Here is a 57,671-nt window from a genome sequence, read left to right on the forward strand (position 1 = left end):
CTTGAAATCAAGCGGACACATCCATTTCCGTACGTTTACGTCATGATAGAGGATGCTCCGCCAGACACCTTTCATTTACAGGAACAGATTGAAATGAAGCAAATGCTGTTTCCTTGGTTTCGGAAAACATGGCGATTTACTTATCAATTGAACGATATTCCGCGGGGAGAGCATCATTTAACAGCAGTTAGAATCAAAACGGGTGATATGTTTGGGTTTGTTGAAAAAGAAATCATCATTCCGCTAGAGAAAAAGCTGCTTGTCTACCCAAAAGTGCTGGATATCCCTGTAGAGCCTGCTGAGTCAGTGAATGAAAATGGAGGCAAAGCGGTTCACTCGTGGTTAAATGAACCGACCCATGTGACAACAGGCGTACGGGAATACCAGCAAGGAGACCGGTTTGCTTGGGTGGATTGGAAGACGACGGCCAGAAGAGGCCAGCTGATGACGAAGGAATTTGAACAGAATCAAGCAAAGGACCTTGTCGTGTTTGCTGATTTTACTGATCAAGCTGTTTATGAAACAGTTGTCTCTATTACAGCATCTGTTCTTCAAACGGCTGTGAAAAAAGGAGTGCCGTCAGGTCTTGTCCCACTAGGAGATCAGCATGCCTTTCGAGTCGATCAAGGAGAACTTCATTTACAGGACATGCTTTATTATTTAACAAGAGTGCAGCATCAGCCTTCCCGCGCACTAGAATATAAACCGTTAGCAGCGAGTGAGTATCAGCATTCAGGAAAATATGTCGTCACAGGTCAGCTGCAGGAGGAGCTTGCGGCAAGTCTCTTTGGAAATCTAAATAGAAAGAACATCACCGTGCTTTTAGTGAAGAAAGCCGTTGACCGTTTGACGACAAAAGAAAAACAGCTTGCAGACCGGCTCAAGGCCTCTGGAATACGCATCACCCTTTTATTTGAAGACCGGCTGCACGAAAGAACTGTGAGGTGACAAACATTTATGCTGCATACGCATCTGCGGCAAAGCCGTTTTGAATTGTTCATCTATTATGCTGTAGCTTTTCTGCTGCTATGGGAGTGGCTTCGTCCACTTCAAGATTTTACAGAGACGAGCCATACGTCTTATTTCATCATTTTTATCGGGCTTACGTGTTTGTTTACGTTCTTTCGTCTGAAGTGGTATGTGACGTTTCCTATTTGTGCTGGACTGATTTTGCTCGCCTTATATTTGATCTTTTATCAATCAGCGCCAGGCTATCCGTCTGCTTTGTTTGCTGATATTAAGGATAATATCACGTTAATGAGCATGGGTATGTGGAGTGACATGTATCCGTCTTTCCGCACATTGTTGTTTTATATTTTGCTGTGGCTGCTTGTCTACTTGCTTCATTATTGGGTGGTCTATCAGCAGCGTATCTTTTTCTTTTTACTGATGACGGTTGTGTATGTCACGATTCTTGATACGTTTACGCCATATGATGCGACATTTGCGATCGTTCGTATTATGGTATTTGGCTTTTGTTTGCTTGGATTGCTGTATTTCGATCGACTGCGTTCAGCTGAGGGCGTTCGGGTGTCACAGAAAGCGCGTCTAAAGTGGTTTTTCCCCATGCTGGCGCTTGTCCTTCTATCAGCGTCACTCGGTGCTTCTTTGCCAAAGTCTGATCCGAAATGGCCCGATCCTGTCCCGTTTTTTAAGGCGGTCACGAATCAAGATGGAACAGCCGGGCAGAATAAAGTGGGATATAGTGCAGATGATTCGGCGCTTGGCGGACCGTTTAGTGAGGACCGCACACCTGTCTTTAAATGGAGCGGAAAGGAGCCGTCTTACTTTCGTGTAGAAACAAAAAGTATTTACACAGGAAAGGGCTGGGAGGATGCATCAAATGATACGAAGCCTACTCGGCTAAAGGAGGACACTGTGCCGCATCGGTGGTTTACTGAGCGAGTGAAAACAGAGGAGCATGAAACAAGAATCGATATAGAATCGGATTATCGATTTAATCATGCTGTGTATCCTATTGGAACGATCATGCTGACACCAATGGAAAACATTCCGCTGCAAATCATAGGCAAAACGGAGAAAATTGTCCCGTCTATGCAAAACCCACCCAAAAATTTAGGGAACTATCAAGTCAGCTTTTTATCTCCTACATTTATCCTAGAGGATTTGCAGAGAATCAAAGTACCGACAAAAAAGCAGGTGAATCAGCAGGTTGGCCGTGAATACTTGCAGCTTCCATCCTCACTCCCAGAGCGTGTGAAAACTTTGGCAAACAGCTTAACGGAAACGAAGGATAATATGTATGATAAAGCGAAAGCGATCGAGGATTATTTAGGATCTGCGAAGTTTTCATATGAAACGCAAAATGTCGCTGTGCCTGGTCGTAATGAAGATTATGTGGATCAATTTTTATTTGATACGATGATTGGCTACTGTGATAATTTTTCAACCTCTATGATCGTGATGCTTCGATCGATCGGGATTCCGGCGAGATGGGTGAAGGGATATACGTCTGGTCAGTTATATGAAACACAAATGGATGGAAACAATGTGTATGAAGTAACCAATAACAATGCGCATTCATGGGTAGAGGTTTATTTTCCAAACAGAGGCTGGGTCACCTTTGAACCGACAAAAGGATTTACAAACCCAGAGACATTTACAAATGAATCCGTTTCAAGTGATCAAACGGATGATCAAAAGGAAGAAGAAAATCAGTCTAGTTCTGATGCAAGTGAAGAAAAGCAGCAAGACCAGCCGCAGCAGCAGGAGACAGAGCAGCCGGCACAACCAAAGGAACAAACAGCGAAGGCAAAGCCAAATATGGTACATGCTGGTTGGGTTGTAGGTTATGCGGCAGGAGCTATTGTCCTGCTTGGATTCATCAGCTGGATGCTTTATCGATTCAGAACAAGATGGCTGCCATTCTTTATTGTAAGAAAGGTGAAACGTCTGCCAGAGGATGAAGCATTCTTCTATGCATATGCGGCTCTATTAAAGCAGCTAGGGCGCAGGGGAATTGAGAAAAAGCCAGGTATGACGCTAAGAGAATTCGCTTCTTTGATCGATGAGAAGGATGGAGATCATTACATGTCAGAGCTGACGCAGCTCTATGAACGTGCGCTTTATCGGCGAGAGGATTCGTCGGCGCTTTGGCAGCAGTCGGCAAAGTTATGGGAAAATTTAATAAACAGGAGATAGTCTTGACCGCGTACCTTCCTGTTGTTAGAATAGGTGAATATTAAAACCTTCTAAAATACATGAAATTGAAGCGTTCGGATGTGAGTCTGGGCGCTTCAAAAGCGTGATTCACACTGAGAGCAGGTTTTCTCCTCTCATTTTTTCTGTGCGTTTATAAAAAACTATATTGGACATAGAGGTGACACCATGACAAATTTAGTAAATGAAATGATTTTGGTTCTCGATTTCGGCAGTCAGTACAATCAGTTGATCACACGCCGTATTCGTGAATTTGGTGTGTACAGTGAGCTTCATCCGCACACTTTAACTGCTGAAGAAATTAAAGAAATGGCGCCTAAAGGAATCATCCTTTCTGGTGGACCAAACAGTGTTTATGATGAAGGATCTTTCCGCTGTGATGAAAAGATTTTTGATCTAGACATTCCGGTTCTAGGCATTTGCTACGGCATGCAGCTCATGACTCACTATTTAGGCGGGAAAGTAGAAGCGGCAAGCCAGCGTGAATATGGAAAAGCAGATATTCATATTAACGGAACACCTGCTTTATTCAAAGACCTTCCAACGGATCAAGTCGTTTGGATGAGCCATGGTGACCTCGTAGTTGAAGTACCAGAGGGCTTTACAGTCGATGCAACAAGTGCACATTGTCCAAACTCAGCGATGAGCTTAGCTGAGAAGAATTTCTATGGCGTTCAATTCCACCCAGAGGTACGTCACTCTGAGTACGGAAATGACCTATTGAAAAACTTTGTCTTCGGTGTGTGTGATTGCGATGGCAAATGGTCAATGGAGAACTTCATTGAAATCGAAATGCAGAAAATCCGTGAAACAGTAGGCGACAAGCAAGTATTGTGCGCACTAAGCGGCGGTGTTGATTCATCTGTTGTGGCGGTATTGATCCACAAAGCCATCGGCGATCAGCTGACATGTATTTTCGTTGACCACGGTCTTCTTCGCAAAGGCGAAGCAGAAGGGGTTATGAAAACATTTAGCGAAGGTTTCAACATGAACGTGATTAAAGTAGATGCAAAAGATCGTTTCTTAAACAAGCTAAAAGGTGTGTCTGATCCTGAGCAAAAACGTAAAATCATCGGTAACGAATTCATCTATGTATTCGATGACGAAGCGGACAAGCTAAAAGGAATCGACTACTTAGCACAAGGAACACTTTACACAGACATCATTGAGAGCGGAACAGCAACAGCGCAAACAATCAAATCTCACCACAACGTAGGCGGTCTTCCAGAAGACATGCAATTCGAATTGATTGAGCCACTCAATACGCTATTCAAGGATGAAGTCCGTGCCTTAGGTTCAGAGCTGGGCATTCCTGATGACATCGTCTGGAGACAGCCATTCCCAGGTCCAGGACTAGGTATCCGTGTACTAGGTGAAATTTCAGAAGAAAAACTAGAAATCGTCCGTGAATCGGATGCAATTCTACGCGAAGAAATTGCCAACTTCGGCCTTGAGCGCGACATCTGGCAATACTTCACGGTTCTCCCAGACATCCGCAGCGTAGGTGTTATGGGTGACGCAAGAACATACGACTACACAATCGGCATCCGTGCTGTTACTTCTATTGATGGTATGACGAGTGACTGGGCAAGAATCCCTTGGGATGTACTTGAGAAGATCTCGACTCGTATCGTGAATGAAGTGAAGCATATTAACCGCGTGGTGTATGATATTACGAGTAAGCCGCCTGCTACGATTGAGTGGGAGTAATAATTAAGAATGATATAAATTGATTAAGCCTATTTTACAGTGTTTATCGTGGATCAAATGCTGTGAAATAGGCTTGTTTTTATATGATTCCCCACCGAATAACCCCCCAAAAGCTCTTTTTTAGAAATCTGTTTTTATGATATTGTAAGTGTTTGACGTCATGACAGTATCATGCTATTGTAAACGTAAAAATGGGAGGTCTTTTAAATGGCAAGTACAAAGTTTTCTTTCTACCTTAATCAAAAAGGAGAAGATAGCTTAAATAAAGTCCAAAAATTAATTACAGAAAAGGAAAATAGAGTAACGAAAGCGTGGATTATTAATACTGCGATTATAAAGTACTATGAAGAAATAAAAAAACAATATCATAACAAAGATGATGCTACAGAATAGTAAGCAGAAGAATTTTAAAAGGAAAAAGATTATGGATAACATAGTCTTTTTTATTTTTCTCTTGACGTCATGACGTTGTCCGTATATTATCTACATATATATAATGTCATGACGTTTTGATTTGATTGTGAGGGGGGTGAAGTGATGGAGAAAAGAGAAAAATCTATACGTCTGATGAATAAGAGAATAGAAAAATTAAATTATCTGATGAAGCAACTTGCCAATTTATCGACATCTCATTATTCATATACAGAAGATGAATTAGATTATATGATTTCAACAATCAAGCAAAAGAATTCATATGCTGTAGGGTGCTTAGAACGTAGGAAAGAACTAATTAAAGAATAAAGTAAGAAATGTTGTGCAATAAACTGAGCTAAATAATTTAAATGTTATTACTTATAGTGAAACGCAAACAGAGAGAGTTATTGATTTTTTGAAGTATCCTTCTTCATAGATAATTATTAGGAAAAGGAAATAACATACTTGCAATGGAGAGCACTAATTAAAGCTTCTCCATTGCAAAATTTGGAGAAGAAAATAAATGAAAAATATAATCAAAGTGGTAAACAAATTTATCTTTGAGACAGCTATAATTCTCCTACCCTTTACGATTGTGTATTTGTTATTGGGGAATTGGCTGTCAGGTATTACGGATTTTGGTAGAACTTATGTGTTTTCATCTGATGTAACTAACCTTCGTGAAGTTTATGGGACAGGAGTAAAATATGGCTGGATAGAGTTTGATACCTTTGGTCAAGGTTTTAAAAATTACAGTTTTAATGTTTCCTATGTATTTTGGGGCGGATTAGTATCTGCAATTCTTCTAGTTTTGATTGGCAAGTTAATTCATGTGGTCCTTGTAAAATTATTAGTGAACCGAGTAAATATAAAAAATAGAACTTGAAAGGGCGTTAGTAATCTGTGAAGCTAGAGGCACTAAAGAATATCCTTAGTAGAAGGCAGAGTGAATGGCATCATGTTGTTTTTCCGCGCAGGAAAATGAATTTATTTAAATATCTCCTTGGAGTATTCATATTTGTGCTGACAGCTTTTTGTGGAATGGTGTCTAATGCTATTCCTCCACTAATAATTAATATTCCTGTGGTGTATCGTTCTGTCAGTTTTAATGGTTTCGTTAATCTAATCATCATCACTTTTTGGACGGTATCCATTTATAAAAGTATAAGGCTCTACTTTAACTTTGTTAAGAATCCTAAATCATGGATTGCGAACAATTTAGCTTATATGATTGATACTTTGAAATTATATGACGAGGAATACTTTGAATCTATTAAAAACGATAAAGTTGTTAGGGAAAAGCGAATTGTCAGAGTAATTCGCATTCAATATAGGGAAACAAGTAGGCATGTGGTCGTAAGGATTTTACGTGATGGTGACAGGTTTACCAAAGAAGCCACGAAACTAGGGGAGAATTTAGAAGCTGCTTTAGGCTTGGAACTAGACTCTACCAATAAGTCGGTAGATTATGCTGAATATGTATTTTTAAAGCATAAAGATGAACGTATAGATTTAAATTCTACTGTAACTAACGTAAATGATTCAGATGAAATCAAAATAACGGGCAACATATCTTATGAGCTTCATAAGGCCCCCCATTCTCTTATTGTAGGAGGTACTGGATCGGGCAAGTCATTCTTTATATTAGGTAAGATTGTTAATTATTTGAAGTTGACTCCGCAAGCTGATTTACGAATTATAGACCCTAAAAAAGCTGATTTGAGTCTGTTTAGATTTATTACTGGATTTGAAAATAAAGTTGCAACAGATGCCAACCAAATATGTCGAATTCTTAGAGAAACTGTCGAATTGATGGAACGAAGATATACGGAGTATTTTAATGACATATCAGCTTTCGGAAAAACGTATCGAGACTTTAATTTGCCTGTCGTTATTGTGATATTTGATGAATTTTCAGCTTTTATGCATTCAGTGGATAAGAAAATTGCTAAAGAAGCATTAGATTATGTATTTACTCTAGTAATGAAAGGTAGACAAGCTGGAGTAATGATCGAGATCCTTATGCAACGTCCATCCGCAGATGATCTACCTACAAATATAAGGGCACAAATGGGGTTTAAAGCTGGGTTAGGTGCTATGGATTCCATTGGCTATAATATGATATTTGATACGAAAGACGTTGAATATAAGACTGTCACAGAAAAAGGTGGAGGTTACATACAACTAGATGGCAAACACACTTCTCCAGTTTATTTCGAAACGCCGTATATAGACAAAGATTTTGATTTTATAGCAGAAATAGAAAAACTAATGATTCAGAGAGCAAATTAAGTGTTTAATGCTATTCTTGTCAAACAGCTACAGCCAACATTGACCGTCAATTTTTGTGAAGGTTTGAGGCGGTGGCAGAGCCATCCGAACGGAGTGGTCGAAAACGTTCAGAAAAAGTGATGGCCAGTTGAGCGATTTTTGCTCAACATGAATCGAAAAATAGGGTCGCACCAGTTGGGTAACACTGGTGAATCTCCCTCAACGAAAATGCTCGAAACTCTTGGTGCTCATGGGTTAGAGGGCTGTGTGAAATCCCGAGAGTTGGGGATTTAAAAAATGATAAAGAGGTGTCTGTAAAAATGGGAAAACTAATATTAAAATCGTCTAAGTTACATTCGTTAAATGACTCGGAAAATGTGGATCTAGCTGATTTCCACTTTGATATTAAACAATTTAAGATTCCTACAGCAATGCTGATTCAGAAAGACGGCTTTACTACTCGAATTGAAAAAGAAAAAAATCTAAATGGAGAGTTAGTTGAAACTGGAAAGTATTCTGTCACATTTAAAGTATATGATCGTCCATTTATCGAACTCGTCTTACAAAATGGCGGTACTGAAATTGGCTCCCCTATTACTGTAATAGTTGAAAAACAGGATAGCCTACCTATTTTAGATGATTATGAAGATGGTGAGTTCATTCCAATTTCCTTTTCGGGACTAAAAGTGAAGCCTAAAAAGGTTCAAAAGAAAGCATTTGTTGGGCAAGGTAAACCAATGATTGATACATGGCAGTATTCAGAGCTTAAAGTTGAAGCTGATAGTTACATCATTGGTGAAGCACATGAGTCGTCTAAATCGAAGTAATCAGTGTCTTATTGATTACTTTCGTTGTTCAATTCCGAATAGTGAATTTCCAATCGTTGCTAATGAAATTTTAGGAATCCCTATCTCTGAATTTTCTTCAGAGATTAAGGGATCGCCTTATCCAACATACGATAGATGTATTAGCTTTGCGAATATAAAACTCCACTCTTCGGGAAATCATGGAAGCATTCTTGTAGATATGTCAGGACAAGCTTGTCGACAGTATGAGGAATTCATGTCAAGAATTGATGGATGGCATTGGTACAAATTTGTATCATTTATTTTAGGAATACAAGGGAAAATATCAAGGATAGATTTGGCATTAGATATATTCGATAATGCTTCTCCATCTGTAAAAACGCTACAGGATTATGTGAAACGAGGGCAGTTGAGTACGAAAAGCCATAAATATGTTGAAATAAATAGTGGAAGGATTCTTGATGGAAAACTAACAGGGTTTACGTTGTACGTAGGATCATCTCCTCAAATTTTACGAATTTATGATAAGAAACAAGAAAGACGAGATAATGCAGATGAAGTTGTGAACATTGGAAAATGGGTTAGATGGGAACTAGAGTTGACAGGAAACAAAGCAATGTTAGTTGCTCTTCAAATCTCAAATGGGAAACCATTGAACGCTATAGTTAAAGGTGTTCTATCAGCACATTATTGTTTCAAGAGGCAACCTAAGAATGTTAGTGAGTTACATAACAAAAATAGGCTTCCTACAATGAAATGGTGGGGAAAGTTTATAGAAGGTATTGAAGAAATACCTTTGAAAGTACAGCGTGAAAAGTTGACTTTAAAGAAAAAGAAAAAATGGGTTGAGCATTCAACTGTAAAGTCAATAAGTATGGTCTATGAATCATTTAGGCGAGTATACGGCGAAAAATATGCTGAGGAATATTTGAAAGAGTTAGTACATATAGGGAAAGAAAAAATCACTGAGTCTGATCAATCATTAATCGAGCAACGTGTTTTAGAACTTGTAAGCGAAGATGAATACTAGTGTGGAAAGGGATATGTGTGATGGGTACAACAATTTGTAAAGATGATTTAATAAAACTAGGCTATAAGAAATATCAAGCTATTTCGCTAATTAGGCAGGCAAAAGCAATCATGGTACAAAAAGGTTGTCCGTATTATAACAACAAAAGGCTAGGGAGAGTACCGAGGGATGTGGTTGAATCAATTTTAGGAGTTTCCCTTTTGGCAGAAATGAGTAACTCCTAATGAAAAATAAAACGCAACAAACAACGAAATACCCTGGTGTATATGTTGATGATAAAGGAAATTTCTTTTATCAATCGGAATTTGGTATTGATCGAATTACGGGAAAACGAATACGTAAAAAGGGAAGAAAAGATGTTAATGGTAAGCCTTTTGCTTCTGCATTTGAAGCAAACAAAGAGTTAACTCGATTAAAAAGAGAATATCATAAGGTTAACAGTTATTCTAACTATAAAATGACTTATGAACAATTTATGAATAGTGTGTACATACCTTATTATCAAACGAATGTTGAAGAAAGTACATTCTCTGTGCGAAAAAGAATATTGGAGAAGATCAGGGATAGATTTGCTTCTATCCCTCTTCGTTCAATCTCAGTAGAAGACGTACAGCATTTTCGCACATGGTTATTAACAAGTAAAGAAAAGGGTGGTGCGGGGTATTCACAATCTTATGCAAGTCTAGTATTTGGAACGTTTCGTAAAAGTTTAGATAAAGCTGTTGAAATGCAATACCTAGAAATGAACATATCTAAGAAGGTTAGAGCTATTCCTAAAGGTAAGGCGATTGTGCCGTATTGGACAAAAGATGACTTTGAAAAGGTGATAAACCAAATTTATATAGAAGATTGTTATGAGCATCTGAATTTTGTTATGCTGTGGGTCTACTATATGACCGGAATACGAGTGAATGAAGGAACTGCTTTACGTTGGAATGATGTCGATTTGAAAAATAAACGTTTACGTGTCCATCATATGCTAATTATGAAAACGAGAAGTGATTGGAAAAGAAATTCGTACACAAAAACGGAAGATGGAAAGAGAATTATAGCTCTTGATGATGATACAATAAATATATTAACAATTTGGCGAAAAAGACAATTGGAGATAGGGTTAGGTAATTCAAACGATTTTATTTTTAGTTATGATGGATTGCCAATGATTAAATCGACAATAGGCAGAATCATTAAACGCTATTCACAATTCGCAGGAGTAACAAGTATTCAAGCAAAAGGATTGCGTCACTCCCATGCTTCATATTTAATCAATGAATTTAATGTTTCTGTTCTTGTACTATCACAACGTATGGGACATTCAAGTCCAGAGATTACTTTAAAACACTATGCCCATATGTGGAGTGGGGCAGATACTGCAATTGCTGAAATAATGGCTGGGAACGTTATAATCAAAACAGCATCACAAACAAACATTAAATTTAATGGAAATCAAGCTTTTAAAAAAAGTAATTTAAGAGGCTAATTTTGAGATGTAAGGGATTAGAATATTTAAGTATATGTAGCAAAGTTCATATAAGTATGTGATGTTAAAATAAGTCTGTTTTTCTCCTTGTACTTTGATAAGATAGAATTATAAGGAAAGAAAATACAAAAAGGCAGGTTAGGTTATGTTAAATTGGGAGAATTTATTATTAGGTGAACGAAAAAGGAAGTCAGAAAGTAAAAGTCTTCCTCACAGAAATGAATTTGATAAAGATTATCAACGAATTATATATTCTTCATCTCTAAGAAGGCTACAAGATAAAGCACAAGTATTTCCCTTACAAAATAATGATTTTACAAGGACAAGGTTAACACATTCTTTAGAGGTTGCCTCTTTAGGCAGATCATTAGCATGGAATATAGGAGAATGGTTAATTCAAGAAAAAGTTTTTAAAGATTTTGCAAAGGCTAGAGAGTTAGCCTCACTAGTTGAAGTATCATGTATAGTACATGATTTAGGTAATCCACCATTTGGACATTATGGTGAAGATATTATTCGGAAGTGGTTTGAAGATTGGTTTAATATAAAACCAGATACAAAAATAGCGGACAAAGACAGCAAAACATATGGAGAATTATTTGGAGAATTAAATGAACAACAGAAGAATGATTTTCTGTTTTTTGAAGGAAATGCACAGGCAATACGAATTTTAAGTAAGTTACAATTTTTAAATGATGAATATGGTGCTAATTTCACTCTAGCAACATTAGGAACATTAATGAAATATCCATGGGCTTCTAATGATGAAAAAATTAAAGGAAAAAAGAAGTTTGGATATTTTCATTCTGAACAAGAATTGTTTGAAGAAATAAAAAATAAGATAGGTATTGATGGATGTAGACATCCTGCTACGTATATTTTAGAAGCAGCAGATGACATAGCTTATTTAACTGCTGACATTGAAGATGCTGTAAAAAAGAAAGTAATAAAATGGGATGATATTTATAAAAATATTAAAGGAAAATTTGAAAAGGAGTACCCTAACCAATTTGCAATATTAGAACAACTAAGAGATCAAACTTTGTTAAACAAAGTACCTGATAAAGATTTAATAAATGTTCAAAATTTTAAAGTATATATCCAAGGCATATTAATAAATGCTGTAGTCGATAGTTTCAAAAATAACTATGGTTCAATTATGGAAGGTGCTTTTGAAGGGGATTTACTATCTAATTCTACAGCAAAAAAACTTTCGAAAGAATTGAAGAATGTAGCTTATAAACATGTATTTACTGATAAGGAAGTTTTAACTCTTGAATTAGTAGGGGATAGAGTCATATCTGATTTATTAAATTTATTTGTTAACGCTGTTATAAACGTTGATGGCTTAACAGAAGCTAAAACAAAACATGAAAAACTTATTCATTTAATATCAGAGAACTTTAGGCATATTCAACGAATTTCTAAAGAGGGCAAGCCTACAGTGGAATTTAAAGATTTATCATTGTACAATAGACTTCAATTAGTAACAGACTTCATTTCTGGTATGACTGATGGATATGCAGTGAGTTTACACCAAGAGCTATTAGGGGTAAGATTACCTTAGTTATAGAGGGGGGATTTAAGGTGAGTAGATATGAAAAAGAAATAAAAAATAGACTGATTTTTTTACTGGGGAAAGATTCTAATAGACTTAACTTCATTGAAGAACTGTCTAACGTAGGCGATTTATTGTTCTTTGGAGGTTCGATAAGAGATATCTGTTTGTTTCCTGATAATCCCCCTCTACCTAGAGATTTTGATATAGCAATAAAGTTTAAAGATAAAACTAATTTTGATTTAATTACAAAGAAATATAGTAATAGAAGAAACAGATTTGGTGGATTCAAATTTAAAATAGGAAATATGGAATTTGATATATGGGATTTAGAAAACACATGGGCATTTAAAAATACAAATTTGCAAGCTAGTGAAGAAAATTTAGCGAAGTCTGTGTATTTGAATATAGATGGTATTGTATACAATTTTAATAAATCTAAATTATATGATGAATTATTTAGAACTTCTATAAAAGCTTCTAAATTAGATGTGAATTTAGAAGAGAATCCTCAAGTTGAGCTGAATTTATTAAGAGCTCTTGTTTTTAAAGATAAATATAAAGAAGAATATAAGCTTAATTTTTCAAGTAACCTTAAAAGGGTTTTTAAGAAACATTTAGCAGATGAATCGGTTGAATTGGTAGAGAATCTTTATAACCTACAATGTACGCATTATAAAAAAGATCATTTATCAAAAGAAAAAATAAAGTATGAATTACAGCATATTTAAATTGCATTTACTCATATTAAAGCCTAGGAACCATAATATAAGTGAGTGCTATTTAAGGGGAATTTCATATTAATAAAGAATGATTCTCATTAGTACTACCCACCAAACGCACCACCAAAACAATGTTTTTTTCAAAACGTGCTGTCATACAAGGAAAGAGGGAGTACTGTTTATTATCGAGTGGGAATAGTTATAAAAGAGCTAGAAACCTTTGTGTATCAAGGGTTTCTAGCTCTTTTTTTAATTGCACTTTTTACTTCCATTTTAATGTGTTCATTCATCATTCCATCCCTTACACACATCAATCCATTGTGAATAACCGGAGTGTTTTTCTAATTGTTTTATTGTGAGTTCAATAGCACTGTTACTGCTCCCGCAGGCTGGATAGACTGTCTCAAAACGTTTTAGTGAAATATCTAAATAAACAGAAACGCCATTCTTTGTAGCGAAAGGACATACTCCGCCAATTTCATGACCGACCAAGTCAATAACCTCATGAGGAGAAAGCATTTTAGCTTTTGTTTTAAAATATTCCTTGAATTTTTTGTTATCAACTTTTGCATCGCCAGAGGTCACAACTAAAATAGCTTGTCCATTTACTAGAAAGGAGAGTGTTTTTGCGATTCTTTCAGGTTCGCAGCCCAGTGCAGAAGCAGCCAAGTCTACGGTTGCACTAGATACTGAAAATTCTTGAATTCGAGTATCCATATCATATTGTTTAAAATAGTCTTTTACTTGTTTGATGGACATGATCATTTCTCCTCTTTATTATCTATTATTTAATCGATATTGATGTGGTGTTAGGTGATATTTTCTCTTAAATAAACGAATGAAATGTTCTGCATTTTGATAACCAACGGCTGCCGCAATATGATCTACTTGTAAATGGCTGCCAGTGAGCATTTCGCAGGCTTTTTCCAATCTTATTTCTTGTCGAATCTCACGAAATGATTTCCCAAGCTTACGAGCTATATATTTTGACAGATAAGATTGAGAAAGGTTAAATTCCTCTGCCATCTCCTGGATGGTAATATGCTCACAACATTGCTGAATATATTGTAGCATTTGAATCATACGTATATCACTAGATTGTTTGACCTGATTGACGTTCATATGGCTTGGTTTGAATCTTAATAAGAAACATAATAATATCTCAAACACATTATTCATAATCAACTGGTAACTAGGGAACCGATTATAATTTTCTGCAAATAGTTGAAGAGAGCAGTCTAGCAAATGTTTATCCAAGTGACTATGGAAAATAAGAATATTTTTATTTTCTTTTATATACAATGCATTCAAAAAAAACTCTGAAATGACATGATTTCCTTTTAGCATTTTAAAAAACACTTTTTGAAAAGTACTCTTACGGATCATGATTTGCATGGCGATTGTATTCTCCATTACAATTGGCTTGTGTATTGTGTTAGGTGGAATAAAGGCAATATCTCCTGATTTTAAAGCCATTTTTTTGCCTTCCACTTCTACATACATCTCATTTTCCAGAACATAGATCATCTCAAAGAAATCATGGATAGCCGACAATTGGGGCATAAAACGGCTATACTTTCTCACTTCGATATCCTTCTCCTGATCTAACCACATGGTATCTTCCTTTTCAAATTCATTCTGCCCATTTAGCAAAAATTCTTCTATATATATTTGTTTATGCATTAGACTGTGTTTATCATAATCCTTCAAAAATAATTGCAATGATGTATTGTCATGCTTTTTCTGTTGGTATTGTTGATAAAAGATTTCTTGTTCGTTATATTCTCTTAAATATTGCATCACTTCATGTTTTTCAAGTTTATCTTTTTCCATCTACATCCAAACCTCTAGTTTATTTACTGCCACCACCAGGGCCTTTACTGTTGCTTCTATAATATCTTTATCAATTCCCGCACCCCAATGCATTTTTCCTTGAGATGAAATTCCAATCTGTGCACAGGCTTTTGCTTCGGAATCCTTGCCCAAAGAATTCTGTTCATAGACTTCCAAAACATACTCGAGATGAAAATATGCTTTTAACGCGTTACTGATGGCATCTAAACTTCCAGTGCCAGTTCCTTGTATGTCAATTTGTTGCTGATCTCTCAGCAAAGTTAAGGTGACTTCCTGCTTATTTCCCTTATTAAATTGATAATCAAGCAGCTGGAAATGAGGGTGAAAATCAACATACTGCTTTTCAAAAACATGATATATTTCTTCGATAGACAATTCCCTATTTGTCTGATCAGATACTTTTTTCGCTGCATATCCCATGGCTTCATTCATTTGATAAGGAAGTTTAATGCCATAATTTGTTTCTAGTATATAGCCTATGCCGCCTTTTCCAGACTGGCTATTGATCCGAATCACATCCGTTTGATAGTTCCTCCCCAAGTCAACTGGATCTACTGGGATATACGGAACGTCCCATTTATCAATATTATTTTCTTTTCTATATTTCATCCCTTTAGATATCGCATCTTGATGTGACCCAGAGAATGCGGTGAAAACCATCTCCCCAGAATAGGGCTGCCTCTCAGGAACAGTGATTTTTGTTAGTTTTTCATATTTTTTACGAATAGCTTCTAGGTTATTGAAATTCAATTTTGGATCATAACCTTGTGAATACATATTCATCGCCAAGGTAATCAAGTCTACGTTCCCTGTACGTTCACCGATACCAAATAATGTACCTTCGACTCTTTCTGCGCCAGCCAGAACACCAAATTCTGCATCACTCACCCCAGAGCCACGGTCATTATGAGGATGAACAGATAATGTCACACTGTCTCGGTAAGACAGATTTTTGTGTATATACTCAATCTGACTTGCAAAGATATGAGGCATTGAATATTCAACTGTTGTCGGAATATTGATGATTGCTTTATGATTTGGTGTCGGTTTCCAAATATCTAAAACACTATTACAAATATCTAACGCATAATCAACTTCTGTTCCTGGAAAGCTTTCTGGACTATATTGAAAATAAATATCACTATTTGTTTTTTCGGCAAGTTCTTTTACTAAAATAGCTCCATCAATGGCAATTTGTTTAATTTCATCTTTTGTTTTCTTAAATACTTGTCTGCGCTGCGCTTCTGAAGTCGAATTATATAAATGAACAATCGCTTTCGGTACCCCCTTAATGGCTTCGAAGGTTCGGCGGATAATATGCTCTCTCGCTTGCGTGATCACCATAATCGTGACATCGTCTGGAATCATGTGATGATCAATCAGTGTCCGCAAAAACCTAAACTCTGTATCAGAAGCAGCTGGAAATGCGATTTCAATTTCTTTAAAACCGATCTCTACTAGTAACTGAAACATTTCTAATTTTTCTTCTAAGTTCATAGGAATAGGTAATGCTTGATTACCATCCCGTAAGTCCACACTGCACCATATCGGAGCACTTTCTAATGTTTCTTTCTTCACCCAATCATAAGTAAGCTTCGGTGGCAAAAAGTATTTCTTTTCGTATTTTTTGTGATTAAACATCATCGATTCCTCCTGTAATTGGAATATAAAAAAAGCCTTTCATCCCCAAGATTTAACTTGGAGACGAAAGACTTCTTCTTACGCGGTACCACCCCTGTTTCATGATAAACAAACATTATCATGCCCTTATTCGGATACAGATTGTTTGATCTTATATCCTTCCCATATAACGGTGGGGTGCCGACCTTAACTACATCAATCCTTTTCATTTCACTAAGGCTACTCTAAGGTGAGTTCCTTGCCTTTTGTTATTGCTTCTCATCAACCAGCAACTTTCTGAAAACATTTCGGCAAGTACTATTCCTTATCATCGCATTCTAATTTTTCTGATTTTTTCTATTATACCAAGTTTACAAAAAAGAGATAGGGATAGAGATATCTTTTTTAATTGATTTTTTTTGTCCTCTGATTGCTTATCTTCATTTTTAATCCTCTTCACCAAATAAAAATCCAAGGCCACAAATAAAGGTGAGTGAATTCATAGCGAACAATAAAATCGCACCAATTTTTTTCATGGCAATGAGCCTCCTCTTAAATTCAGTCTGCTAGCCTTCAAAATTTAAATTCACTGGTTCATCCTCTAAATCATCCACAGCGTTTTGTTCTGTCACTGGCACACTTTCATCTACCGTTTTAAAACTAAGTTCGTCCATCCAAATGTGACCTTGACCATGTAGTAACATGCCAAACGCAATCACTTCACTTTTTACTGGAACATCTAGAACTACACTAAAATGATTCCAGCCGTTTGTTCCTGTAATGGGACGGTTCATCATATTGTCAAACGCAAGAACTTCACCTGAAGAATGGTCAATTCTCATCCATAAACCAGCTGAACCTTTCACATCTTCGCTTTTGACAAAAGCAGAAAATTGAAGGCGTTCTCCTCGGTAACGATCAGACTTAATTTGCTGCATCAATGTCGCGAATCCTCGTGCTTTTTCATCCTTTGATTTCAGGTAAGCAGAGATAGTACCACTGTGTACAACTCTGTTATCCAAACCTGTTTCATAATCAGATGGTGTTTCTCCCGTCATAATCCAGCCAGTAGGGGTGTTCTTATTTGCAGCCATATTCGTTTCCTCCTTATCAATGACATTCCTTAGTAATCTCCGATAACGTGCGGGTGACATATCATAGATCTTCTTAAAGGCTCTAGTGAAGGATTCCTGTGAACCAAAACGATACTGCAATGCGATATCAATCGCCCTTTGGTCCGTATGGATTAAATCCTTCGCCGCTTGGGTCATCCGTCGTTCCCTTATATAATCCACAACTGATTTCTTAATCACTCTTTTGAACATACGGTGAAAGTGAAACCTAGAATAACCAGCGTGTTTCGCTAGAGTTTGAAGCGGTAAATCATCTTTCAGATGCTGTTCAATATAATTCAATGTTTCTTGAATCGTTTTCTCATGTTCTTGATAGGACAACCGAGCACCTCCCTGCCTTACGAGTTTAGTATAGCGGAAATGATCTTTAGGAGACTTGACTTTTTGTGCTATGTTGTAATTTTAGAACGGACCTTTTAGTCCTAGGTTCAGGACTGGGTATCCGTGTACTGGGTGGTTTCTGAAGAAGAACTTGAAGTCGTACGTGAATAAGGTTTAAATTGCCAACTTCGGCCTTGAACGCGACACCTGGTAATACTTCACGGTTCTCCCAGTCATCCGTAGAGTAGATGTCATGGGTGAATCATGGACATAAGACTACAAGATTGGTATCATCCTGTTACATTTATTGATGGTGTGAAAGAATTCATTGGGGCGTGCTTGGGAAGGTTTTCCCTCGTATCGTGAATGAAGTGGAAGCATATTAACTGAGGGAGTGGTAATAAAAAATAGAAAGCCTATAATTCTTATTTAAATAGATTATAGGCTCTTTTTCTTTTAAAAAAGGCAGTTATTAAAAAACTGCCTATACAACCAACTCAGGCATATATGAATTAACTCTATGTACTTTATTATTTTTTGTTGATGTGTAAAATGAATATCTCTGTGTATAATGTTTTCCTTGAATATCGTAAAAAGAAATATCAAATTCCCATTTCAATGATTCTGAAGGTTTTATTTCCATTTTATTTTTATCTATAGCAGTCAAATATAAACAAAATTCACTGTGATTATCAACACGTAAAACATCTGTATCAATAGGTTTACCGACTCCTAAAATGTCATAATCATCTTTATGCTTTCGTTGAAAGGCTGTAACTGTACCAATGTGTATATTATTAGGTTTACTATCTTCCTCTAAAATTTTCACATGAACAGAAAAAGCAATACCAGCACCTTGATTTATTATTTTGAAAGGAATAAAGATGTTATCATTGTTTTCTCTTTTCATTTCACCTTCAAATCTATGTATCTGATATTTGGGGATGAGAGATAGATATGGTAAATGATTCAAACGCTCAGTTTCTTTATTATTCTCCAGTTGTTCCTGATATTTTTCCTCTGCTTTTTCTAAACTCTCTTTATGCTCAATATGTTGTTGTTCCAGTGACCTTATATTTATTTTATTTGTGAAATAAAGAGTTATGAAACATGGTACTAGAGATGATACTATGATTTTAAAAATTTCTAACATGAAGATACCTCTTTCATTTTGATATGCTATGATGATTTTCAGGATATCGATGAATGTTTGTGTTTCAAACTTTTTAAACCACTCTTCTATCCACATGTTGCTTGTTTCTCCTCTGTCCAATAGAATTTTATTCGTAATCCCTCTTCAAAATCGCATACATAAACACATCATCAAACCCATTCTGACCAAAATCATACTCCCTCAATAAACCCTCTCGTACAAAATTAAAGTTCTCCAATAATTGAACAGAGGAAGTGTTTGCTGGATCAATAATCGCTTCAATCCGATTCAGGTTCATCTCCTGAAATCCATATCTCAACACCGCAGCAATCGCCTCGCTCATAATGCCTTTTCTCCAATGATCGTGATGCAATTCATAGCCAATTTCCGTGCGGCAGTGTTGTTTTTCCAAGTTAAGAAATCCACAGCTGCCGATGATCGCAGGATCATCTTTTAAAGAAATGCCCCACCGAATGCCTGTTTGTTCTTTGAAGATGTTGTCATACCACTGGATTTCTCCTTTTGTGTCTTCAATCGTTTTATGAGCATCAATTCCCATGTAGCGGCACACGGTTTCATTGGATAAGTAGATGTGCATATCCTCAGCGTCTTCGATCGTTGCTTGTTTTAAGATTAGTCTTTCGGTATGTATGGTTGGAAATGTTTGTGGAAAGTTGATTTTGTTCATTTGGTTATCCTCCTTGAGATGTCTTTTGTTCTGTACATGCCTTACAATAAAAAACCCCTTCATTCCTCAGCCAAGCCTTTACCTCTGTCATTCCGCGTCTCTTTGGATAGACGAGCTTGACGTACACTTCTTCGTTACCTTCTATCTTTTTCTGACAGCTAGCACAAACGGGTTCTTCAAATAGAAACAATCGGCATACTCCTTTTTGTAGATATTTCTTCCATTATATCAAATATGCAACATAATCTTTGTGGCCCGTTCTTCACTTTTTCTATTTTTGTCCGACATATGGTAAGGAAAAGAAATTTTAGTTTGTTGAAACCGTTTGAGAGAAAGCTTGCTCTAACAGGTGTAGGAGGTGTGGATGAGATGAAGCAAGTGCGTCTAATTAAAAAAGCACAAAAAGGGAATGTCCCGGCATTTGAGAAATTAATGCTGATGTATCAGGAGCGTTTATATAAAACGGCTTTTCTCTATACAAGAAATAAAGAGGATTCGTTAGATGCTGTTCAAGAGACGGTATTTAAAGCGTTTAAGCATCTATCTGGCTTAAAAGAACCGGCTTATTTTTCTACCTGGCTGACGCGGATTTTGATTCATACGATTTTTGCGATGAAGAAAAAGCAGCAAGATGTTGTTTCGTTTGAGCAGCAGCATGAAAGTGTTGAGCGACATGATTTTTTAGAAGACAAGCTCGATTTAAAAAATGCACTTGAAGTGTTAGATGAGCAATATCAGCTCGTGATTCAGCTATTTTATTTTCAAGATTATTCGATTACGATGATTTCTGAACAGATGGGTGTGCCTGAAGGAACGGTTAAAACTCATTTGTATCGAGCAAGAAAGTTATTAAAGCAAACATTGGAGAAGGAGGAGAGTGTCGATGGAACGAAAAGAAATGAAAAAGCTTTATGATGAGATTGATGTACCAAAGGTTGAAGTGACCTCTGCTGTTCGCCAAGCCATTGGGGATGTGAAAGCGGAACAAAAAAGACACTGGTTCAAATGGAACTGGAGAACGCCAATATACTCTGCCATTGTTCTCATCGTCCTTTACTTTTCATCAGGTTTCCTTTTTCCTTCTCTTAATACAGCGATGGCACGTGTCCCGATAGTTGGGCAATTTTATATGATGTTTCACGATAAAGTAGGAATGGCTCTTTTTCAGAGTGATTTGGTGAAACATGTCAATGAGGGGGCTGAATCAAGAGGAATTACTGTGAAAGTAAACAGTGTATACTATGATGCCGGGCGTCTTGTTTATACGTTTACTGTCGATCATTTGAATACAAAGGAAGATTCTGTACCATTCATCGTCAGCAACTTAGATCATATAAATGAAAATTTCCAACCGAGTTACGACAATCAGGAATTGAAAAAATTAAAGGATGGCCGATATCTTGGGCAAATGGAAGTCTATACAAATGGACAGACAATTAAGCAAGGTCAAAAAGTCCCACTCGTCATTTCAAAAATTGGAGATATTGTAGGGAATTGGCGTTTTGAATTACCTGTAGTGAAGCAAAAAACCACCTTACTAGCGGGACAAAAAGACGTGTCTATTTTAAATGGAAGTTATCAAATAAGAAACGTAAAGGTAGAAAATGGAGTGAATGGCTCTGCTATTCAATATGCCATTGATTACAATGGTTTTGCCAAAGATGATAGAGTTAGTATTGATAGAATGAAGGATAATTTAGGGAATGAGTATGAGCTTGAGATTGGAACCGTTTTAAGAAAAAAACAACTGACTTCTGACAAAACTAGAAAAGATCATTTGACAATTTTGAATCAGCCGATCAATCCAAAGGCGACTGAATTGACATTTTACACAGATGTGAGATACGAACGAGAATACAGCCACATCATTCCTCTCAAGACAAAGCTGCCTGTTCAGTTCAAAACAAAACACCATGGCATCGGAATCAAAATCATTAAGATAGAGCAAAAAGACCGTTCTGTGATTGTTGATTATCAATTTACTGGAGTAGATCAAAAAGAATTAGATCAGGATGTGATGGAGAATATAGGTGAATTCATTGGATTAGGCGATGTTGAAAAGATGAAATCATGGCCCGATCCACAAGCAGACTATGAAAGCGGATATTACTTGAAGGGGAACCATGCGAAGGTGACGAATTTAAAGACAGCTTCCATGCAATCCACCTTTGAATTTGATGATAAGAATTTAGAGACTTTATCATTAAACCATTTTTCTTTTAAAGAATATGGGCTTTATCTTGATTTGACTGAACTGAACATGTTGGCACCACAGAAAGCGATAAAGGTAACCATTCCAGTCAAAAAAGAAACTTCAAAAGCTAGTCAATAAATAAAAAAGCGAACATGATTACACATGTTCGCTTTTTGTCTGTTGTCCCACCATTCGATTCCGATTGAACGAGTACCGAATCAACATCAACGCCACAAAACTAGCTATCCCACCAATCCAACTTAAATTCGTTACATTTGTATACTGAATAATCACGCCGCCCATAGACGATCCGAGCATCATGCCGATGTTCATAATCGCTGTATTAAAGCTCAGCACGGTTTCTGATGCCAGGGGTTTAAGGGAGATCAGATAGTATTGCTTCGCTGGTGTTGTTGTCCATGTGGCGATGCCCCAAATGGCAAGCGTGATCAAGACGGTAATTGTAGAGAATTGCGTAAAGAATAAGGTAAAGAGAGCGAACATCTGAATCATGATGCTGATTGAGATCGTTCGGTTTGGTCCCCATTGATCGACGGCGAATCCGCCAAAACGTGAGCCAATAAAAGCAGAAATTCCTAAGACGAGCAAGGCAATGCTTGTCATTTCAAGTGAAAAGCCGGCGGTCTGTCGTAATAAAGGAGAGATATAAGCAAAGACCATCGTGTAGCCTAAGATCCAAAAGACGGTTGTGGCTAGGCCGCTGATTACCCTGCGGTCTTGAAGGATGTGTAATTGCTGCTTTAATGGCAGATGAGAATGTCCCTCTATGCGTGGCAGCAATTGATAAAGAAGCATGAAGAGACAAGCCGTACCTAGTGCAATGATGAGAAAAATATAGTGCCAATCCACTTGACCTGATAGAAATGTTCCAATCGGCACACCAAGTACGAGTGAAACGGTGAATCCAGTGATGACCGTCGCCATTGCACTTCCCTTTTTTTCTGGCGGGGCGATCTGCGCTGCATAATTCGTGGCAACGACAATATATAAGCCGCCGCTCATGGCCATGATGACGCGAGATAGCAGGAGCAGCACAAAATGATGGCTAAAAAAGGCGAGCAAATTGCCTAAAATAAACACAAAAATAGCCGCTAACAAAACCTTTTTTCGATTCAGTTTCGACGTTACCATGACTAAAAAGAGAGCGCCTACTGCATAAAAAAGAGAATAGACGGTGATGAGCTGTCCGGCAGCAGGAATGGAGATGTGTAAATCGACAGCAATGATATCTAGAATGCCTGACACGACGAATTCTGACGTGCCTGTGACAAATGAACCGACAGCTAAAAGAACAATCAATAGCTGATGAGATGTGTTTTTCATTTTGAACCCTTCCTTCATGTTGATACGTTGTCTTTAGTTTAAATTTCGTGCTAACATAAGTAAAATTGATGTTTTTCATGAAGGAGATGAGTAAATACTCATGAGCTTTGTTCGTTTTGATATTATCGCAAAAGTGGTGGAACTTGGCAGTTTTACAGCAGCAGCTGAAGCATTAAATATGACGCAGTCAGCTGTTAGTCATGCAGTGGCGAATTTAGAGTCAGAGTGGGGTGTGTCTTTATTCATTCGCGACCGAAAAAAGGGCATTATGCTGACGGACATTGGTCAAACGCTTCTCCCGCATATTAGAGAAGTGTTAAATAGAGTGGAGAAAATTCAGCAAGAAATTGCGTTAACGAAAAATATTGAAACAGGCTTGATTCGTATCGGCACATTTGCCAGTGCCTCTGCTTGTTTATTGCCTAAACTGCTTGTGAGCTATCAGAAAAAGCATCCAAAAATCGAATTTAAATTCTATGAGGGAACGTATGAAGAAATATTGGAGTGGCTGGATTCTGGCATCATTGATGTTGGATTTGTTGTGAAAGGCCATGCGGATGAAGCCTTTGATTTACTGCCGCTTATCAAAGATGAGATGGTGGTCGCCTATCACCCAAATCATCGATATGAACAGCAGCCCATTGTAGATATAACGGATTTGGCGGGTGAACCATTTATTATGCCGACTGGCATGTATCAATCACATGTAGAGGATATTTTTTCGGAGGCGCAAATGAAGCCGGCTGTTTTATTTGAAGTTCATGATTGTACGACCATTGCTCGTATGGTAGGGGAAGGACTCGGCGTCACGATTGGTCCGGAGTTGTTTTTAAAAACGCAGCAGCTTGTGCATGTTCGTCAGCTGAATGTCTCTCATCATCGTGAGGTTGCGCTCGCCTGTCCTTCACTCTCCCAAGCTTCTCCGGCAGTGAAAGAGTTTTTCCGTGTAGCCGAAACAGTATTTGCCAAAAGAGAAGGATTAGGAGAAGGGTGTATAAAGAACTAGATGTGAATTTCCAAATTCGTGTAATAAGACGAATGAAGCGGACATTTCTTTGAAAAATGTTCGCTTTTCGTATTGTGTTTTAAAAATGAAGTTGGTACAATAGACACAGAAATCAAATAGATAGAAGTCGTATAATCGCGGGGATATGGCCCGCAAGTTTCTACCAAGCTACCGTAAATGGCTTGACTACGTCAATTCACACTCGTTTGATATAAATCATGCATTGTTCTTGTTTTATGTCACAGTCTGAATTCACATATGTAGTCAAGCGTCCCAAAATTGTTGGGGCGTTTTTTATTTGACTAGTGAATGGGGCAGGCTAAAGCAAAAGGACATGAAGGGAGTCAGTTGGCTTGAAACAGTTTTTTCAGTTTGATGAGTTAGGAACGAATTACCGCAGAGAAATCATCGGTGGTTTAACCACATTTTTGTCGATGGCTTACATTCTGTTTGTTAATCCGATCACACTTGCATTAGTGTCGGTACCGGATTTTCCAGATAAATTACGTATTGATCAGGGCGCTGTCTTTACAGCAACGGCATTAGCTTCTGCTGCAGGGTGTATCCTGATGGGATTGATCGCCAGGTATCCAATTGCGATTGCACCAGGTATGGGTCTGAATGCGTTCTTCGCCTTTTCGGTTGTGCTTGGCATGGGCATTAAATGGGAAGCAGCACTTTCAGGTGTGTTTGTTTCAGGATTGATTTTCGTTGCCCTTTCTTTAACAGGTTTCCGTGAAAAAATCATCAATGCCATTCCAGCTGAGCTGAAGCTGGCGGTTGGTGCAGGTATTGGTTTGTTCATTACGTTTGTTGGTCTTCAAGGCTCTGGCATTATCGCCAATAATGATAATACGCTCGTTTCGATTGGGAACATTCATAGTGGTCCTGTCTTGTTAACGGTGTTTGGTATCGTTGTGACGGTCATTTTAATGGTTCTTCGAGTGAATGCAGGTGTCTTCATTGGGATGCTTGTGACAGCTATTGCTGGGATGATCTTTGGTCTTGTGCCAGTACCATCTCAAATTGTGGGAAGTATTCCAAGCTTGTCTCCAACCTTTGGTCAAGCCTTGATTCACTTGCCAGAAATTTTCTCCATCCAAATGCTTGTCGTGATTTTGACGTTCCTATTCGTTGGGTTCTTTGATACAGCTGGTACACTTGTGGCTGTGGCAACACAGGCTGGTTTAATGAAAAATAATGAGCTGCCTCGTGCAGGAAGAGCACTGCTAGCGGATTCTTCTTCTATTGTTGTAGGTTCTGTTCTTGGGACATCTACAACGACATCTTATGTTGAATCTAGCTCAGGTGTTGCTGCTGGTGCACGTTCTGGTTTTGCAGCGGTCGTCACAGGCATTTTCTTCTTGCTTGCGATGTTCTTCTCACCACTTTTATCCATCGTTACATCGAATGTAACAGCACCTGCTTTAATCATTGTCGGTGCACTGATGGTCGCTCCGCTTGCAAAGATTGCATGGGATCGCTTTGAAATTGCGGTACCAGCGTTCTTAACGATGATTATGATGCCACTGACATACAGTATTGCAACAGGGATTGCGGTTGGCTTTATTTTCTACCCGATTACGATGATCTTTAAAGGGAAAGCGAAAGAAGTGCACCCAATTATGTACGGATTGTTTGTCATCTTTATTCTATATTTCGCTTTCTTAAATCATTAATTGAACATCTGAAACAGCAGCTCATGAAGGCTGCTGTTTTTTTGTTAAAAAAATCAAAACATAGTTGACTTATAGGAATTATGTGTTTATGATAAAAAGACATAATTCGCTGATTGGATCACCAAAGGCGCTTTGATTTCCTTTTTTAATAGAAGGTTTCAGGGTGCCTTTTTTTCTTGCATACATTCAAAAGGGGAGGAGATGTCTTTTGTCACGCTGGCTTAGACAGGTGATTGAACGAAAAAAGCAGGTGCTGATTCAAAAGCTCCTTTTATGGGGGCATGAAGAAAAGCAGGAAGCGCTCATGCATTACACGATTCATGAGCTGGAAAATGAGGTTCTCTATTTAAAAGAACGAAAACAAAAATAGGGGGATGAGCGATGGATGAACAAAAGCTGAATTATATTTTATCTGCCTTAAAAGGGATCGACTATGGATCAGTGGTCATCACCATTCATAATGGACATATTACACAGGTCGATACGACCAAAAAGACTCGGTTCCCCGCTCATCAGGAGAATCTCCGAGTTCAGCAAGGAAAGCGGAGTCACTATCGTTCATGAAGGATTGCAAGGTGTTAAAAAGCTGATGGAGGCCGTCAGCTTTTTTGTTTTGTCTTATTTTCTCTCCGTTTTAAAACCTCTGCTGGCTTTTATCCGTCTATTCGTATGAACGTCAAGGAATCTTGACTGAATAGAGAGACTCCGCTACCTTAAGAGGAGTCATCCGAACAGTTCATTTACTTGAGCCTGTAAGGATTGGATAGGAGTTGATATGAGATGTTAGAGAAAGATCAAGATCAGGGGACATCTGAAAAGAAAAATGAAGAGTCATCAATAGATCAAGAAACAAGGCAATCCCGCCTCAGCCGCAGCGCTGCAAAACGTGGAAGAACCTCAAAATCAGCAGATGATGAGCGTTCAACCATCCAGCGTATGCTGCAAGGTGTAGGAGGCGCGTTTAAACGCTATGGTTCATATGGACTGGCGATGTTAAAATCACCGAGCCAGGCCATCAATCAAGCGGAAACATTGCGTATGAAGTACGCCTGGATCTCGATTGTGTTATTCAGTGTGTTTTTTGCTTTAGGCAACTATGTTCAATTAAAGGCGTCAAAAACCCGTTTATTAGGCTTTGGCATTCATTATTCTTTTGGTGACGCCTTTTTGAGGGTTGCAGTCTTTACACTCATTGTGTTGACATTGATGATGCTCACTGTCTGGCTGCTCGGAAAATACATGCTAAAAGGAAACATATCACTGAAAGAAGTGATCATGAAGTTTGGTGCTGCGCTTGTGCCGGTGTTGGTTTTATCCATCCTTTGGCTTGTATTTGCCATGCTGAATATTCCATATGTGACCGTCATATTATCCGTGATGATGTTTGTCGGCCTTCAGTTGATTGCGGTCGTGCTCTTTCGCTCGATTCAATCGGAGCATGATGCCGAACGTGGAGATTTGATGTATGCGGGCTGGGTCTTTTTATTGGTTGAGCTTGTCATCATCGCGCTGCTCTGGGGCATAGTCGGGGAGTATTTGATTCCATCACTTGTTCCTGTTCGATTTGGATAAAACACACATGAAAACCTCCTTTTTTGAAAAAGGGGGTTTTCATGTTGAGAAGAGAAAAAAACGGGTAAACTCTTGGTAACAAACACCACCCTTGTTGTCGAAAGATATATGTGTTTTGATCGCGTAAATTTGATTGTATCAAGGTATGTTCTCTAGTAGAATATGGGGTGCTTTATTTGATTTTTTAGTGCAGGGGGTTCGAATCGTGCTTCAACAACTTTTATCCAATGCGTTCACCATGGTTTTAATCATTTTAGTGATTAATATTGTCTATGTTTCTTTTTCCACCATGCGTTTGATTTTAACAATGAAAGGCAGACGGTACGCAGCTGCTTTTGCGGGTACGATCGAAATGCTCATTTATGTCATTGGGTTAAGTATCGTTCTAGATAACTTAGATCAAATACAAAATGTCATTGCGTATGCCCTAGGTTATGGAATGGGGATCATTGTCGGGATGAAAATTGAAGAGAAGCTGGCACTTGGCTACACAACTGTTAACGTGATCACAAAAGAATTGGATGTCGATCTCCCAAGACAATTGAGAGAAAAAGGATATGGTGTCACCAGCTGGGTAGCAGGCGGTCTTGAAGGAGACCGGACAGCATTGCAAATTTTAACACCGAGAAAATATGAACTGCAATTATATGAAACGATTAAGACGCTGGATTCAAAAGCGTTTATCATTTCATATGAGCCGAAATCGATTCACGGCGGCTTCTGGGTGAAGGCTGTGAAGAAAAGGAGAATTAAAGAATGACCGCAAAACCAAAGAAGAAAAAATTCTATGTGGAAGACAACATGACGATTGATCAAGTGTTGTCCCAGATGGCGGCGGAAGGCTACTCGCCTGTCCGACGAATGGAGGAACCGATTTTTCAAGAAAAGAAGGAAAATGGGTCGATTCAGATCATTCCGATTGGGAAAAAAATCGTATTTGAAGGGAAAATAGTCTAAATCCGAACATTAAAACGACGACTTCATAGATTGTTCGATAAATCCGTTGACATCATGAACATCCGTTGTTAAGATAAACATGAAATCAAAACACGAGCCTCATATAATCTTGGGAATATGGCCCATAAGTTTCTACCCAGTTACCGTAAATGACTGGACTATGCAGGATAGTGAACAAAACTGACATGGCAATTCAAAAGCGAACAGCGCTTACCATGGCCCGGTTTGTGTTGCTTCCTAACAATGCAATGCAAATCGGGCCTTTTTGTTCGGCGTTTGACAAGCTGCTTAGGTTTGGGAAGCGTGTCAAACGATACAAAATCGAATATCAGCTTAAAGGTGGGGACAAAATGAAGCCGCTTGTAGGTGTCATCATGGGAAGTACATCTGATTGGGAAACAATGAAAAATGCGTGCGACATCTTAGAGGAATTAAACATTCCGTATGAAAAACAGGTAGTATCCGCACACCGGACACCTGACTTGATGTTTGAATATGCGACTGAAGCAAGAGGTAAAGGACTAAAGGTCATCATTGCCGGTGCTGGAGGCGCAGCACATTTACCGGGGATGGTCGCAGCAAAAACGACACTGCCGGTCATTGGTGTGCCTGTACAATCAAAAGCACTAAACGGTCTGGATTCCTTATTATCCATCGTTCAAATGCCAGGCGGTGTCCCAGTTGCTACAGTAGCAATTGGCAAAGCCGGTGCAACAAATGCAGGCCTTCTTGCCGCACAAATGATTTCAGCATTTGATGAAACAATCGCAGCTCGCCTTGAAGAAAGAAGAGAGCAGACAAAACAGACTGTACTAGAAAGCAGTGATCAGCTTGGCTAAGCAGACCATTTTTCCAAACGCAACCATCGGTATCATTGGCGGCGGACAGCTTGGCAGATATATGGCTGTCAGCGCAAAGCAAATGGGGTACCGGGCAGCAGTTCTAGACCCGGTCACACAATCTCCTTGCGGACAGGTTGCCGATACAGAAATCACAGCCGCATATAGTGATCTTGAAGCGATTCGAAAGCTGGCAGAAATCAGCGATGTGGTGACTTATGAGTTTGAAAATATCGATTATGATGCACTGAATCAGCTGAAGGAAGAAGCCTATTTACCACAAGGAAGCGACCTTCTTCTTTTAACTCAAAATCGTGAGACCGAGAAAAAAGGGATTGTAGACGCAGGCTGTGAAGTAGCACCTTACCGCATCATTCATAATGAGAAAGAGCTGGAAGATGCAGTAGACGTGCTCGGTTTGCCAGCCGTGCTGAAAACATGCAGAGGCGGCTACGACGGAAAAGGACAGTACGTCATCAAAGAAAAAGGACAGCTTCAGGAAGCAGCTGCACTTCTCACACATGGAACTTGTATTTTAGAAAGCTGGGTTCCATTCCAAATGGAGCTTTCGGTGATCGTCACTCGTTCTGTTCATGGAGAGATCGCAGTATTCCCAGTCGCTGAGAACATTCATAAGCATAATATTTTGTTCCAAAGCATTTTACCTGCAAGGGTAGAGAACCGCATTCAGGAGAAGGCGAAAGAACTGGCAACAACACTGGCTGAAAAGCTAGGGCTGGTTGGTACCCTTGCTGTAGAACTGTTCCTGACAAATGACGGAAAGCTGCTCGTCAATGAACTGGCACCACGCCCGCATAATTCTGGTCATTATACGCTCGATTTATGTGAGACAAGTCAGTTTGAACAGCACGTCCGCGCTATATGTGGTCTACCGCTTGGCGGTACAGCCCTTTTATCAGAGGGAATGATGGTGAATTTATTAGGCGATGAAGTGGACATTCCAAAAGAGCATCCTGAGCTTCTCAAAGAAGCGAAGCTTTATCTATATGGAAAGCATGAAGTAAAAGCCGGCCGCAAAATGGGGCATATGACGTTTATGAAACAGCTCGATGATGAATGGATGACAAACATCACAAAGATATGGACTGAAAGAGATGGAGGAAACGGGAAATGATCGAACGTTACGCACGACCAGAAATGTCAGCAATCTGGACAGAGGAAAACAAATTTAATGCATGGCTTGAAGTAGAAATTCTCGCTTGTGAAGCTTGGGCAGAGCTTGGCGTCATTCCGAAAGAAGACGTTGTGACAATGCGCAAAAATGCAAGCTTTGATATTGGACGTATTCTGGAGATTGAACAAGACACGCGCCACGACGTGGTTGCCTTTACGCGTGCTGTATCTGAATCTCTAGGAGAGGAAAGAAAGTGGGTTCATTACGGATTAACATCGACAGACGTAGTGGATACGGCGCTTTCATATCTATTAAAACAGGCGAATGATATCTTGCTCAAGGACATTGAGAGATTTGTTGACATACTAAAAGAAAAAGCAAAAGAGCACAAATATACCGTCATGATGGGCCGTACACACGGTGTACACGCTGAACCGACAACATTTGGCCTGAAGCTTGGTCTTTGGTACGAAGAAATGAAGCGTAACCTAGAACGTTTTAAACAAGCAAAAGCTGGCATTGAATACGGCAAAATCTCTGGAGCTGTTGGCACATATGCGAACATCGACCCGTTTGTTGAGCAATATGTATGTGAGAAACTTGGCATCAAAGCTGCACCAATTTCAACCCAAACCTTGCAGCGTGACCGCCATGCAGATTACATGGCTACTCTTGCTTTAGTCGCAACGAGCATTGAGAAATTTGCTGTTGAAATTCGTGGTCTACAAAAGAGTGAAACACGTGAAGTAGAAGAGTTCTTTGCAAAAGGACAAAAAGGATCATCAGCGATGCCGCATAAGCGTAACCCAATCGGTTCTGAGAATATGACTGGGATTGCCCGTGTGATCCGTGGATATATGCTGACAGCTTATGAAAATGTGCCGCTTTGGCATGAGCGTGATATTTCTCATTCATCTGCTGAGCGCATCATTTTACCAGATGCTACGATTGCACTGAACTATATGCTCAACCGTTTCTCAAACATCGTGAAAAACTTGACGGTCTTCCCTGAGAACATGAAACGCAACATGGACCGCACACTTGGCTTAATTTACTCACAGCGCGTTCTTCTTGCCTTAATCGATACAGGCATGGCACGTGAAGAGGCATATGACACGGTTCAGCCAAAGGCAATGGAAGCGTGGGAGAAGCAAGTGCCGTTCCGTTCATTAGTAGAAGCAGAAGAAAAAATCACGTCACGTTTAACACCTGAACAAATCGCTGACTGCTTCGATTACAACTATCATTTGAAAAATGTCGATATGATTTTCGAACGTCTAGGTCTTGCGTAAGAAATGGGTCGCCTGCTCGCCAGGCGCCCAATCCTGAAAATTGCCAACATTCAAATTAGGAGGCCAACCTGAATGACTGTGAAACAAGAACTTCTCTACGAAGGCAAAGCGAAAAGAATTTATCAGACCGATGACGAGCATATTTTATATGTTGAATATAAAGACTCAGCTACAGCATTTAACGGCGAAAAGAAAGCTGAAATCGAAGGCAAAGGCAGACTGAACAACGAGATTTCAAGCTTAATCTTTCAAATGCTGCATGAAAAGGGGGTCAACAATCACTTTGTAAAACGCCTCTCTGAAACAGAACAGCTCATTCAAAAGGTACAGATTGTTCCGCTTGAAGTCGTTGTACGAAATGTAGTGGCGGGCAGTATGTCAAAACGCCTTGGCATTCCAGAGGGAACGAAACTGGACACACCTTTGATTGAGTTTTACTACAAAGATGATGCGCTCGGCGATCCGCTCATTACAGAAGATCATATCCGCATTTTACATGCAGCGACACCTGAACAGGTAGAGGAAATGAAACAGATCACAAGACAAGTGAATGAAGAATTAAAGCAAATCTTCTCAGACTGTCATGTGAATTTAATTGATTTCAAGCTTGAATTCGGAATAGATCACGAGAATCGTATTTTGCTAGCTGATGAGATTTCACCTGATACGTGCAGGCTTTGGGACAAAGATACAAACGAAAAGCTTGATAAAGACGTGTTCAGACGAAACCTGGGCGGCTTAACGAATGCATACGAAGAAATTTTCAAAAGACTTGGAGGCCATAAACATGTATAAAGTGAAAATTTTTGTCAGCTTAAAAGAGAGCGTTCTTGATCCACAAGGAAGTGCCGTGCAGCACGCTTTGCACAGCATGTCTTATCAGGAAGTAAAGGATGTCCGTATCGGTAAATACATGGAGCTTGTCATTGAAAAATCAGATCGTGATTTAGACACAGTCGTCAAAGAAATGTGCGAAAAATTACTTGCCAACACGGTGATTGAAGATTACCGCTATGAGGTGGAGGAGGTTGTCGCACAGTGAAGTTTGCAGTGATCGTCTTGCCTGGCTCTAACTGTGATATCGATATGTACCATGCGATTCAAGATGAGCTAGGTGAACAAGTTGAATATGTATGGCACGACGAAACGAGTCTTGACGGATTTGACGGTGTACTCGTACCAGGCGGTTTCTCTTATGGGGATTACTTAAGATGTGGTGCGATCGCCCGCTTCTCAAACATCATGCCGGCGGTGAAGAAAGCAGCTGAGGAAGGAAAACCTGTTCTTGGTGTTTGTAACGGGTTCCAAATTCTTCAGGAGCTAGGCATTCTTCCGGGTGCGATGAGACGAAATAAAGACTTGAAGTTTATCTGTCGACCAGTTGAACTCATTGTAGAAAACAACGAAACGCAATTTACAAGCGGTTATCAAAAAGGCGAATCCATTACGATTCCTGTAGCGCACGGTGAAGGCAACTTCTACTGTGATGAAGACACTTTAGCGAAGCTCATTGAACGCGGCCAAATCGCTTTCACTTACGGAGACGATATTAACGGCAGTGTGAATCGAATTGCAGGTGTAACGAATGAAGAGGGCAATGTACTCGGCATGATGCCGCACCCTGAGCGCGCGGTTGATTCATTACTAGGCAGCGCAGACGGACTTAAATTGTTTCAATCTATCGTGAAAAATTGGAGGGACACTCATGTCACTACTGCTTGAACCAAGTCACAAGCAAATTAAAGAAGAGAAATTGTATCAGCAAATGGGATTGAGTGATGAAGAATTCGCTTTAATCGAATCCATTATTGGCAGGCTGCCAAACTACACAGAAACGGGTATTTTTTCTGTCATGTGGTCAGAGCATTGCAGTTATAAAAACTCAAAGCCTGTTTTAAGCAAATTCCCGACAAAAGGAGAACATGTCCTTCAAGGTCCTGGGGAAGGCGCTGGAATCGTTGATATTGGAGACAACCAAGCGGTTGTATTTAAAATCGAATCACATAACCATCCATCTGCGATTGAACCGTATCAAGGAGCGGCGACAGGTGTCGGCGGAATTATCCGTGATGTATTCTCCATGGGTGCGCGTCCAATTGCTGTATTAAACTCTCTTCGTTTTGGTGAACTGACTTCACCGCGCGTGAAGTACTTGTTTGAAGAAGTAGTGGCAGGGATCGCAGGCTATGGAAACTGTATCGGAATTCCAACAGTCGGCGGAGAGGTTCATTTCGATCAAAGCTATGAAGGCAACCCGCTCGTGAATGCAATGTGTGTTGGACTAATCAACCATGAAGACATCAAAAAAGGGCAGGCCAAAGGTGTTGGCAACACGGTCATGTACGTTGGGGCCAAAACGGGACGTGACGGAATTCACGGTGCAACATTTGCATCTGAGGAATTTTCTGATGAATCAGAAGAAAAACGCTCAGCTGTTCAAGTCGGTGATCCGTTTATGGAAAAACTGCTGCTTGAAGCGTGCCTTGAAGTCATCAAAAACGATGCACTCATTGGGATTCAGGATATGGGAGCGGCTGGCTTAACAAGCTCAAGTGCGGAAATGGCGAGTAAAGCAGGTTCTGGTATCGAGATGAATCTAGATCTCATCCCGCAGCGTGAAACAGGCATGTCAGCATACGAAATGATGCTGTCTGAATCTCAAGAGAGAATGCTTCTGGTCATTGAAAAAGGTCGTGAACAAGAAATCATTGATATTTTTGAAAAATATGATCTTGAAGCGGTATCAGTCGGTCATGTGACAGACGATAAAATGCTTCGTTTACTCCATCAAGGTGAAGTGGTATGTGAGCTTCCTGTTGACGCTCTTGCAGAAGAAGCGCCGGTTTATCACAAACCGTCAAGTGAGCCTGCCTACTACCGTGAGTTTTTAGAAACAAAAGTTGAAGCACCTGCTATCACAGATGCAGCAGACACGTTAAAGCAGCTCCTTCAGCAGCCAACGATCGCAAGTAAAGAATGGGTCTATGATCAATATGACTACATGGTTCGGACAAATACAGTCGTTGCACCAGGCTCTGATGCGGGCGTTTTAAGAATCCGTGGAACGAAAAAAGCCCTTGCGATGACAACCGATTGTAACGCTCGTTATCTCTACCTTGATCCAGAGGTCGGCGGGAAAATCGCAGTCGCAGAAGCAGCACGTAACATTGTGTGCTCAGGCGCTCGTCCACTTGCAGTAACAGATAACTTAAACTTCGGTAACCCAGAAAAACCAGAAATTTTCTGGCAAATTGAAAAATCTGCTGACGGTATTAGCGAAGCGTGCCGCAAGCTAAGCACACCAGTTATCGGTGGTAACGTCTCTTTATATAACGAATCAAATGGAACAGCCATTTACCCAACACCAGTCATTGGGATGGTTGGTTTGGTTGAAGATACAGCTCATATTACGACGCAGTCGTTCCAGCAGGCTGGCGATGTAATTTTCGTGATTGGTGAGACGAAGGAAGAATTCGCAGGCAGTGAGCTACAAAAGATGACAGAAGGCCGTATTTACGGAAAAGCACCGGAAATTGATTTGGATGTAGAGCTCACGCGTCAGGAAGCCCTTCTTGCTGCGATTCAAAACGGACTTGTTCAATCAGCACACGATGTGTCTGAAGGCGGTCTTGGTGTCGCACTTGCTGAAAGTACATTTGGAACAGACGGTCTTGGCGCTCATATCCAAATGGATTTAAACAGCGCAGCTTCATTATTTAGTGAAACACAGTCACGTTTTGTTGTCACAGTGAAACCAGAGCACCGCGAAGCGTTTGCTGCGGCTGTCAAAGATGCGAAAGAAGTTGGAACGGTCACAAATGATGGTGTATTCACCGTCAAAAATCAAGAAGGACAACAATGGATTCATGCAGCGGTCAATGAACTTGAACGCGCATGGAAAGGAGCGATCCCATGCTTGCTGAAATCAGAGGCTTAAACGAAGAGTGTGGCGTCTTTGGGGTTTGGGGACACGAAGAAGCCCCGCAAATCACATATTACGGATTGCATAGTCTTCAGCACCGAGGACAAGAAGGTGCGGGAATCATTGCAACAGATGGTGAAAACCTGACGGCACATAAAGGCCTTGGACTGATTACGGAAGTCTTTCAAAACGGTGAGCTAAAGGATTTGAAAGGAAAAGGTGCAATCGGACATGTCCGGTATGCGACAGCAGGCGGAGGCGGCTTTGAAAATGTGCAGCCCCTCTTCTTCCGCTCGCAAAACAACGGCAGTCTTGCCCTTGCTCATAATGGGAACTTAGTGAATGCAACGCAATTAAAGCAGCAGCTAGAGAACCAGGGGAGTATATTTCAGACATCTTCTGACACTGAAGTGCTCGCTCATTTAATTAAACGCAGCGGCTATATTGAATTGAAAGAGCAGATCAAAAATGCTCTGTCCATGCTTAAAGGAGCATATGCTTTCTTAATTATGACGGAAACTGAAATGATTGTGGCACTTGATCCGAACGGCTTACGTCCGCTTTCACTTGGTATGCTTGGGGACGCTTATGTCGTTGCTTCTGAAACATGTGCATTTGACGTTGTCGGCGCCACGTATTTACGAGATGTGGAGCCTGGCGAAATGCTGATTATTAATGATGAAGGCCTCAAATCTGAGCGCTTCTCCATGAATATTAACCGCAGTATGTGCAGCATGGAATACATTTATTTCTCAAGACCTGACAGCAATATCAACGGTATCAACGTGCATAGTGCGAGAAAGAACCTTGGCAAAAAGCTTGCTGAGGAAGCGCATGTCGAAGCAGATGTTGTGACAGGAGTACCAGATTCTAGTATTTCTGCAGCGATTGGATATGCCGAAGCAACAGGTATTCCATATGAGCTCGGTTTAATTAAAAACCGTTATGTCGGCAGAACCTTTATCCAGCCGTCTCAAGCACTGCGTGAGCAGGGCGTGCGCATGAAGCTGTCTGCTGTGCGCGGGGTCGTCGAAGGAAAGCGTGTCGTGATGGTGGATGATTCCATCGTACGCGGAACAACAAGCCGCCGCATTGTGACGATGCTAAGAGAAGCGGGTGCGACGGAAGTCCATGTCCGCATTAGTTCACCGCCAATTGCACATCCGTGTTTTTATGGAATTGATACGTCCACACATGAAGAGCTGATTGCTTCTTCTCATTCAGTGGAAGAAATTAGACAGGAAATCGGTGCAGACTCCATTGCCTTTTTATCTGTAGACGGTTTAATGGACGGGATTGGCAGAAAGTATGATGATCCGCAGCGCGGTCAATGCTTAGCATGCTTTACTGGGAAATACCCGACGGAAATTTATGAAGATACTGTTCTTCCGCATGTGAAGGAAACAGCACTGATGAAATAATCGAATAAAGGAGCAGCAGTCAAGATGATTTGATATGCTGCTCTTTCATTCTGCTGAAAATAAATGGAAGAGAAGCAGCTAAAAGGAGTGAATGGGATGTCAGAAGCATATAAAAACGCCGGTGTCGACATCGAAGCAGGATACGAAGCCGTCAAACGAATGAAAACACACGTAGAACGTACAAAAAGAGCAGGCGTCATGGGTGCTCTAGGTGGATTTGGCGGTATGTTTGATTTATCTGAGCTGCCATACAAAAAGCCCGTTCTTGTTTCAGGAACAGATGGTGTTGGAACAAAATTAAAGCTTGCCTTTTTAATGGATCAACACGATACGATCGGCGTCGATGCCGTGGCGATGTGTGTCAACGATGTGCTTGCACAAGGGGCAGAACCGCTCTTTTTCTTAGATTACTTAGCAGTCGGGAAAGCAGATCCTTTGAAAATTGAATCCATTGTTAAAGGTGTGGCTGACGGCTGTGAGCAGTCTGGTTCAGCGCTTGTCGGCGGAGAAACAGCAGAAATGCCGGGTCTTTATACAGAAGATGAATATGATATTGCTGGTTTTTCAGTAGGCGTGGTTGAAAAGGATGAAATCGTGACAGGTGAAAGCATCAAAGAGGGGCACTTGCTGATTGGACTCAGCTCAAGCGGAATTCATAGCAATGGGTACTCTCTCGTTCGTAAAGTATTGCTTGAAGACGCTGGTCTTGACCTTCATCAAACGTATGAACCTTTTACAAGACCGCTTGGAGAAGAGCTTCTTGAACCGACCAAAATTTATGTGAAGCCTGTTCTTAAACAAGTGAAAGCCGGTAAGGTTGACGGTATGGCACATGTGACAGGCGGCGGCTTTATTGAAAATTTACCACGTATGCTGCCTGAAGGGCTTGGCGTTGAGATTGATAACGGCTCATGGCCGGTACCGCCAATTTTCTCCTTTATTCAAGAAAAAGGACAGTTAAAGGCTGAAGAAATGTTCAATGTGTTTAATATGGGCATTGGTTTTGTCTTAGCCGTAAAAGAAGATGACCTTGTCGAAGTGATCAGAGGACTTGAAGAAGACGGAGAGAAAGCTTTTCTCATCGGCCGTGTTCAAAAAGGAGAAGGTGTCACATTCGGCGGTGGAAGCCTCTCATGAAGAAGTTTGCGATCTTCGCCTCTGGAAGCGGGACGAATTTTCAAGCCATTATTGATACATTAAAAAAGGAACAGTGGCAGGCAGAGGCCGCCATTGTGATTTGTGATAAACCGGGGGCAAAGGTGCTGAAGCGTGCTGAGAAAGAGGGCATTCCCTCCTTTGCATTTACCCCGAAGGCTTTTCCGAATAAAGCCGCTTTTGAACAAACGATCATTGAACAGCTTAGGCTGCATGAAGTGGAATGGGTTTTCCTTGCTGGGTATATGAGACTGATTGGTCCGACATTACTTGAAGCATTCAGAGGGAAAATTGTCAATATCCATCCGTCTTTGCTGCCAGCCTTCCCAGGGCTTGATGCTATTGGCCAAGCCTATCAAGCAGGCGTCAAAGTGGCAGGCATCACTATCCATTTTGTCGATGAAGGCATGGATACAGGTCCAATCATTGACCAAGCGTCGATTTACATCGAACAAGGGGAAGAGCTTGAATCGATTGAAAAAAGAATGCATGAACTAGAACACACACTATATCCAAAAGTGATCAAATCACTTTTAGAATTATCTTAATGAGGTGACGAAGGCATGACGATCAAACGCGCATTAATCAGTGTTTCCGATAAAACGAATCTTGTACCTTTTGTGAAAGAATTAACAGAACTTGGTGTTGAAGTGATTTCAACTGGAGGTACACACAAGCTTCTTCAAGAGAACGGCATTGATGTCATTGGAATTTCAGAAGTCACTGGATTCCCTGAAATCATGGACGGACGACTCAAAACACTTCACCCAAACATTCATGGCGGACTTTTAGCAGTGAGAGAAAACGATGAGCATATGGCACAGATTGAAAAGCATGGCATTCAGCCGATTGATCTAGTTGTCGTGAATCTCTATCCATTCAAAGAGACGATCTCAAAAGCCGATGTGACATATGAAGAAGCAATTGAAAACATTGATATTGGCGGACCGGGAATGCTTCGTGCAGCATCAAAAAACCATCAAGACGTCACAGTGATTGTCGATCCTCGTGATTATGATTCAGTCATTCAGCAAATCAAAGAAGGCGGCGTGTCACTAGAGAAAAAGCGTGAGCTCGCTGCAAAGGTATTCCGTCATACGGCTGCATACGATGCTCTGATTGCGGATTACTTAACAAACTTTGTCGGAGAAACAGAGCCAGAACAGTTCACTGTCACGTTTGAGAAAAAACAATCTCTTCGTTATGGAGAAAACCCGCACCAAGCGGCGACTTTCTATGAAAATGCTCTTCCAGCGAAAGGTTCGTTGGCTACTGCAAAGCAATTACATGGAAAAGAGCTTTCCTATAACAATATTAAAGATGCAGATGCAGCACTCCAAATTGTACGAGAATTCACGGAGCCGGCCGCTGTTGCTGTGAAGCATATGAACCCGTGCGGCGTTGGTACAGGAGAAACGATTGCAGAAGCATTTGACCGAGCGTTCAAGGCAGACGAAACTTCTATTTTTGGCGGCATTGTGGCACTTAACCGTGAAGTAGATAAACAAACGGCTGACGTACTGCATACGATTTTCTTAGAAATTGTCATCGCTCCTTCGTTCAGCCAAGAAGCACTTGACGTGTTAACGGCGAAAAAGAACCTTCGTCTATTAACATTAGATGTAGAAGCGGATCTCGGAAAAAAAGAAAAACAGCTGACAAGTGTCCATGGCGGATTGCTTGTTCAGGATATTGATACGTATGGCTTAGAGGAAGCAACGATCTCTATTCCAACGAAAAGAGAACCAACAGAAGACGAATGGAAAGACTTAAAACTTGCTTGGAAAGTGGTCAAGCATGTGAAATCAAATGCCATTGTTCTTGCGAAAGATCAAATGACAGCAGGGATCGGTGCTGGTCAAATGAACCGTGTTGGCTCAGCGAACATTGCGATTGAGCAAGCAGGTGAAAAGGCAAAAGGAAGCGCACTAGGCTCTGATGCGTTCTTCCCAATGGGCGATACAGTGGAAGCTGCTGCAAAGGCAGGCGTCACAGCGATCATTCAGCCAGGCGGATCTATTCGTGATGAAGAATCGATTCAAAAGGCAGATGAATACGGCATCGCCATGGTCTTCACTGGCGTTAGACATTTCAAACATTAAGGGGATGACAGAGTGAACGTACTAATTATCGGCAGAGGCGGAAGAGAGCATACCATCGCATGGAAAGTGAATCAAAGTGAACTTGTCAGCCAAGTATTTGTCGCACCCGGCAATGATGGAATGACAGATGCTGCGAAGCTTGTACCAATCGACGAAGGCGATCATGAGGCATTAATTCGTTTTGCAAAAGAAAACGAAATCGGCTTAACCATTGTCGGTCCAGAGGTTCCTTTAATCGCAGGTGTCGTTGATGCATTTGAAGAAGCAGGTCTAAAAGTATTTGGACCGAATGCAAAAGCTGCGGTCATTGAAGGCTCAAAGGAATTTGCAAAAGACTTAATGAAAAATTATGATATCCCAACAGCCGCTTATGCTACCTTCACATCGTTTGAAGAAGCGAAGGCATATGTGGAAGAAAAGGGTGCGCCGATTGTGATTAAAGCAGACGGTCTCGCCGCAGGAAAAGGTGTGACAGTCGCGATGACGCTTGAAGAGGCGATCGACTGTCTGCATGATTTCTTAGAGGATGAAAAGTTTGGCGATGCCAGTGCATCTGTTGTTATCGAAGAATTTTTAACAGGCGAGGAATTTTCACTCATGGCCTTTGTCAACGGAGAAAAGGTGTACCCGATGGTGATTGCGCAGGATCACAAACGGGCCTTTGAAGATGACAAAGGGCCGAATACCGGCGGAATGGGGGCTTATTCACCAGTTCCGCAGATTTCAGATGAAGTGGTTCAGAAAGCGGTGGAGGACGTCGTCAAACCGGCAGCTCGCGCAATGGTGCAGGAAGGGCGTCCATTTACAGGCATTTTATATGCTGGCTTAATGCTGACACCAGAAGGCTCAAAGGTGATTGAATTCAATGCACGCTTTGGCGACCCTGAAACGCAAGTGGTTCTCCCTCGTCTACAATCAGATCTAGTTCAAGTATTTCTCGATATTCTTGATGGAAAAGATGTGGACTTACAGTGGAAAGACACTGCGGCTGTCAGTGTGGTTCTTGCATCAGAAGGATACCCAGAAGACTATGCAAAAGGCACACCAATCGGTACCTTGCAAACGACTGTCTCTGATGTCGTGACCTTCCACGCAGGAACAAAAAAAGAAAACAATCAATTCGTCACGAATGGCGGCCGTGTAGCGAATGTAACCGCATTTGACGACACATTTGAAGCAGCAAGATCAAGAGTGTATGAAGCGGTTGAAGAAATCATTCAGCCAGGTCTATTTTATCGCCGTGACATTGGTGCCCGTGCGCTGAAGGCTGCGGGGAAAAACGTTTAATCAAAACACCTTTCTATCTGACGAGATGGAAAGGTGTTTTTTGTTCATGAGAAGGGATGATGCTCGAATATGAAGAAGTAATATGGGATGACGAATTTATGAGGAGGCAGCATGGTCATTCAAGGAATCATTCTATTTGCCATCGTTCTACTTATTTTATTTATACTGTTCTCAAATCTCATCATGTATGAAGCGAGAAAGCAAAACAAAGCCAAAAAAGGCTCAGCCATTAGGTATATGATCATGTCGATTTTTTCTGGTATCGTCATTGTTTCATGTTCCATTTGGATTTTTTTTATTAGCTGATTTATAAGAGAGGATGAGTATATGGTGCAATTGAAGGAACTTGCGAACGAGCGTTTTTCTGCCTCGATCTGTATTGATTCATTTAATGAGCGAATCCGTTTGGATGACTATAGCGGCAGGGTGCGGGATGTGATTCAGTCGGTTCTTCAGGAAGCGGCGGACTGTAAGGCTTCTAAGGTCATTGTGAAAGTCAGGCGTGAGCATATGCCTCTTTTTTTAGAAAAAGGCTTTCGGCTTGAAGGTGTGTTTTCTCATTATTTTCTTGGAAGTGATGCGTACGGCATGTCGCTCTTTCTGACGGAGAGTCGAATGAACAGCCCGTATTGGCTGAAGGAAGATGAAATTGTTGCGTCTATTCAAGAAAAGCCTCTCAAAAAAGATCAAGGCACGTGGCAGGATGAGTATGTGATGAGGAAAGCGGATACGCAGGATATTCACAAGCTGGCAAAGCTCTATGATACCGTCTTTGAAACGTATCCTACGCCAATGAATGAGCCAGATTACATCCAAAAGGTGATGGAGGAAGGGACGGTTTTTTATGCCGTTGAACATGACGGGCACATTGTGAGTGCAGCATCTGCTGAAATCAATGACCCTTATGGTCATGCGGAATTAACAGATTGTGCGACCCTTCCGGCATACAGAAAGCTAGGATTCATGCACCATTTGATTCTAGCACTCGAAAAGGAACTTCAATCCATGCACATTTATGTCTTTTATTCTCTTGCACGTGCACTATCCTATGGAATGAATCAAGTGTTTTATCAGCTCGGCTATACGTATACCGGCCGTTTTCAAAACAACTGCTATATTTTTGACAAAATTGAAGATATGAATCTATGGGTCAAAACGCCGAATGAATCATGAAATGGTTCTCATCTGATCAAGCAGACCAGATAGGCGGTACGCCATGATACTGAGCTGCAGCTTCATCCGATCATCCGTGGATTTGAGGCTGCAGCCTGTTCTCGTTTCAATTTGTTTCAGCCGGTAGCTTAATGTATGTCTGTGAATAAACAATTCTCCCGCAGATTTTTGAATATTTTCATTGTGGGCCAAATACACTTCGAGTGTATGGATCAGGTCTGCTCCCTGTTTTTTCGTATAAAGCAAAGGACTTAACAGCTCCACGTAAAAGTCATGCAAATTCATCCCCGCTTCATTCATTTCAAGAAGCATCCCGTATAAGCCAAGCTTCTGATAATGAATGATGCATTCGTCTGTCTTTAAAAGCGGAAGAAGCCTTGCTGCATACTGCGCTTCTTTCGCGCTTTTTGCAAAGAGACCGATCTGGTCATAGGCTCTCCCAATGCCAATCACGATCGGATGGACGGGAAAAAAATAAGACCAAGTGCTCCGGCACTCTTCTGCTGCGCGATACCACTCCGTTTCTTGAAACGCTTTTTTTCCTGCGGGGGTAAGAACAAAAATGGAATCGAGCCTTGTCTTAAGTAAAAAAGGAATATGTCTGCGTTCAAATATCGACGTGAGCAATTGAGATAGGCGCTGCATCATTTGGTGATCGAGCTGTGTGTGCTGATGCTGAAATTGAAAGTAGATGACCACCTGCTCATCGCTCATATCATATTGCAGCTTAGTTGCTTGTTCGATGACATAGCTTTCTTCTGTATATTGCTGCTGCAAAATATCATCTAACAAATGACCTTGCATTTGGTTTTCTGTATCTTGAATGGCTTTTTGCTTCAGCCATTCAATCGCATACACGGCCCCGGCATGCTCGATGGCAATCGCGTCGAGATGATGCCACGCATCCTTTCTCTTCAAAGATACAATAAACCCGAAAATATCACCCATCGCAATCACCGGACATGCAGCAAGGACAAACGCACCGCATGTGTCATAAACGAGCCGTCCTTTCTCCTCAGCCTGCTTAAGAAGAGAAGAGGTTTCAATCGGTTCGTCATCTGTTAGAAAGCCCAAAGCAGGAGAATATGTCACGTCATCTGTTTCGAAATGAGCTGCTGTTTGATGTAAAAAAACATCAAGCACAACGATGTTTGCCGAAGTGAGATGTGCCAGCTCATCTGTAATTTGTGTGACATTTTTATTGCTGACATTTAAATGAGTCAGTCTTTGGTGAATGGCTGAAGAATATTTAAGCTGATGAAGCTGGCTGCTGACGATTTGCTCTAGAACGGCTTTTGTAATGTCTGAGAAGTTGACATGTGAAGGAATCTCGATGAGTGGAATGCCGCTGTTTTTGGCAGCTTCAATCAGTGATGCAGGAATTTCCGTTAAGTACACGCCTTTATAAATGGCAATGGCGGATAGACGATCAGATTGAATCAGTTCTTCAAGCCGGGCGCGCCTTTCCCTATTGTCTGCAAGCCCAAAGCCGGTTGTGACAAGCAGCTCTCCTTCTGAAAGCCTTGAAGTATCTTCGATAATTTCCACGATGGTCACCCACTGAATGAGGCGATCCAGTCCATTTTCTCCAGCAAGCAGCTTTGTTTCCTTCATGATATCGAGCGAGAGTGCATCTTTGACGAGAATCGCCATAGACTCATGACCTCCTTTTGAACACTCTTATACACGATGTATAAAAAATACGTGTGAAATTCGGGCATGTGGCGAATGGAGGATGACTGCCCTCTTGATTAAGCTAATCTTATAACAAGTATACAAAATTTTCTTGCGATTCATGAAAAAAGAAAGATGCAGCTGCTGACGAGAGAGGGAGGAATGACAAAGTGGAGACCCGGGATTACTTAATCAAACCAATGTTGAATCAGCATTATCCTGTGGCTGTGAAAGGAGAGGGGATTTATTTATATGATCGGGACGGGAAAAAATATTTAGACGGCTCATCTGGTGCTGTCACGGCAAGTATTGGACATGGCATAAGAGACATCATTGATGCCATGACAGAGCAAGCGGAAAAGGTGAGCTTTACGTACAGATCACAATTCACAAATGAACCAGCGGAAGAACTTGCCTATGAATTGAGTACGCTCTGCCCAGGGAACCTGAACTGGTCTTTTTTTGTCGGAAGCGGATCAGAGGCTACAGAAACCGCCATGAAAATTGCCATTCAGCATTGGCAGGAGCGGGGAAAGGCTGAAAAGAATCACATCATCTCAAGATGGATGAGTTATCACGGCATCACACTTGGTGCGCTGTCGATGTCAGGACATATTGCAAGGAGAGAGCGCTTTGAACCACTGCTCGAAAAACACCCGGTGCTGTCTCCGCCATACAGCTACCGTTCATGGCTGCCAAAGGAAGAAAGCAAACAGGTCGAATGGTATGTCCAGGAATTTAAAACCGTCATTCAGCGTATAGGAAAAGAGAGGATTGCGGCTTTTATTGCAGAGCCGATTGTTGGAGCAGCGGGCGCGGCACTTGTACCGCCAGATGGATATTTTGAGGCAATGAAGCGTGTCTGTGAGGAAAACGATATTTTAATGATTGCAGATGAAGTCATGACAGGCTTTGGACGAACTGGGAAAATGTTTGCTATGGAACATTGGGGCGTCGTCCCAGACATTATGGTGCTTGGAAAAGGCATGAGTGCCGGCTATTCACCGATTGCGGCAGCTGTCTCAGCGGATCATGTGATTGCACCAATTCTCAGCGGTTCGGGCTCTGTGATGGCAGGCCACACATATAGCGGCAATCCGCTTTCAGCAGCCGTCTCACTGGCTGTCATTCGATATATGAAAAAACACCAGCTTCCAGAACGAGCTGATCTGTCTGGCCGATATTTAATGAATGCTTTAAAGGATTTGCAAACAAACCATTCCATCATAGGAGATGTGAGAGGAAAGGGACTGCTTATTGGCATTGAGTTTGTCGCAGACCGATTATCGAAAACACCATTTCCTGCCCATGCTCAAATGACACATTTAGTTGTGGAGACGGCCAAACAGAATGGTTTGCTTGTTTACCCAGCAAGCGCTGGAGAGGATGGCGTAGGAGGTGCAGCAATCATGATCGCACCGCCGCTTTCCATCGCGCAGCAGGAGATGGATGAACTCATTCATTTATTCGGGCAGACAATGACGCAAGTTGAACAAGAAGTCATCAATCGAGGGTTTTTCCCATCTGCGATGTAGGGAGGAAAGAGGATGAACAAAACAGCGAGTCTTGATGAAGTGATCACACATTTTAAGGACGGGATGACCATCATGTTTGGCGGGTTTGGCGGTGTGGGGTCACCGCCATCATTGATCGATGCCATCCTAGAAGCCAATATCAAAGACCTGACATTGATCGGAAACGATGCAGGCTTCCCGCAAATCGGTGTTGGCAGGCTGATCACAGAAGGAAGGGTGAAGAAAATCATTGCTTCACATATTGGCTCTAATCCAATTGCCGGGCAGAAAATGCAGGCGGGTACACTAGACGTTCTTTTTTACCCGCAGGGCATTCTAGCGGAAAAGATTCGGGCAGGCGGAATGGGTTTAGCGGGCATTGTGACAGATGTCGGCATGGATAGCCTCAATCTTGATGAGAAACAATTGGTTCCGCTAGGTGGAAAGCAGTATATTCTTGAGCCTGCGCTGACTGCAGATATTGCGATTGTGAATGCCCTCAAAGCAGATGAAGCAGGGAACCTGATTTTTGATAAAAGTGCACGGAATACAAACCCGATTGTGGCGATGGCAGGAGACTGGACCATTGCAGAAGTAGAAGAGATTGTGCCTGTGGGCAGGCTTCATCCAGAGGAAATTGTGACGCCAGGCGTATTTGTGAACCAGATCGTGCAATCAAAAGGAGTGAACTGGACATGGGCATGGGAGACATCGATTTAAGACACCGCATAGCCAAACGTGCGGCACAGGAAATTGAAGATGGGATGATCGTCAATCTTGGGATCGGCATCCCAACCCTTGCAGCTGAATACATCCCACCACATTACGAGGTGTGGCTGCATGCAGAAAACGGCATTATGGGAGCAGGCGCTTCACCAGCACGAGGGGAAGAAGACCCGAATTTGTGCAATGCCGGAGGTTTCCCTATTACGTTAACAAAAGGCGGCTCATATATGGACAGCACAACCGCTTTTGGCATCATTCGCAAAGGGATGCTGGATATGACGATTTTAGGTGCACTAGAAGTCAGCAGTCAGGGGGATCTTGCGAATTGGATTGTACCAGGTAAACGAGTACCGGGTATGGGCGGAGCGATTGAACTCGCGCAAAAAGCGAAAAAGGTAGTGGTCGTGATGAGCCACCTTGATAAACACGGACAATCTAAGATAAAAGCCGCCTGCACGCTCCCTTTAACAGCTAAGTCTTGTGTGGATCTGATTATTACAGATATGGCAGTCATTGAGGTCAAATCACAGCTGCTCATTTTGCGTGAAGTCATGCCGCCGTTTCAGCCGGAAGATGTCATGAGGGCGACAGAGGCGCCGCTCATTTTAGCGCCTGATGTCAAATCTGTTGTGTAGAAAGGATGACCGACTTGCAGCCAACCACACGTATCAGAAACTGGATGAAAGAGCATAAGGAGGAAGCCGTGACGCTTCTTCAGCAAATGGTGCAATGTGACAGCACACAAGGGAATGAGCAAGAAGTACAGCAAATCGTAGCAAATAAACTTTCTGCCATTGGCTTTGATGTCGACATATGGGACATTGGCGGAGATGACTTGCTGAACCACCCGTATTTTTATTCCCCAAGGCGTTCTTTTAAAGGAAGTCCTAATGTCACCGGACGATTGAAAGGAAAAGGCGGCGGCAAATCTATTTTATTAAATGGGCATGTGGATGTTGTCCCAGCAGGAGATCACAAACAATGGACATATCCGCCCTACAGCGGGCATATCATAAACGGGAGACTTTATGGACGCGGGGCAACAGATATGAAAGGTGGAAACGTTTCTTTACTCTTTGCACTTGAGGCACTGCATGCACTTCAGATTCCGCTGAAGGGAGATGTCGTGTTTCATAGTGTTGTTGAAGAAGAGAGCGGCGGTGCAGGCACCCTTGCAGCCATACTGAGAGGATATACAGCAGATGCAGCCATCATTCCAGAGCCAAGTCATATGAAAATATTTCCGATTCAGCAAGGATCTAAATGGTTCAGACTGCATATTAAAGGAAGGGCTGCTCATGGCGGAACAAGATATCACGGCGTTTCTGCTATTGAAAAGAGTACGATTGTCCTTTCACATATAGCGGCACTAGAAGAAGAAAGAAATCAGCGAATCACGGAGCCGCTGTTTCAGCATATTCCAATTCCAATTCCGATCAATATCGGGAAAATTCAAGGCGGTGATTGGCCATCCTCTGTAGCAGACCTTGTCACAATGGAAGGCAGGCTCGGGGTGATGCCGGGTGAGACAGTAGAACAGGCAGAAAAGGAACTAGAAAATTGGATGGCAGGACTCGGAGAAAAAGATGAATGGTTCCAAGAGCATCCTGTTGAGGTCGAATGGTTTGGTGCAAGATGGCTACCGGGTTCAATCGATACGGATCATCCGCTTTTAGGTTTATTGAAGGAACAATATGAAGCGGTCATGAAGCAGCCGCCGAAGATCGAAGCCGCCCCTTGGGGAACTGACGGCGGATTACTGTCACAGGCAGCAGGTATTCCCATTATCGTGTTTGGACCTGGAACAACGGAGCTTGCCCATTTTCCGAATGAATCTATCGACATTGAGCATGTGATAGAAGCAGCAGAAATTATTGCAGGGACAATGGTCGAATGGTGTGAAGCAGCGGAATGAGATGAAAATGATCACAAAAAAAGAAGGCTGCCTTACTCAGCCTTCTCTTTATGTGTGTTTTGCTGCTCACACATATATGTCACTGGACAAAAACGAAGAATGCCAGATCCTAGTTTCATACCGCCAAACATGATGCCCAAAAGCAGCATTTTACTCCATGGTTTTCTAGCATATAAGGATCCAGCTACAGTACATATTGTCATTCCGCAGGCAATTCTAATGAGCGCTTCCATTAAGCCGAGATTAGGTTTCATTGAAGGTGAATCTCCTTTTTTAAATTATTTTAAGTGTGATTTCAAGAAATTGTAACGTTTCATTAATGCGTAACGTGGTTCGTTATGTTACGATAGGGCTAATACAAATGAAGGAGAGTATGTGAATGTCCGAACGTACTTTTAATTGGAGAAATAATGACATCCGCACACAAATCGATGTAGTCGACTCAAAAATAGTTCCAACACTCCTTTTAACGAATGGACTCGTGCTTAACCCGTTTTTGAAGCAATGGGTGAAGGCAAATATTTGGATACATGATGATCGAATTGTTTATGTCGGAGCAGAGCTTCCTCAAAATAAATCAGCTAAACGTGTGATTGATTGTGAAGAGAAATACATTGTGCCTGGGTATATAGAGCCTCACGCGCACCCGTTCCATATTTATAATCCCCAATCACTTGCAGAATATGTGTCTCAATTTGGCACAACAACAATGGTCAGCGATAACTTATTTCTTCTTTTGCAAAGCAACGAAAAGAAAGCGCTTTCCACTCTGTGTGAATTAAAAAAGCAGCCATTTCAGTATTTCTGGTGGTCCAGATACGATCTTCAAACGGAAGTCAGATATGAAGATGAGATGCTGCCAGTCAACTACCGGAAGGAATGGATTGATCATCCTGACGTCCTTCAAGGCGGCGAATTAACAAGCTGGCCAAGATTGATGGACGGTGATGATCTCATTTTATATTGCATGCAAGAAACGAAGAAGCAGAGAAAACGAATTGAAGGGCATTTCCCTGGAGCTTCTGAGAAAACGCTAACAAAAATGAAGCTGTTTGGCGCGGACAGTGATCATGAAGCGATGAATGCAGACGATGTGTTAAAACGCTTGTCCCTTGGCTATCATGTTTCATTGCGGCATTCTTCCATCCGCCCAGATTTAGTGAACATTTTAAGAGAATTGCATGAGCGTGATTTTAGGCACTATGACCACTTTTTCTATACAACAGATGGTGCTGCTCCTCACTTTTATGAGGAAGGCATGATTAACCGCTTGATTTCGATCGCCCTTGAAGAAGGCGTGCCGATCATTGATGCGTATAATATGGCGACATTTAACATTGCAAAATACCATCAAATTGATGACTTATTAGGCGTTGTCGGTCCTGGACGGCTGGCTTCTTTGAATATTTTAGATGATCCAATGAACCCAAATCCTGAAACGGTCATATCTAAAGGGGTTATCCTCAAATTAGATGGCGAGAACCAGCATCAATTCCAAGAAACAAAATGGGAAAATGGCGGGCTTCTTCCATTAGATTTGGGGTATGATCTGACGATGAGTGATTTGCAATTCTCTATGCCGCTAGGTGTGAAGATGAGAAATGCCGTCATCATGGAGCCTTATACAGTGGAAATTGATAACTCAATCAACCAGCTGTCATGTGACCATGATCAAAGCTTCTTTAGCCTGATTGACCGAAAAGGCGAGTGGCGTGTGAATACGATGCTAAAAGGGTTTGCAAACAAAGTGCAAGGCTTTGTCAGCTCATTTTCGCTCACGGGTGATATTTTAGTGATCGGGAAAAATAAAGAGGATATGATGCTGGCACATAAGCGGATGAAAGAAATTGGCGGGGGAATCGTCCTCACAGAGAACGGGAAAATTTTGCATGAAATCCCGCTGCAATTATCAGGCTGTGCATCGGCTGAACCATTTGAGACTGTTCTTCAGCAGGAACAAACATTACGCGAGCTGCTCATTGAGCGCGGCTATCCATTTGACTGCCCAATTGATACACTTGTCTTTTTCCAAAGTACACATTTGCCGTATATTCGAGTGACGCCAAGAGGAATATTTGATGTCATGAAAAAAACTGTACTCTTTCCGTCTATAATGCGTTAAAATATAACAGAGTGGAGCTGTATCATCTTTGCCGCATTTCTGACTGCTGTTATAGGGCAGAAGTGAGCTATGGTTCTTCTTCACTGCCATGTAAGTGATCATGATCTTATGTGGAGCTGTTGACAAAGCAGAGGGCTTTGACATGACGAATGAAGTACTCTAATTGTAAAATGATTCTGTCGGTTACGCTGACCGGCCAACATATTTTGAATGATCGAGCAAGGCGGGGCGCATATTTGTGGGTCTCGCTGAGCTTTCCGCAAAGTCTATATATTAGGGCAGAAGACCTAACCAAGCAGAAGTCATCTTTATACCGGAAGCAAACAAGTTTGTCAGATTGTCATACAAGGAAAATGACAGAACTTGTCGAATTTGTTTACGATAAAGAAGCTTCGGCTTACGAAAGAACCTGACGGCATTTTCAGCGTAGAACCAAACCTGTCATGATCTGTTCAAAGCTCATTGCTGAGGTTTTAAAAAAATTAGTCAGGAAAGATACCGCTTTCTTAGAAGATCGTGCGAAGCGGTGTGGCAATAGTAAAGGAGAAGATGTATTAAGATGCAAATTGATAAATTAAGGGGCAAAAGCTTAGACCAGTTATTCAACTCCATCTTATCCCTTAAAGACCTGGAAGAATGTTATCGATTCTTTGATGATTTGTGTACCATCAATGAAATTCAATCTTTATCACAGCGTCTTGAAGTAGCACGTATGCTTCGCGAGGGAAACACGTATCATAAAATTGAGACGGAAACAGGTGCAAGCACTGCAACCATCTCACGTGTCAAACGCTGCTTGAACTACGGCAACGATGCCTATACGATGGCACTTGACCGCGTAGCCGAACAGCAGGAAAATAACGAAACAAAATAATGCAGCTTTCACTGTAAACAATCCTTTTCACGAAAAATGGACTTGTTTGCAGTTTTTTTATGAAAAGCGGGCAGGGACTAATAAATTGTCCCTGTTTTTTTAATTTAGCTCGCCCATAAACCATCTTTCTCATTCATAGGAGATGTCATCTTCGTTTGAGATGATTTTCTTAAACTCTACTGTTTGCTAACTTTATACGAAAATGTTAATAAAAAAAGGTGCGTTTCCGCACCTTTTCAAGCTAGACAGATGGCTGTGTGCCTGAGAACATCGGCACTTCGCTTGTCTCGCCATTCTCTTGTCTAAAAATAATATGTTTTTCATTAAAATGAATAGGCGATTCTATTCCCGCAGCTGCGGATAAGTTAAACAAACCTTCTCTAAGAGACAGGATATAATTGCACACTCGGTATTTTTTTTCTTCAATTGATAAACCCTTTTGCAGCTTTGGATCAGTCGTGGCGACCCCGACTGGGCATTTATTCGTGTGGCAGACTTGGGCGCGAATGCATCCGACTGAAAACATGAGACCTCTAGCAATATTCACAAAGTCAGCTCCCATTGAAAGGGCAATCGCAATTTTATCAGGCGAGAGAAGCTTGCCAGAAGCAAAGAGCTTCACCTGATCTCTGACACCATATTCTTTCAAAATTTGATGAACCATAGGGAGTGCCGTGAAAATTGGCAGCCCTGCGGAATCCGCCAATTCATGAAAGGACGCCCCTGTACCGCCTTCTCCGCCATCAACTGTAATGAAATCAGGGTGTTTCCCGCTTTTTTTCATATAGCTGGCAAGCTCTTCAATATTTTCTTTATGCCCGACAACAAGTTTGATTCCAACTGGCTTTCCGCCTATACTCCGCAGCTCCTCAATGAAATCAAACATGTCAGGAATGGAGTGGAACATCTCAAAGCGGTTTGGGCTGTCAATGGATTGGTGAGGCGGTAATTTACGGATATTCGCAATTTCTTCCGTTACTTTTTCGCCGTCAATATGACCGCCGCGTGTTTTTGCTCCTTGTGCCAGCTTGAGTTCAAAGGCTTTGACTTCCTCGTGCTCGCTTTTTTTCTTGAATTCTTCAAAGGAAAATGCGCCATCCTCTGTTCTAACGCCAAATAAACCGGGCCCAATCTGACAAATGATATCTGCGCCGCCTTTGAGGTGATAAGGAGAAAGCCCGCCTTCACCTGTGTTCATCCACGTACCGCCGGCCATTTTTAATCCTGAGGATAGAGCTGTAATGGCCCTGTCGCCTAAGGAGCCGTAGCTCATAGCGGATTGACCGATCAGTCCTTTCACATGGAAAGGCTTTTGACATGTGTGTTCGCCAATGACTTGTACATCCTCTTGATGGAGAAAATAAGGATTTGCTTCGACTTCTTTGAAATGTTCACTTCTTCGCAGTAAATTGTCTTGATCAATTTGATACACTTTCGTTTTTATTTTTTCAGATTGATCGATTCGTAGTTCATCTCGCTGCTTTGGAAACAGGACGTTTCGAATGTAATAGCCTGGCTTGTCAAAATCACGTTTTGATCCAAAGCCCATCGTCCGGCTTTTGTACTTTCCTGACATGACCGCCTGCTCGTATTCTCTTCTTGAGAAGGGCAGCTCCTCTCGGTCATTCAGAAACAGATATTGGCGAAGCTCAGGTCCTATTTTTTCAAAGATAAACCGCAGCTTTCCAATGACCGGATAATTTCGCAGAACTGAATGTTCTTCTTGTTTTTCATCCCTCATCCAAATCCAGATCAATAGAATGATTGGGATGATCAAAAAAATGATTAGCAATGTGCCGATGATCATTAAGGTTGTGGTCATGAAGATCCCCTCTTTTCTCTTTCATTGCTGTTGTTATTCCACTTTTCATAAAAAGAGAAACCACATCAACATATTGTGACGTTTAGAAATGAAAAGGCGGGGTAACTTACAAATAAGATCATAAGGGGAGGGAACATACATGAATAAGCGTCCAAATGCGTATGTACTTGCAGGATTAGGGGTTGGAGGAGCTGTGTTATTAGCCGTAAAAAATAAACAGCATCTGAAAAAATGGGCAAGCATGTTCCGGTCAGATGAAAAGGTTCCTGAAAAAGCCGGCCACCCAGATCCATTAGATATCCAAGACAACAAGATGGTCGACGAAGGGGCCATGACATCCGTCCATTATTTTAATGAAGCGAGACAATAGTTTGAAAAAAACCGTTTTGAAAGATCAAAACGGTTTTTTCTTGTCTATCATTTGATGTTATATCGAAGAGGATCGACAATGGTAAAACCGATCAGCCCTTTGTGATCAGGTGTCGAGAATTGGAATTCAATGCCTGACAGATGATAGGTTGAGAGAACTTCCTGATCCGTCAAACGTAAAGAAAGATTATTCTCATAAACCGGTGCATTCCGCAGCACTTCGGATTCTTCTGCAAATAACTCCAAGCCAGCCACCCGGCCCTCTTTGTCGATATCTACATTGATACATTCATTGACATCTAATTCAATGGTTTCTTTGATTTTCAAACGCTCCGATTGCGGGGTGATATAGATGTATCCGATATCTATACTTTGTTCATATGTAATCGTTCTTTTCAAAAGAGTCACCTCTGTTCAATAGATCTTTTTTAAATCTATAGTAAAATATTCCTTTATTGTATAATAGCATGTGACAAAGTGCCAAAATATCAACCTCTTTCAGCTCCTCTCCAAGTCGATTTTTTCATCTTTTCTCTAGCCATTTTATCTAAAGTCACAATCGCTCATTTTCAAAAGAATGAAACTTTTAGCTGAAGGAGGTTACCCATTTTTTGCGGCCTTTGATTTTGTTATAATATTTAAATGGAATGAAACGAATGGAGGAACGTTTTTCATGTATGATGTTACCGAGTGGAAGCATGTCTTTAAACTCGATCCAAATAAAGAAATCTCCGATGAACAGCTAGAAGCGATTTGCGAATCTGGGACGGATGCCATATTGATTGGCGGCAGTGACAATGTGACAGAGGACAATGTGCTTCAATTGATGTCAAAGGTCCGCCGGTTTCTAGTTCCTTGTGTGCTCGAAATCTCAACACATGAGATGATTGTGCCGGGCTTCGATCTGTATTTCATCCCGACCGTTTTAAACAGCTCTCATCCTGACTGGATTGTTGGGCTTCATAAGGACGCGATGAAGGAATTCGGTGATTTGATGTCAATGGAAGAGATTGTGCCTGAAGGCTATGTCATCTTAAATGAAGATTGTAAAGCGGCCAAGCTCACAGAGGCAAATACAGCGCTGGATATCGATGACGTCAGGGCATATGCAAGAGTGGCAGAGCATTTGATGAAGCTGCCCATTTTTTATCTGGAATACAGCGGAACGCTTGGAGACATAGAGCTTGTCAAAGAAACAAAAGCAGTGCTTGATGAAACAGTTCTTTTTTATGGCGGCGGCATCGAGAACGCTAAGCAGGCAAAAGACTTCTCCCAGCATGCAGACGTCGTGGTTGTAGGAAACGTCATTTATGACAATTTCAAAGAAGCATTAAAGACAGTGGATGCAGTCAAAAAGTCATCATAGTCAAATAAGATGAAACGGGTTAAAATAGAACATAAGTTCGAATTGGCGGTGAATGGAATGAATGAAATATCGAATCATCTATTAGAAGGGCTGAATGACGCGCAGAGGGAAGCGGTCAAAGCAACAGACGGGCCTTTGCTGTTGATGGCAGGAGCAGGAAGCGGGAAGACACGGGTGCTCACACATCGAATTGCCTACTTAATGGCAGAAAAGCATGTGGCGCCGTGGAACATTTTAGCGATTACATTTACAAATAAAGCAGCACGTGAAATGCGTGAACGTGTCCAGGCTATTTTAGGACCTGGCGCGGATGACATCTGGATTTCTACGTTCCACAGCATGTGTGTCCGTATTTTAAGACGCGATATTGACCGCATTGGTGTGAATCGCAACTTCTCTATTTTAGACACATCTGACCAGCTTTCAGTCATTAAAAACATTTTAAAAGAACGAAATATCGATCCTAAAAAGTTCGATCCACGCAGCATTTTAGGATCGATCAGCAGTGCAAAAAACGAACTCATTGACGCAGAGGAATACGCCAAAACAGCCGGTGATTTCTATGATCAAGTGGTGAGCGATGTCTATACAGATTATCAAAAGCGTTTACTCAAAAACCAATCACTCGACTTTGATGATTTAATTATGATGACAATTCGTCTGTTTGAGCGCATCCCTGAAGTGTTAGAGCACTATCAGCGGAAATTCCAATACATTCATGTGGATGAGTATCAGGATACGAACAGAGCGCAGTACATGCTTGTGAAACTGCTCGCGCAGCGTTTTCAAAATATATGTGTTGTCGGTGACTCGGATCAGTCTATTTATCGCTGGCGCGGAGCGGATATTACAAACATTCTCTCCTTTGAAAAAGATTATCCATCCAGTGAAGTGATTCTGCTTGAGCAAAATTACAGATCGACGAAACGCATTTTGCATGCTGCAAATACGGTGATTCAAAACAATGCAAACCGAAAGCCAAAAAATCTTTGGACAGAAAATGATGAAGGCGCGAAGATAGCCTATTACCGTGCAGATAATGAATTCGGTGAGGGACAATTTGTCGCAGGAAAGATTCGTCAGCTTCATCAAAGCGGAAAGCGTAAATTATCCGATTTTGCGATCCTTTACCGAACAAATGCCCAGTCTCGTGTCATAGAGGAAACGTTAATGAAGGCCAACATTCAATACAACATTGTCGGCGGCACGAAGTTCTATGACAGAAAAGAAATCAAGGACATCTTGGCATACTTACGCCTAGTGGCAAACCCAGATGACGATATTAGTTTTGCACGAATTGTCAACGTACCAAAGCGCGGAATCGGTGCGACATCTGTTGATAAAATTGCAGCATATGCGGAGATGAATGATCTGTCTATGTTTGAAGCACTTGGTCAGGTGGATTTCATTGGACTGAGTGCAAGAGCAGCCAATGCGCTTGATGAGTTCAAACAGCTCATTGATCAAATGACGAACATGCAGGATTATTTATCTGTCACGGAATTAACAGAAGAAATCCTAGAGAAAACTGGCTATCGTGAAGCGCTTAAGCTCGAAAAAACGATTGAAGCACAAAGCCGCTTAGAAAATATTGACGAGTTTTTATCCGTCACGAAGAACTTTGAAGAACAAAATGAAGACAAGTCACTTGTGACCTTCCTGACAGATCTCGCCCTCGTCGCAGACATTGATAAGCTGGATGAAAATGAAGAAGAAGATCAGGATGCCGTCATCTTAATGACACTTCACGCCGCAAAAGGTTTGGAATTCCCTGTTGTTTTCTTAATGGGAATGGAGGAGGGTGTCTTCCCGCACAGCCGTTCATTAATGGAAGATGCAGAGATGGAAGAAGAACGCCGCCTCGCTTATGTAGGCATCACACGGGCTGAAGAAGAGCTTTATTTATCAAGTGCGAAAATGAGAACACTTTTCGGCCGGACGAACATGAACCTTGAATCAAGATTCATTCGAGAAATACCAGCCGATTTATTGGACAACCTAAATGAGAAAAAAGAAACAAAAACACCGTTTGGCCAAACAAGAGAAAGACCGCAAAGACGGGGACCTGTCTCACGTCCGCAAACACAAACCATTCAAAACACAGGCGGCGGCAGTATTGGCTGGGCTGTGGGCGATAAAGCGGCCCATAAAAAATGGGGCGTTGGTACGGTTGTGAGTGTGAAAGGCAGCGGAGACAGCACAGAGCTTGATATTGCGTTCCCAAGCCCTACAGGCATTAAGCGTCTTCTCGCAGCATTTGCACCAATCGAG

At 41.1% G+C, this 57,671-nt stretch carries 57 protein-coding genes, 2 riboswitches and 1 other annotated feature (2 of these 60 only partly in view); of the genes, 45 read left to right on the forward strand and 12 right to left on the reverse strand.

Translation table 11 applies throughout. The features are described 5' to 3' along the window. The 13 genes from NST59_RS03135 to NST59_RS03195 all read left to right on the forward strand — a co-directional run. On the forward strand, positions 1 to 948 hold the 3' portion of the coding sequence (locus NST59_RS03135; RefSeq protein ID WP_341040050.1) for a DUF58 domain-containing protein. The gene continues 138 nt to the left of window position 1, outside the view; 948 of the gene's 1,086 nt are visible here — the last part of the coding sequence; the start codon falls outside the window, past its left edge; it ends in the stop codon at positions 946 to 948. A gap of 9 nt (positions 949 to 957) precedes the next feature. Then, positions 958 to 3,162, forward strand: coding sequence for a DUF4129 domain-containing transglutaminase family protein (locus NST59_RS03140; RefSeq protein WP_341040051.1), 2,205 nt, complete (start codon positions 958 to 960; stop codon positions 3,160 to 3,162). A 186-nt stretch (positions 3,163 to 3,348) separates the two neighbouring features. After that, positions 3,349 to 4,890, forward strand: a complete 1,542-nt coding sequence (gene guaA / locus NST59_RS03145; RefSeq protein WP_024424487.1) for a glutamine-hydrolyzing GMP synthase — start codon at positions 3,349 to 3,351, stop codon at positions 4,888 to 4,890. Between the two features lie 207 nt (positions 4,891 to 5,097). Beyond that, positions 5,098 to 5,283 (forward strand): hypothetical protein, encoded by a 186-nt coding sequence (locus NST59_RS03150; protein ID WP_056705768.1) that lies wholly within the window; start codon positions 5,098 to 5,100, stop codon positions 5,281 to 5,283. A gap of 144 nt (positions 5,284 to 5,427) precedes the next feature. Then, on the forward strand, positions 5,428 to 5,631 hold the full coding sequence (locus NST59_RS03155) for a hypothetical protein (RefSeq protein WP_056705764.1): 204 nt from the start codon (positions 5,428 to 5,430) through the stop codon (positions 5,629 to 5,631). A gap of 196 nt (positions 5,632 to 5,827) precedes the next feature. Continuing rightward, the gene (locus tag NST59_RS03160) at positions 5,828 to 6,190 is read left to right on the forward strand and encodes a hypothetical protein (protein WP_056705761.1); all 363 of its coding nucleotides are present in this window, start codon (positions 5,828 to 5,830) and stop codon (positions 6,188 to 6,190) included. Between the two features lie 17 nt (positions 6,191 to 6,207). Next, positions 6,208 to 7,596 (forward strand): FtsK/SpoIIIE domain-containing protein, encoded by a 1,389-nt coding sequence (locus NST59_RS03165; protein WP_341040055.1) that lies wholly within the window; start codon positions 6,208 to 6,210, stop codon positions 7,594 to 7,596. A gap of 299 nt (positions 7,597 to 7,895) precedes the next feature. After that, complete coding sequence (locus tag NST59_RS03170) at positions 7,896 to 8,402, forward strand: hypothetical protein (protein WP_034320420.1); 507 nt, start codon at positions 7,896 to 7,898, stop codon at positions 8,400 to 8,402. Beyond that, positions 8,380 to 9,411 (forward strand): replication initiation factor domain-containing protein, encoded by a 1,032-nt coding sequence (locus NST59_RS03175; protein ID WP_056705758.1) that lies wholly within the window; start codon positions 8,380 to 8,382, stop codon positions 9,409 to 9,411. Before NST59_RS03170 ends, NST59_RS03175 begins: the two co-directional genes overlap by 23 nt. Before the next feature lie 20 nt (positions 9,412 to 9,431). Beyond that, positions 9,432 to 9,635: a DUF3173 domain-containing protein gene (locus NST59_RS03180; RefSeq protein WP_056705756.1), complete on the forward strand. Its 204-nt coding sequence runs from the start codon at positions 9,432 to 9,434 to the stop codon at positions 9,633 to 9,635. Next, the gene (locus tag NST59_RS03185) at positions 9,635 to 10,891 is read left to right on the forward strand and encodes a tyrosine-type recombinase/integrase (protein ID WP_056705752.1); all 1,257 of its coding nucleotides are present in this window, start codon (positions 9,635 to 9,637) and stop codon (positions 10,889 to 10,891) included. The genes NST59_RS03180 and NST59_RS03185 overlap by 1 nt, the downstream gene beginning before the upstream one ends. A gap of 145 nt (positions 10,892 to 11,036) precedes the next feature. Further along, positions 11,037 to 12,458: a deoxyguanosinetriphosphate triphosphohydrolase gene (locus NST59_RS03190; protein ID WP_056705749.1), complete on the forward strand. Its 1,422-nt coding sequence runs from the start codon at positions 11,037 to 11,039 to the stop codon at positions 12,456 to 12,458. A gap of 20 nt (positions 12,459 to 12,478) precedes the next feature. Beyond that, complete coding sequence (locus NST59_RS03195) at positions 12,479 to 13,180, forward strand: hypothetical protein (protein WP_056705746.1); 702 nt, start codon at positions 12,479 to 12,481, stop codon at positions 13,178 to 13,180. A gap of 273 nt (positions 13,181 to 13,453) precedes the next feature. Here NST59_RS03195 and NST59_RS03200 read toward each other — a convergent pair whose 3' ends face one another. The 7 genes from NST59_RS03200 to NST59_RS03230 form a co-directional block, all read right to left on the reverse strand. After that, positions 13,454 to 13,930, reverse strand: coding sequence for a YbaK/EbsC family protein (locus NST59_RS03200; protein ID WP_144490766.1), 477 nt, complete (start codon positions 13,928 to 13,930; stop codon positions 13,454 to 13,456). Between the two features lie 18 nt (positions 13,931 to 13,948). After that, positions 13,949 to 15,004 carry a helix-turn-helix domain-containing protein gene (locus NST59_RS03205; RefSeq protein ID WP_144490767.1) on the reverse strand — a complete coding sequence of 352 codons (1,056 nt, stop codon included), beginning with the start codon at positions 15,002 to 15,004 and terminating at the stop codon, positions 13,949 to 13,951. Further along, a complete protein-coding gene (locus NST59_RS03210) occupies positions 15,005 to 16,666 on the reverse strand; it encodes a 2-isopropylmalate synthase (RefSeq protein WP_144490768.1) in 1,662 nt (553 codons plus the stop codon). 56 nt (positions 16,667 to 16,722) lie between these two features. After that, positions 16,723 to 16,986 (reverse strand) — a binding site (T-box leader). Between the two features lie 225 nt (positions 16,987 to 17,211). Beyond that, a complete protein-coding gene (locus NST59_RS03215; RefSeq protein ID WP_341040057.1) occupies positions 17,212 to 18,099 on the reverse strand; it encodes a helix-turn-helix domain-containing protein in 888 nt (295 codons plus the stop codon). A gap of 484 nt (positions 18,100 to 18,583) precedes the next feature. Further along, positions 18,584 to 19,348 carry a hypothetical protein gene (locus tag NST59_RS03220; RefSeq protein WP_341040060.1) on the reverse strand — a complete coding sequence of 255 codons (765 nt, stop codon included), beginning with the start codon at positions 19,346 to 19,348 and terminating at the stop codon, positions 18,584 to 18,586. A gap of 31 nt (positions 19,349 to 19,379) precedes the next feature. Next, positions 19,380 to 19,940 (reverse strand): GNAT family N-acetyltransferase, encoded by a 561-nt coding sequence (locus NST59_RS03225; RefSeq protein WP_341040061.1) that lies wholly within the window; start codon positions 19,938 to 19,940, stop codon positions 19,380 to 19,382. Positions 19,941 to 19,944: 4 nt separating this feature from the next. Beyond that, on the reverse strand, positions 19,945 to 20,130 hold the full coding sequence (locus NST59_RS03230; protein WP_099662976.1) for a Fe3+ hydroxamate ABC transporter substrate-binding protein: 186 nt from the start codon (positions 20,128 to 20,130) through the stop codon (positions 19,945 to 19,947). A gap of 179 nt (positions 20,131 to 20,309) precedes the next feature. Between NST59_RS03230 and NST59_RS03235 the strand changes: the two genes are divergently transcribed. Both NST59_RS03235 and NST59_RS03240 read left to right on the forward strand, forming a co-directional pair. After that, the gene (locus tag NST59_RS03235) at positions 20,310 to 20,855 is read left to right on the forward strand and encodes a sigma-70 family RNA polymerase sigma factor (RefSeq protein ID WP_341040063.1); all 546 of its coding nucleotides are present in this window, start codon (positions 20,310 to 20,312) and stop codon (positions 20,853 to 20,855) included. Continuing rightward, positions 20,824 to 22,272 (forward strand): DUF4179 domain-containing protein, encoded by a 1,449-nt coding sequence (locus NST59_RS03240; RefSeq protein ID WP_341040066.1) that lies wholly within the window; start codon positions 20,824 to 20,826, stop codon positions 22,270 to 22,272. The genes NST59_RS03235 and NST59_RS03240 overlap by 32 nt, the downstream gene beginning before the upstream one ends. An 18-nt stretch (positions 22,273 to 22,290) precedes the next feature. Here the strand turns inward: NST59_RS03240 and NST59_RS03245 are convergent, their stop codons facing one another. Continuing rightward, positions 22,291 to 23,478: an MFS transporter gene (locus NST59_RS03245; RefSeq protein WP_341040067.1), complete on the reverse strand. Its 1,188-nt coding sequence runs from the start codon at positions 23,476 to 23,478 to the stop codon at positions 22,291 to 22,293. Positions 23,479 to 23,578: 100 nt separating this feature from the next. On the opposite strand from NST59_RS03245, the gene NST59_RS03250 reads away from it, so the two are divergent. The 21 genes from NST59_RS03250 to ablB all read left to right on the forward strand — a co-directional run bounded on the left by NST59_RS03250 (position 23,579) and on the right by ablB (position 43,018). Next, positions 23,579 to 24,484, forward strand: coding sequence for a LysR family transcriptional regulator (locus tag NST59_RS03250; protein WP_268465631.1), 906 nt, complete (start codon positions 23,579 to 23,581; stop codon positions 24,482 to 24,484). Positions 24,485 to 24,591: 107 nt separating this feature from the next. After that, positions 24,592 to 24,693: riboswitch (purine riboswitch) on the forward strand. A 144-nt stretch (positions 24,694 to 24,837) separates the two neighbouring features. After that, complete coding sequence (locus tag NST59_RS03255) at positions 24,838 to 26,163, forward strand: NCS2 family permease (RefSeq protein WP_034282847.1); 1,326 nt, start codon at positions 24,838 to 24,840, stop codon at positions 26,161 to 26,163. Positions 26,164 to 26,371: 208 nt separating this feature from the next. After that, entirely contained in the window at positions 26,372 to 26,533 is a 162-nt protein-coding gene (locus tag NST59_RS03260; protein ID WP_166644707.1) for a hypothetical protein, read from the forward strand. Between the two features lie 11 nt (positions 26,534 to 26,544). Then, positions 26,545 to 26,727, forward strand: coding sequence for a YezD family protein (locus NST59_RS03265; protein WP_034282845.1), 183 nt, complete (start codon positions 26,545 to 26,547; stop codon positions 26,725 to 26,727). Positions 26,728 to 26,943: 216 nt separating this feature from the next. After that, complete coding sequence (locus tag NST59_RS03270; RefSeq protein WP_260775412.1) at positions 26,944 to 27,735, forward strand: hypothetical protein; 792 nt, start codon at positions 26,944 to 26,946, stop codon at positions 27,733 to 27,735. 205 nt (positions 27,736 to 27,940) lie between these two features. Further along, positions 27,941 to 28,495: a DUF2179 domain-containing protein gene (locus tag NST59_RS03275; RefSeq protein WP_024424505.1), complete on the forward strand. Its 555-nt coding sequence runs from the start codon at positions 27,941 to 27,943 to the stop codon at positions 28,493 to 28,495. Then, the gene (locus tag NST59_RS03280) at positions 28,492 to 28,692 is read left to right on the forward strand and encodes an NETI motif-containing protein (protein WP_012009137.1); all 201 of its coding nucleotides are present in this window, start codon (positions 28,492 to 28,494) and stop codon (positions 28,690 to 28,692) included. Before NST59_RS03275 ends, NST59_RS03280 begins: the two co-directional genes overlap by 4 nt. 79 nt (positions 28,693 to 28,771) lie before the next feature. Beyond that, positions 28,772 to 28,873, forward strand: a riboswitch (purine riboswitch). Positions 28,874 to 29,042: 169 nt separating this feature from the next. After that, positions 29,043 to 29,531 carry a 5-(carboxyamino)imidazole ribonucleotide mutase gene (gene purE, locus NST59_RS03285; protein WP_039183007.1) on the forward strand — a complete coding sequence of 163 codons (489 nt, stop codon included), beginning with the start codon at positions 29,043 to 29,045 and terminating at the stop codon, positions 29,529 to 29,531. Continuing rightward, positions 29,524 to 30,666, forward strand: coding sequence for a 5-(carboxyamino)imidazole ribonucleotide synthase (gene purK, locus NST59_RS03290; protein WP_144491784.1), 1,143 nt, complete (start codon positions 29,524 to 29,526; stop codon positions 30,664 to 30,666). Before purE ends, purK begins: the two co-directional genes overlap by 8 nt. After that, on the forward strand, positions 30,663 to 31,958 hold the full coding sequence (gene purB / locus NST59_RS03295; RefSeq protein WP_024426701.1) for an adenylosuccinate lyase: 1,296 nt from the start codon (positions 30,663 to 30,665) through the stop codon (positions 31,956 to 31,958). The genes purK and purB overlap by 4 nt, the downstream gene beginning before the upstream one ends. Before the next feature lie 72 nt (positions 31,959 to 32,030). Next, positions 32,031 to 32,753, forward strand: coding sequence for a phosphoribosylaminoimidazolesuccinocarboxamide synthase (gene purC, locus NST59_RS03300; RefSeq protein ID WP_039176936.1), 723 nt, complete (start codon positions 32,031 to 32,033; stop codon positions 32,751 to 32,753). Further along, the gene (purS, locus tag NST59_RS03305; RefSeq protein WP_003214349.1) at positions 32,746 to 33,000 is read left to right on the forward strand and encodes a phosphoribosylformylglycinamidine synthase subunit PurS; all 255 of its coding nucleotides are present in this window, start codon (positions 32,746 to 32,748) and stop codon (positions 32,998 to 33,000) included. Before purC ends, purS begins: the two co-directional genes overlap by 8 nt. Next, positions 32,997 to 33,680 (forward strand): phosphoribosylformylglycinamidine synthase subunit PurQ, encoded by a 684-nt coding sequence (gene purQ / locus NST59_RS03310; protein ID WP_024424510.1) that lies wholly within the window; start codon positions 32,997 to 32,999, stop codon positions 33,678 to 33,680. The genes purS and purQ overlap by 4 nt, the downstream gene beginning before the upstream one ends. Further along, positions 33,664 to 35,895, forward strand: coding sequence for a phosphoribosylformylglycinamidine synthase subunit PurL (purL, locus tag NST59_RS03315; protein ID WP_327842445.1), 2,232 nt, complete (start codon positions 33,664 to 33,666; stop codon positions 35,893 to 35,895). The genes purQ and purL overlap by 17 nt, the downstream gene beginning before the upstream one ends. Continuing rightward, on the forward strand, positions 35,871 to 37,301 hold the full coding sequence (gene purF, locus NST59_RS03320; RefSeq protein WP_341040077.1) for an amidophosphoribosyltransferase: 1,431 nt from the start codon (positions 35,871 to 35,873) through the stop codon (positions 37,299 to 37,301). The genes purL and purF overlap by 25 nt, the downstream gene beginning before the upstream one ends. A 96-nt stretch (positions 37,302 to 37,397) precedes the next feature. Next, entirely contained in the window at positions 37,398 to 38,438 is a 1,041-nt protein-coding gene (gene purM, locus NST59_RS03325) for a phosphoribosylformylglycinamidine cyclo-ligase (RefSeq protein ID WP_039176942.1), read from the forward strand. Beyond that, positions 38,435 to 39,004 carry a phosphoribosylglycinamide formyltransferase gene (gene purN / locus NST59_RS03330; RefSeq protein WP_341040080.1) on the forward strand — a complete coding sequence of 190 codons (570 nt, stop codon included), beginning with the start codon at positions 38,435 to 38,437 and terminating at the stop codon, positions 39,002 to 39,004. Before purM ends, purN begins: the two co-directional genes overlap by 4 nt. Positions 39,005 to 39,019: 15 nt before the next feature. Beyond that, on the forward strand, positions 39,020 to 40,558 hold the full coding sequence (gene purH, locus NST59_RS03335) for a bifunctional phosphoribosylaminoimidazolecarboxamide formyltransferase/IMP cyclohydrolase (protein ID WP_064497678.1): 1,539 nt from the start codon (positions 39,020 to 39,022) through the stop codon (positions 40,556 to 40,558). Between the two features lie 12 nt (positions 40,559 to 40,570). Continuing rightward, on the forward strand, positions 40,571 to 41,845 hold the full coding sequence (gene purD / locus NST59_RS03340) for a phosphoribosylamine--glycine ligase (protein ID WP_048240009.1): 1,275 nt from the start codon (positions 40,571 to 40,573) through the stop codon (positions 41,843 to 41,845). Positions 41,846 to 41,956: 111 nt separating this feature from the next. Then, positions 41,957 to 42,151, forward strand: a complete 195-nt coding sequence (locus NST59_RS03345; protein WP_039176953.1) for a hypothetical protein — start codon at positions 41,957 to 41,959, stop codon at positions 42,149 to 42,151. Between the two features lie 21 nt (positions 42,152 to 42,172). Then, positions 42,173 to 43,018, forward strand: a complete 846-nt coding sequence (ablB, locus tag NST59_RS03350) for a putative beta-lysine N-acetyltransferase (RefSeq protein ID WP_039176955.1) — start codon at positions 42,173 to 42,175, stop codon at positions 43,016 to 43,018. Here the strand turns inward: ablB and NST59_RS03355 are convergent. Next, complete coding sequence (locus NST59_RS03355; RefSeq protein ID WP_341040083.1) at positions 43,013 to 44,671, reverse strand: PucR family transcriptional regulator; 1,659 nt, start codon at positions 44,669 to 44,671, stop codon at positions 43,013 to 43,015. The two genes, ablB and NST59_RS03355, sit on opposite strands and share 6 nt — an antisense overlap. Positions 44,672 to 44,862: 191 nt before the next feature. On the opposite strand from NST59_RS03355, the gene NST59_RS03360 reads away from it, so the two are divergent. The 4 genes from NST59_RS03360 to NST59_RS03375 are packed head-to-tail and all read left to right on the forward strand — an operon-like array spanning position 44,863 to position 48,847. Continuing rightward, positions 44,863 to 46,227 carry an aspartate aminotransferase family protein gene (locus tag NST59_RS03360; protein ID WP_341040085.1) on the forward strand — a complete coding sequence of 455 codons (1,365 nt, stop codon included), beginning with the start codon at positions 44,863 to 44,865 and terminating at the stop codon, positions 46,225 to 46,227. 12 nt (positions 46,228 to 46,239) lie between these two features. Continuing rightward, complete coding sequence (locus tag NST59_RS03365; protein ID WP_058837843.1) at positions 46,240 to 46,926, forward strand: CoA transferase subunit A; 687 nt, start codon at positions 46,240 to 46,242, stop codon at positions 46,924 to 46,926. Further along, the gene (locus tag NST59_RS03370) at positions 46,902 to 47,567 is read left to right on the forward strand and encodes a 3-oxoacid CoA-transferase subunit B (protein WP_041087095.1); all 666 of its coding nucleotides are present in this window, start codon (positions 46,902 to 46,904) and stop codon (positions 47,565 to 47,567) included. The genes NST59_RS03365 and NST59_RS03370 overlap by 25 nt, the downstream gene beginning before the upstream one ends. A 14-nt stretch (positions 47,568 to 47,581) precedes the next feature. Continuing rightward, positions 47,582 to 48,847 carry a peptidase gene (locus NST59_RS03375; RefSeq protein ID WP_269772976.1) on the forward strand — a complete coding sequence of 422 codons (1,266 nt, stop codon included), beginning with the start codon at positions 47,582 to 47,584 and terminating at the stop codon, positions 48,845 to 48,847. Between the two features lie 32 nt (positions 48,848 to 48,879). Here NST59_RS03375 and NST59_RS03380 read toward each other — a convergent pair whose 3' ends face one another. Beyond that, on the reverse strand, positions 48,880 to 49,101 hold the full coding sequence (locus NST59_RS03380) for a YgaP family membrane protein (RefSeq protein WP_247544680.1): 222 nt from the start codon (positions 49,099 to 49,101) through the stop codon (positions 48,880 to 48,882). A gap of 125 nt (positions 49,102 to 49,226) precedes the next feature. On the opposite strand from NST59_RS03380, the gene NST59_RS03385 reads away from it, so the two are divergent. Together NST59_RS03385 and NST59_RS03390 are read left to right on the forward strand one after the other, a co-directional pair. Further along, positions 49,227 to 50,969: an adenine deaminase C-terminal domain-containing protein gene (locus NST59_RS03385; protein ID WP_341040089.1), complete on the forward strand. Its 1,743-nt coding sequence runs from the start codon at positions 49,227 to 49,229 to the stop codon at positions 50,967 to 50,969. A gap of 559 nt (positions 50,970 to 51,528) precedes the next feature. Beyond that, the gene (locus NST59_RS03390; RefSeq protein WP_024424524.1) at positions 51,529 to 51,843 is read left to right on the forward strand and encodes a YerC/YecD family TrpR-related protein; all 315 of its coding nucleotides are present in this window, start codon (positions 51,529 to 51,531) and stop codon (positions 51,841 to 51,843) included. A 241-nt stretch (positions 51,844 to 52,084) separates the two neighbouring features. Here NST59_RS03390 and NST59_RS03395 read toward each other — a convergent pair whose 3' ends face one another. Then, entirely contained in the window at positions 52,085 to 53,665 is a 1,581-nt protein-coding gene (locus NST59_RS03395) for an FMN-binding glutamate synthase family protein (protein WP_041087101.1), read from the reverse strand. Positions 53,666 to 53,804: 139 nt separating this feature from the next. On the opposite strand from NST59_RS03395, the gene NST59_RS03400 reads away from it, so the two are divergent. Further along, entirely contained in the window at positions 53,805 to 54,035 is a 231-nt protein-coding gene (locus NST59_RS03400) for a hypothetical protein (RefSeq protein WP_039176971.1), read from the forward strand. Positions 54,036 to 54,082: 47 nt separating this feature from the next. Here NST59_RS03400 and NST59_RS03405 read toward each other — a convergent pair whose 3' ends face one another. Continuing rightward, positions 54,083 to 54,442 carry a DUF2283 domain-containing protein gene (locus tag NST59_RS03405; RefSeq protein WP_258182641.1) on the reverse strand — a complete coding sequence of 120 codons (360 nt, stop codon included), beginning with the start codon at positions 54,440 to 54,442 and terminating at the stop codon, positions 54,083 to 54,085. A 265-nt stretch (positions 54,443 to 54,707) separates the two neighbouring features. Between NST59_RS03405 and NST59_RS03410 the strand changes: the two genes are divergently transcribed. Continuing rightward, complete coding sequence (locus NST59_RS03410; protein WP_047204235.1) at positions 54,708 to 55,400, forward strand: heptaprenylglyceryl phosphate synthase; 693 nt, start codon at positions 54,708 to 54,710, stop codon at positions 55,398 to 55,400. A gap of 57 nt (positions 55,401 to 55,457) precedes the next feature. Then, positions 55,458 to 57,671: the 5' portion of a DNA helicase PcrA gene (pcrA, locus tag NST59_RS03415; RefSeq protein WP_047204234.1), read on the forward strand. 9 nt of this gene lie beyond the right edge of the window; 2,214 of the gene's 2,223 nt are visible here — the first part of the coding sequence; its start codon is at positions 55,458 to 55,460; its stop codon lies beyond the right edge, outside the window.

Origin of the sequence: Bacillus sp. FSL R5-0439 (assembly GCF_038008805.1) — a bacterium.
Taxonomy (GTDB): Bacteria; Bacillota; Bacilli; order Bacillales; family Bacillaceae; genus Bacillus; species Bacillus safensis.

Bases quoted from the DNA above. Each gene is read 5' to 3' on its own strand.
- purM (WP_039176942.1), top strand. From the start codon at position 37,398: ATGTCAGAAGCATATAAAAACGCCGGTGTCGACATCGAAGCAGGATAC.
- purL (WP_327842445.1), top strand. From the start codon at position 33,664: ATGTCACTACTGCTTGAACCAAGTCACAAGCAAATTAAAGAAGAGAAA.
- NST59_RS03180 (WP_056705756.1), top strand. From the start codon at position 9,432: ATGGGTACAACAATTTGTAAAGATGATTTAATAAAACTAGGCTATAAG.
- NST59_RS03220 (WP_341040060.1), bottom strand. From the start codon at position 19,348: ATGTGGATAGAAGAGTGGTTTAAAAAGTTTGAAACACAAACATTCATC.
- NST59_RS03410 (WP_047204235.1), top strand. From the start codon at position 54,708: ATGTATGATGTTACCGAGTGGAAGCATGTCTTTAAACTCGATCCAAAT.
- NST59_RS03280 (WP_012009137.1), top strand. From the start codon at position 28,492: ATGACCGCAAAACCAAAGAAGAAAAAATTCTATGTGGAAGACAACATG.
- NST59_RS03155 (WP_056705764.1), top strand. From the start codon at position 5,428: ATGGAGAAAAGAGAAAAATCTATACGTCTGATGAATAAGAGAATAGAA.
- NST59_RS03185 (WP_056705752.1), top strand. From the start codon at position 9,635: ATGAAAAATAAAACGCAACAAACAACGAAATACCCTGGTGTATATGTT.
- NST59_RS03370 (WP_041087095.1), top strand. From the start codon at position 46,902: ATGGGCATGGGAGACATCGATTTAAGACACCGCATAGCCAAACGTGCG.
- NST59_RS03355 (WP_341040083.1), bottom strand. From the start codon at position 44,671: ATGGCGATTCTCGTCAAAGATGCACTCTCGCTCGATATCATGAAGGAA.
- NST59_RS03245 (WP_341040067.1), bottom strand. From the start codon at position 23,478: ATGAAAAACACATCTCATCAGCTATTGATTGTTCTTTTAGCTGTCGGT.
- purH (WP_064497678.1), top strand. From the start codon at position 39,020: ATGACGATCAAACGCGCATTAATCAGTGTTTCCGATAAAACGAATCTT.
- NST59_RS03270 (WP_260775412.1), top strand. From the start codon at position 26,944: ATGTTAGAGAAAGATCAAGATCAGGGGACATCTGAAAAGAAAAATGAA.
- purN (WP_341040080.1), top strand. From the start codon at position 38,435: ATGAAGAAGTTTGCGATCTTCGCCTCTGGAAGCGGGACGAATTTTCAA.
- purS (WP_003214349.1), top strand. From the start codon at position 32,746: ATGTATAAAGTGAAAATTTTTGTCAGCTTAAAAGAGAGCGTTCTTGAT.
- purE (WP_039183007.1), top strand. From the start codon at position 29,043: ATGAAGCCGCTTGTAGGTGTCATCATGGGAAGTACATCTGATTGGGAA.
- NST59_RS03150 (WP_056705768.1), top strand. From the start codon at position 5,098: ATGGCAAGTACAAAGTTTTCTTTCTACCTTAATCAAAAAGGAGAAGAT.
- NST59_RS03200 (WP_144490766.1), bottom strand. From the start codon at position 13,930: ATGTCCATCAAACAAGTAAAAGACTATTTTAAACAATATGATATGGAT.
- ablB (WP_039176955.1), top strand. From the start codon at position 42,173: ATGGTGCAATTGAAGGAACTTGCGAACGAGCGTTTTTCTGCCTCGATC.
- NST59_RS03170 (WP_034320420.1), top strand. From the start codon at position 7,896: ATGGGAAAACTAATATTAAAATCGTCTAAGTTACATTCGTTAAATGAC.
- NST59_RS03210 (WP_144490768.1), bottom strand. From the start codon at position 16,666: ATGTTTAATCACAAAAAATACGAAAAGAAATACTTTTTGCCACCGAAG.
- NST59_RS03385 (WP_341040089.1), top strand. From the start codon at position 49,227: ATGTCCGAACGTACTTTTAATTGGAGAAATAATGACATCCGCACACAA.
- NST59_RS03190 (WP_056705749.1), top strand. From the start codon at position 11,037: ATGTTAAATTGGGAGAATTTATTATTAGGTGAACGAAAAAGGAAGTCA.
- NST59_RS03160 (WP_056705761.1), top strand. From the start codon at position 5,828: ATGAAAAATATAATCAAAGTGGTAAACAAATTTATCTTTGAGACAGCT.
- NST59_RS03175 (WP_056705758.1), top strand. From the start codon at position 8,380: ATGAGTCGTCTAAATCGAAGTAATCAGTGTCTTATTGATTACTTTCGT.
- NST59_RS03265 (WP_034282845.1), top strand. From the start codon at position 26,545: ATGGATGAACAAAAGCTGAATTATATTTTATCTGCCTTAAAAGGGATC.
- purF (WP_341040077.1), top strand. From the start codon at position 35,871: ATGCTTGCTGAAATCAGAGGCTTAAACGAAGAGTGTGGCGTCTTTGGG.
- NST59_RS03205 (WP_144490767.1), bottom strand. From the start codon at position 15,004: ATGGAAAAAGATAAACTTGAAAAACATGAAGTGATGCAATATTTAAGA.
- NST59_RS03140 (WP_341040051.1), top strand. From the start codon at position 958: ATGCTGCATACGCATCTGCGGCAAAGCCGTTTTGAATTGTTCATCTAT.
- guaA (WP_024424487.1), top strand. From the start codon at position 3,349: ATGACAAATTTAGTAAATGAAATGATTTTGGTTCTCGATTTCGGCAGT.
- NST59_RS03225 (WP_341040061.1), bottom strand. From the start codon at position 19,940: ATGAACAAAATCAACTTTCCACAAACATTTCCAACCATACATACCGAA.
- purB (WP_024426701.1), top strand. From the start codon at position 30,663: ATGATCGAACGTTACGCACGACCAGAAATGTCAGCAATCTGGACAGAG.
- NST59_RS03380 (WP_247544680.1), bottom strand. From the start codon at position 49,101: ATGAAACCTAATCTCGGCTTAATGGAAGCGCTCATTAGAATTGCCTGC.
- NST59_RS03390 (WP_024424524.1), top strand. From the start codon at position 51,529: ATGCAAATTGATAAATTAAGGGGCAAAAGCTTAGACCAGTTATTCAAC.
- NST59_RS03345 (WP_039176953.1), top strand. From the start codon at position 41,957: ATGGTCATTCAAGGAATCATTCTATTTGCCATCGTTCTACTTATTTTA.
- NST59_RS03365 (WP_058837843.1), top strand. From the start codon at position 46,240: ATGAACAAAACAGCGAGTCTTGATGAAGTGATCACACATTTTAAGGAC.
- NST59_RS03235 (WP_341040063.1), top strand. From the start codon at position 20,310: ATGAAGCAAGTGCGTCTAATTAAAAAAGCACAAAAAGGGAATGTCCCG.
- purC (WP_039176936.1), top strand. From the start codon at position 32,031: ATGACTGTGAAACAAGAACTTCTCTACGAAGGCAAAGCGAAAAGAATT.
- NST59_RS03400 (WP_039176971.1), top strand. From the start codon at position 53,805: ATGAATAAGCGTCCAAATGCGTATGTACTTGCAGGATTAGGGGTTGGA.
- NST59_RS03240 (WP_341040066.1), top strand. From the start codon at position 20,824: ATGGAACGAAAAGAAATGAAAAAGCTTTATGATGAGATTGATGTACCA.
- NST59_RS03395 (WP_041087101.1), bottom strand. From the start codon at position 53,665: ATGACCACAACCTTAATGATCATCGGCACATTGCTAATCATTTTTTTG.
- NST59_RS03250 (WP_268465631.1), top strand. From the start codon at position 23,579: ATGAGCTTTGTTCGTTTTGATATTATCGCAAAAGTGGTGGAACTTGGC.